This window comes from Nocardioides sp. CF8 (assembly GCF_000389985.1).
In the GTDB taxonomy this organism is placed as follows: Bacteria; Actinomycetota; Actinomycetes; order Propionibacteriales; family Nocardioidaceae; genus Nocardioides; species Nocardioides allogilvus.
On the sequence record NZ_CM001852.1, the window covers coordinates 947,007 to 997,136 of the forward strand.

Annotated in this window: 59 protein-coding genes, 1 other RNA gene and 1 riboswitch; of the genes, 43 read left to right on the forward strand and 17 right to left on the reverse strand. The window is 70.6% G+C overall.

The window, feature by feature from the left end:
* The coding region (locus CF8_RS04625) for a hypothetical protein (RefSeq protein WP_198016948.1) at positions 1 to 362 on the forward strand (362 nt) is incomplete at its 5' end.
* A 152-nt stretch (positions 363 to 514) separates the two neighbouring features.
* A complete protein-coding gene (gene prfB, locus CF8_RS04630; protein ID WP_010831976.1) occupies positions 515 to 1,630 on the forward strand; it encodes a peptide chain release factor 2 in 1,116 nt (371 codons plus the stop codon).
* A gap of 67 nt (positions 1,631 to 1,697) precedes the next feature.
* Here the strand turns inward: prfB and CF8_RS04635 are convergent, their stop codons facing one another.
* Positions 1,698 to 2,321, reverse strand: a complete 624-nt coding sequence (locus CF8_RS04635; protein WP_156887150.1) for a hypothetical protein — start codon at positions 2,319 to 2,321, stop codon at positions 1,698 to 1,700.
* Positions 2,322 to 2,381: 60 nt separating this feature from the next.
* On the opposite strand from CF8_RS04635, the gene ftsE reads away from it, so the two are divergent.
* From ftsE to ssrA, 7 genes are all read left to right on the forward strand, one after another.
* A complete protein-coding gene (ftsE, locus tag CF8_RS04640; protein ID WP_010831978.1) occupies positions 2,382 to 3,071 on the forward strand; it encodes a cell division ATP-binding protein FtsE in 690 nt (229 codons plus the stop codon).
* 21 nt (positions 3,072 to 3,092) lie between these two features.
* Positions 3,093 to 4,004: a permease-like cell division protein FtsX gene (ftsX, locus tag CF8_RS04645; RefSeq protein ID WP_010831979.1), complete on the forward strand. Its 912-nt coding sequence runs from the start codon at positions 3,093 to 3,095 to the stop codon at positions 4,002 to 4,004.
* A gap of 56 nt (positions 4,005 to 4,060) precedes the next feature.
* Positions 4,061 to 5,338, forward strand: coding sequence for a M23 family metallopeptidase (locus CF8_RS20670; protein WP_156887151.1), 1,278 nt, complete (start codon positions 4,061 to 4,063; stop codon positions 5,336 to 5,338).
* A gap of 205 nt (positions 5,339 to 5,543) precedes the next feature.
* Complete coding sequence (gene smpB / locus CF8_RS04655; protein ID WP_010831981.1) at positions 5,544 to 6,032, forward strand: SsrA-binding protein SmpB; 489 nt, start codon at positions 5,544 to 5,546, stop codon at positions 6,030 to 6,032.
* Positions 6,032 to 6,916: an amidohydrolase family protein gene (locus tag CF8_RS04660; RefSeq protein WP_010831982.1), complete on the forward strand. Its 885-nt coding sequence runs from the start codon at positions 6,032 to 6,034 to the stop codon at positions 6,914 to 6,916. Before smpB ends, CF8_RS04660 begins: the two co-directional genes overlap by 1 nt.
* Complete coding sequence (locus CF8_RS04665) at positions 6,913 to 7,437, forward strand: hypothetical protein (RefSeq protein WP_010831983.1); 525 nt, start codon at positions 6,913 to 6,915, stop codon at positions 7,435 to 7,437. Before CF8_RS04660 ends, CF8_RS04665 begins: the two co-directional genes overlap by 4 nt.
* A gap of 57 nt (positions 7,438 to 7,494) precedes the next feature.
* Positions 7,495 to 7,863, forward strand: a transfer-messenger RNA (tmRNA) gene (ssrA, locus tag CF8_RS21385).
* A 73-nt stretch (positions 7,864 to 7,936) separates the two neighbouring features.
* Here ssrA and CF8_RS04670 read toward each other — a convergent pair.
* Complete coding sequence (locus CF8_RS04670; RefSeq protein ID WP_010831984.1) at positions 7,937 to 8,617, reverse strand: helix-turn-helix transcriptional regulator; 681 nt, start codon at positions 8,615 to 8,617, stop codon at positions 7,937 to 7,939.
* An 84-nt stretch (positions 8,618 to 8,701) separates the two neighbouring features.
* Between CF8_RS04670 and CF8_RS04675 the strand changes: the two genes are divergently transcribed.
* From CF8_RS04675 to CF8_RS04685, 3 genes are read left to right on the forward strand one after another with little or no spacing between them, the layout of a single operon-like run.
* Positions 8,702 to 9,127 carry a hypothetical protein gene (locus tag CF8_RS04675; RefSeq protein ID WP_010831985.1) on the forward strand — a complete coding sequence of 142 codons (426 nt, stop codon included), beginning with the start codon at positions 8,702 to 8,704 and terminating at the stop codon, positions 9,125 to 9,127.
* Positions 9,124 to 9,744: a GTP cyclohydrolase I FolE gene (gene folE, locus CF8_RS04680; RefSeq protein WP_010831986.1), complete on the forward strand. Its 621-nt coding sequence runs from the start codon at positions 9,124 to 9,126 to the stop codon at positions 9,742 to 9,744. Before CF8_RS04675 ends, folE begins: the two co-directional genes overlap by 4 nt.
* Entirely contained in the window at positions 9,741 to 10,895 is a 1,155-nt protein-coding gene (locus CF8_RS04685) for an NAD(P)/FAD-dependent oxidoreductase (RefSeq protein ID WP_010831987.1), read from the forward strand. Before folE ends, CF8_RS04685 begins: the two co-directional genes overlap by 4 nt.
* Before the next feature lie 5 nt (positions 10,896 to 10,900).
* On the opposite strand, the gene CF8_RS20675 is transcribed toward CF8_RS04685, so the two are convergent.
* On the reverse strand, positions 10,901 to 11,563 hold the full coding sequence (locus CF8_RS20675; RefSeq protein ID WP_156887152.1) for a hypothetical protein: 663 nt from the start codon (positions 11,561 to 11,563) through the stop codon (positions 10,901 to 10,903).
* Between the two features lie 51 nt (positions 11,564 to 11,614).
* Between CF8_RS20675 and CF8_RS04695 the strand changes: the two genes are divergently transcribed.
* From CF8_RS04695 to CF8_RS04735, 10 genes are all read left to right on the forward strand, one after another.
* Positions 11,615 to 12,247, forward strand: coding sequence for a sulfotransferase family 2 domain-containing protein (locus CF8_RS04695; protein WP_010831989.1), 633 nt, complete (start codon positions 11,615 to 11,617; stop codon positions 12,245 to 12,247).
* Positions 12,240 to 12,662, forward strand: a complete 423-nt coding sequence (locus CF8_RS04700; RefSeq protein WP_036490256.1) for an HIT family protein — start codon at positions 12,240 to 12,242, stop codon at positions 12,660 to 12,662. The genes CF8_RS04695 and CF8_RS04700 overlap by 8 nt, the downstream gene beginning before the upstream one ends.
* 41 nt (positions 12,663 to 12,703) lie before the next feature.
* A complete protein-coding gene (locus tag CF8_RS04705) occupies positions 12,704 to 13,822 on the forward strand; it encodes a hypothetical protein (protein ID WP_010831991.1) in 1,119 nt (372 codons plus the stop codon).
* A 37-nt stretch (positions 13,823 to 13,859) separates the two neighbouring features.
* Positions 13,860 to 14,627 (forward strand): SDR family NAD(P)-dependent oxidoreductase, encoded by a 768-nt coding sequence (locus tag CF8_RS04710; protein ID WP_010831992.1) that lies wholly within the window; start codon positions 13,860 to 13,862, stop codon positions 14,625 to 14,627.
* Positions 14,628 to 14,832: 205 nt separating this feature from the next.
* Positions 14,833 to 14,992, forward strand: a riboswitch (cyclic di-AMP (ydaO/yuaA leader).
* A 4-nt stretch (positions 14,993 to 14,996) separates the two neighbouring features.
* Positions 14,997 to 15,566, forward strand: coding sequence for a C40 family peptidase (locus tag CF8_RS20680; protein ID WP_084622784.1), 570 nt, complete (start codon positions 14,997 to 14,999; stop codon positions 15,564 to 15,566).
* Positions 15,567 to 15,971: 405 nt separating this feature from the next.
* Positions 15,972 to 16,508, forward strand: coding sequence for a hypothetical protein (locus CF8_RS04720; protein WP_010831994.1), 537 nt, complete (start codon positions 15,972 to 15,974; stop codon positions 16,506 to 16,508).
* A 54-nt stretch (positions 16,509 to 16,562) separates the two neighbouring features.
* The gene (locus CF8_RS04725) at positions 16,563 to 19,511 is read left to right on the forward strand and encodes a metallophosphoesterase (protein ID WP_010831995.1); all 2,949 of its coding nucleotides are present in this window, start codon (positions 16,563 to 16,565) and stop codon (positions 19,509 to 19,511) included.
* Complete coding sequence (locus CF8_RS21840; RefSeq protein ID WP_156887153.1) at positions 19,508 to 19,681, forward strand: hypothetical protein; 174 nt, start codon at positions 19,508 to 19,510, stop codon at positions 19,679 to 19,681. Before CF8_RS04725 ends, CF8_RS21840 begins: the two co-directional genes overlap by 4 nt.
* Positions 19,682 to 19,723: 42 nt before the next feature.
* On the forward strand, positions 19,724 to 20,623 hold the full coding sequence (locus tag CF8_RS04730; protein WP_010831996.1) for a HupE/UreJ family protein: 900 nt from the start codon (positions 19,724 to 19,726) through the stop codon (positions 20,621 to 20,623).
* Between the two features lie 128 nt (positions 20,624 to 20,751).
* Positions 20,752 to 21,735 (forward strand): DUF3048 domain-containing protein, encoded by a 984-nt coding sequence (locus CF8_RS04735; protein ID WP_010831997.1) that lies wholly within the window; start codon positions 20,752 to 20,754, stop codon positions 21,733 to 21,735.
* A 3-nt stretch (positions 21,736 to 21,738) separates the two neighbouring features.
* On the opposite strand, the gene CF8_RS04740 is transcribed toward CF8_RS04735, so the two are convergent.
* The gene (locus CF8_RS04740; protein ID WP_010831998.1) at positions 21,739 to 22,443 is read right to left on the reverse strand and encodes a TetR/AcrR family transcriptional regulator; all 705 of its coding nucleotides are present in this window, start codon (positions 22,441 to 22,443) and stop codon (positions 21,739 to 21,741) included.
* Positions 22,444 to 22,631: 188 nt separating this feature from the next.
* Between CF8_RS04740 and CF8_RS04745 the strand changes: the two genes are divergently transcribed.
* From CF8_RS04745 to CF8_RS04760, 4 genes are all read left to right on the forward strand, one after another.
* Positions 22,632 to 23,117, forward strand: a complete 486-nt coding sequence (locus CF8_RS04745) for a hypothetical protein (RefSeq protein WP_232211577.1) — start codon at positions 22,632 to 22,634, stop codon at positions 23,115 to 23,117.
* Between the two features lie 130 nt (positions 23,118 to 23,247).
* Positions 23,248 to 23,814: a YqgE/AlgH family protein gene (locus tag CF8_RS04750; RefSeq protein WP_010832000.1), complete on the forward strand. Its 567-nt coding sequence runs from the start codon at positions 23,248 to 23,250 to the stop codon at positions 23,812 to 23,814.
* A 57-nt stretch (positions 23,815 to 23,871) separates the two neighbouring features.
* Complete coding sequence (locus CF8_RS04755) at positions 23,872 to 24,150, forward strand: DUF3039 domain-containing protein (RefSeq protein WP_010832001.1); 279 nt, start codon at positions 23,872 to 23,874, stop codon at positions 24,148 to 24,150.
* On the forward strand, positions 24,147 to 25,937 hold the full coding sequence (locus tag CF8_RS04760) for a DEAD/DEAH box helicase (RefSeq protein WP_036490262.1): 1,791 nt from the start codon (positions 24,147 to 24,149) through the stop codon (positions 25,935 to 25,937). Before CF8_RS04755 ends, CF8_RS04760 begins: the two co-directional genes overlap by 4 nt.
* Positions 25,938 to 26,034: 97 nt before the next feature.
* Here the strand turns inward: CF8_RS04760 and CF8_RS04765 are convergent, their stop codons facing one another.
* Positions 26,035 to 27,549, reverse strand: a complete 1,515-nt coding sequence (locus CF8_RS04765) for a calcium-binding protein (protein ID WP_010832003.1) — start codon at positions 27,547 to 27,549, stop codon at positions 26,035 to 26,037.
* Positions 27,550 to 27,663: 114 nt separating this feature from the next.
* On the opposite strand from CF8_RS04765, the gene CF8_RS04770 reads away from it, so the two are divergent.
* Positions 27,664 to 28,302 carry an IclR family transcriptional regulator gene (locus CF8_RS04770; protein ID WP_010832004.1) on the forward strand — a complete coding sequence of 213 codons (639 nt, stop codon included), beginning with the start codon at positions 27,664 to 27,666 and terminating at the stop codon, positions 28,300 to 28,302.
* Positions 28,303 to 28,315: 13 nt separating this feature from the next.
* On the opposite strand, the gene CF8_RS04775 is transcribed toward CF8_RS04770, so the two are convergent.
* Positions 28,316 to 28,783, reverse strand: coding sequence for an Lrp/AsnC family transcriptional regulator (locus CF8_RS04775; RefSeq protein ID WP_010832005.1), 468 nt, complete (start codon positions 28,781 to 28,783; stop codon positions 28,316 to 28,318).
* An 82-nt stretch (positions 28,784 to 28,865) separates the two neighbouring features.
* Here CF8_RS04775 and hppD point away from each other — a divergent pair, with 82 nt between their 5' ends.
* The gene (hppD, locus tag CF8_RS04780; protein WP_010832006.1) at positions 28,866 to 30,077 is read left to right on the forward strand and encodes a 4-hydroxyphenylpyruvate dioxygenase; all 1,212 of its coding nucleotides are present in this window, start codon (positions 28,866 to 28,868) and stop codon (positions 30,075 to 30,077) included.
* 108 nt (positions 30,078 to 30,185) lie between these two features.
* Here hppD and CF8_RS04785 read toward each other — a convergent pair whose 3' ends face one another.
* A complete protein-coding gene (locus CF8_RS04785) occupies positions 30,186 to 31,064 on the reverse strand; it encodes an oxygenase MpaB family protein (RefSeq protein ID WP_010832007.1) in 879 nt (292 codons plus the stop codon).
* Positions 31,065 to 31,159: 95 nt separating this feature from the next.
* Here CF8_RS04785 and CF8_RS04790 point away from each other — a divergent pair, with 95 nt between their 5' ends.
* A complete protein-coding gene (locus CF8_RS04790; RefSeq protein WP_010832008.1) occupies positions 31,160 to 31,957 on the forward strand; it encodes a helix-hairpin-helix domain-containing protein in 798 nt (265 codons plus the stop codon).
* Here the strand turns inward: CF8_RS04790 and CF8_RS04795 are convergent.
* Positions 31,936 to 32,778 (reverse strand): phosphatidylinositol-specific phospholipase C/glycerophosphodiester phosphodiesterase family protein, encoded by an 843-nt coding sequence (locus CF8_RS04795; protein WP_036492208.1) that lies wholly within the window; start codon positions 32,776 to 32,778, stop codon positions 31,936 to 31,938. The genes CF8_RS04790 and CF8_RS04795 overlap by 22 nt on opposite strands.
* An 84-nt stretch (positions 32,779 to 32,862) precedes the next feature.
* The gene (locus CF8_RS04800) at positions 32,863 to 33,462 is read right to left on the reverse strand and encodes a LysE/ArgO family amino acid transporter (RefSeq protein ID WP_010832010.1); all 600 of its coding nucleotides are present in this window, start codon (positions 33,460 to 33,462) and stop codon (positions 32,863 to 32,865) included.
* 72 nt (positions 33,463 to 33,534) lie between these two features.
* On the opposite strand from CF8_RS04800, the gene CF8_RS04805 reads away from it, so the two are divergent.
* Positions 33,535 to 34,452, forward strand: a complete 918-nt coding sequence (locus CF8_RS04805) for a LysR family transcriptional regulator ArgP (protein ID WP_010832011.1) — start codon at positions 33,535 to 33,537, stop codon at positions 34,450 to 34,452.
* Here the strand turns inward: CF8_RS04805 and CF8_RS04810 are convergent.
* The 3 genes from CF8_RS04810 to CF8_RS04820 are packed head-to-tail and all read right to left on the reverse strand — an operon-like array spanning position 34,449 to position 36,834.
* Positions 34,449 to 35,210, reverse strand: a complete 762-nt coding sequence (locus CF8_RS04810; RefSeq protein ID WP_010832012.1) for an amino acid ABC transporter ATP-binding protein — start codon at positions 35,208 to 35,210, stop codon at positions 34,449 to 34,451. The genes CF8_RS04805 and CF8_RS04810 overlap by 4 nt on opposite strands.
* Complete coding sequence (locus CF8_RS04815) at positions 35,210 to 36,001, reverse strand: amino acid ABC transporter permease (RefSeq protein WP_010832013.1); 792 nt, start codon at positions 35,999 to 36,001, stop codon at positions 35,210 to 35,212. The genes CF8_RS04810 and CF8_RS04815 overlap by 1 nt, the downstream gene beginning before the upstream one ends.
* 44 nt (positions 36,002 to 36,045) lie before the next feature.
* On the reverse strand, positions 36,046 to 36,834 hold the full coding sequence (locus CF8_RS04820) for a transporter substrate-binding domain-containing protein (RefSeq protein WP_010832014.1): 789 nt from the start codon (positions 36,832 to 36,834) through the stop codon (positions 36,046 to 36,048).
* 43 nt (positions 36,835 to 36,877) lie between these two features.
* Here CF8_RS04820 and CF8_RS04825 point away from each other — a divergent pair, with 43 nt between their 5' ends.
* Complete coding sequence (locus tag CF8_RS04825) at positions 36,878 to 37,405, forward strand: DUF1697 domain-containing protein (RefSeq protein WP_036490266.1); 528 nt, start codon at positions 36,878 to 36,880, stop codon at positions 37,403 to 37,405.
* Here the strand turns inward: CF8_RS04825 and CF8_RS04830 are convergent, their stop codons facing one another.
* Positions 37,406 to 38,176 (reverse strand): enoyl-CoA hydratase-related protein, encoded by a 771-nt coding sequence (locus CF8_RS04830; protein ID WP_010832016.1) that lies wholly within the window; start codon positions 38,174 to 38,176, stop codon positions 37,406 to 37,408.
* Positions 38,177 to 38,278: 102 nt separating this feature from the next.
* On the opposite strand from CF8_RS04830, the gene clpS reads away from it, so the two are divergent.
* The 6 genes from clpS to CF8_RS04860 all read left to right on the forward strand — a co-directional run bounded on the left by clpS (position 38,279) and on the right by CF8_RS04860 (position 41,827).
* Positions 38,279 to 38,584 (forward strand): ATP-dependent Clp protease adapter ClpS, encoded by a 306-nt coding sequence (clpS, locus tag CF8_RS04835; RefSeq protein ID WP_010832017.1) that lies wholly within the window; start codon positions 38,279 to 38,281, stop codon positions 38,582 to 38,584.
* 1 nt (position 38,585) lies between these two features.
* A complete protein-coding gene (locus CF8_RS04840) occupies positions 38,586 to 39,170 on the forward strand; it encodes a DUF2017 domain-containing protein (protein ID WP_010832018.1) in 585 nt (194 codons plus the stop codon).
* Positions 39,167 to 39,979 (forward strand): NUDIX hydrolase, encoded by an 813-nt coding sequence (locus tag CF8_RS21390; RefSeq protein WP_010832019.1) that lies wholly within the window; start codon positions 39,167 to 39,169, stop codon positions 39,977 to 39,979. The genes CF8_RS04840 and CF8_RS21390 overlap by 4 nt, the downstream gene beginning before the upstream one ends.
* Positions 39,980 to 40,170: 191 nt before the next feature.
* Positions 40,171 to 40,608: a Mov34/MPN/PAD-1 family protein gene (locus CF8_RS04850; RefSeq protein ID WP_036490269.1), complete on the forward strand. Its 438-nt coding sequence runs from the start codon at positions 40,171 to 40,173 to the stop codon at positions 40,606 to 40,608.
* The gene (locus CF8_RS04855; protein ID WP_010832021.1) at positions 40,608 to 40,880 is read left to right on the forward strand and encodes a MoaD/ThiS family protein; all 273 of its coding nucleotides are present in this window, start codon (positions 40,608 to 40,610) and stop codon (positions 40,878 to 40,880) included. The genes CF8_RS04850 and CF8_RS04855 overlap by 1 nt, the downstream gene beginning before the upstream one ends.
* On the forward strand, positions 40,877 to 41,827 hold the full coding sequence (locus CF8_RS04860) for a PLP-dependent cysteine synthase family protein (protein ID WP_010832022.1): 951 nt from the start codon (positions 40,877 to 40,879) through the stop codon (positions 41,825 to 41,827). Before CF8_RS04855 ends, CF8_RS04860 begins: the two co-directional genes overlap by 4 nt.
* 12 nt (positions 41,828 to 41,839) lie before the next feature.
* Here the strand turns inward: CF8_RS04860 and CF8_RS04865 are convergent, their stop codons facing one another.
* Both CF8_RS04865 and CF8_RS04870 read right to left on the reverse strand, forming a co-directional pair.
* Positions 41,840 to 42,898, reverse strand: coding sequence for an alkaline phosphatase family protein (locus CF8_RS04865; protein ID WP_010832023.1), 1,059 nt, complete (start codon positions 42,896 to 42,898; stop codon positions 41,840 to 41,842).
* A gap of 80 nt (positions 42,899 to 42,978) precedes the next feature.
* Positions 42,979 to 43,839 carry an NAD(P)H-binding protein gene (locus CF8_RS04870; protein WP_010832024.1) on the reverse strand — a complete coding sequence of 287 codons (861 nt, stop codon included), beginning with the start codon at positions 43,837 to 43,839 and terminating at the stop codon, positions 42,979 to 42,981.
* A gap of 100 nt (positions 43,840 to 43,939) precedes the next feature.
* On the opposite strand from CF8_RS04870, the gene CF8_RS04875 reads away from it, so the two are divergent.
* The 3 genes from CF8_RS04875 (at position 43,940) to CF8_RS04885 (ending at position 45,940) form a co-directional block, all read left to right on the forward strand.
* A complete protein-coding gene (locus tag CF8_RS04875; protein WP_010832025.1) occupies positions 43,940 to 44,305 on the forward strand; it encodes a winged helix-turn-helix transcriptional regulator in 366 nt (121 codons plus the stop codon).
* A gap of 64 nt (positions 44,306 to 44,369) precedes the next feature.
* Positions 44,370 to 45,182, forward strand: a complete 813-nt coding sequence (gene murI, locus CF8_RS04880; protein ID WP_010832026.1) for a glutamate racemase — start codon at positions 44,370 to 44,372, stop codon at positions 45,180 to 45,182.
* Complete coding sequence (locus CF8_RS04885; RefSeq protein ID WP_010832027.1) at positions 45,179 to 45,940, forward strand: MBL fold metallo-hydrolase; 762 nt, start codon at positions 45,179 to 45,181, stop codon at positions 45,938 to 45,940. Before murI ends, CF8_RS04885 begins: the two co-directional genes overlap by 4 nt.
* Positions 45,941 to 45,978: 38 nt before the next feature.
* On the opposite strand, the gene CF8_RS04890 is transcribed toward CF8_RS04885, so the two are convergent.
* Together CF8_RS04890 and CF8_RS04895 are read right to left on the reverse strand one after the other, a co-directional pair.
* Positions 45,979 to 46,647: a response regulator transcription factor gene (locus CF8_RS04890; RefSeq protein ID WP_010832028.1), complete on the reverse strand. Its 669-nt coding sequence runs from the start codon at positions 46,645 to 46,647 to the stop codon at positions 45,979 to 45,981.
* A complete protein-coding gene (locus tag CF8_RS04895; RefSeq protein WP_010832029.1) occupies positions 46,644 to 47,822 on the reverse strand; it encodes a sensor histidine kinase in 1,179 nt (392 codons plus the stop codon). The genes CF8_RS04890 and CF8_RS04895 overlap by 4 nt, the downstream gene beginning before the upstream one ends.
* Positions 47,823 to 47,921: 99 nt before the next feature.
* Between CF8_RS04895 and CF8_RS04900 the strand changes: the two genes are divergently transcribed.
* The 3 genes from CF8_RS04900 to CF8_RS22945 form a co-directional block, all read left to right on the forward strand.
* Complete coding sequence (locus CF8_RS04900; protein ID WP_036490273.1) at positions 47,922 to 48,839, forward strand: ABC transporter ATP-binding protein; 918 nt, start codon at positions 47,922 to 47,924, stop codon at positions 48,837 to 48,839.
* A complete protein-coding gene (locus tag CF8_RS04905; RefSeq protein WP_010832031.1) occupies positions 48,836 to 49,648 on the forward strand; it encodes an ABC transporter permease subunit in 813 nt (270 codons plus the stop codon). The genes CF8_RS04900 and CF8_RS04905 overlap by 4 nt, the downstream gene beginning before the upstream one ends.
* A gap of 176 nt (positions 49,649 to 49,824) precedes the next feature.
* A partial coding sequence (locus CF8_RS22945; protein ID WP_036492216.1) for a GDSL-type esterase/lipase family protein occupies positions 49,825 to 50,130 on the forward strand: 306 nt, incomplete at its 3' end.

Here is a 50,130-nt window from a genome sequence, read left to right on the forward strand (position 1 = left end):
CCAATGTGTTCGTCACCAACGCCGTGATCGCCACCGAGAACTACGCCGCCAGCATCGTGACCGACAAGACCGGCACGCCGTCGTCGGTGGAGTACACGCTGGGCAAGAAGTGCCTCAAGCTGCGCGCGAGCTACGCCCTCACCGACGACTCCGCCAGCGACAGCACCGGCATCGCGGCCCTCAAGGTCGACGGCAACGTTGCCTTCGCCTCCGGCCTCGCGATCGGCCAGCTCGTCGAGGACCACGAGGTCAACATCACCGACGCGTTCCGGATCAGCTACGAGCTGACCGCCACGGCCACCGCCGCCGACAAGGTCTCCAGGGTCGCCGTCGCCACGCCCGAGGTGCTCTGCACCAAGTAGCCCGAGAGCTCGCTCCCCCTTCCCACTCGGGAGCGTTCAAGTCGGGCCCGCACCGCCCGACGGAGCCGCCCGGAGTCGCCCGAGAAGTCGGGTCGGCTCCGGGCGGCTCGCCGAATCGACGGCCCATGGCCCGCCCCGTAGTGTTGCCCTTTGTGGCAGGCACCGACTTCGACCAAGAGATCAAGCAGCTCCAGGCGACCATGAAGACCATCGGCCAGGTCCTCGACCTGGACAAGATGCGCGAGGAGATCGCCGACCTCGGCGACCAGGTCGCCGCCCCCGACCTGTGGGACGACGTCGACAGCGCCACCCGCATCACCGGCCGGCTCTCGGCCCTCCAGGGTGAGCTGGACAAGTTCACCGGCCTCGAGGGCCGCATCGAGGACCTCGCGCTGATGGTCGAGATGGCCCAGGAGGAGGGTGACGACGCCACCCTCGAGGACTCCCAGCTGGAGCTCGACCGGATCAAGAAGTCCGTCGAGTCCCTGGAGATCCGCACTCTCCTCTCCGGTGAGTACGACGTCCGCGAGGCGCTGGTCAGCATCCGCGCCGGTGCTGGTGGTGTGGACGCGGCCGACTTCGCCGAGACCCTGATGCGGATGTACATCCGCTGGGCCGAGCAGCACAAGTACCCCGTCGAGGTCTTCGAGACGTCCTACGCCGAGGAAGCCGGCCTGAAGTCCGCGACCTTCGCCATCCACGCGCCCTACGCCTACGGCACGCTGTCCGTCGAGGCCGGCACCCACCGCCTCGTGCGGATCAGCCCCTTCGACAACCAGGGCCGTCGCCAGACCTCCTTCGCGGCGGTCGAGGTCGTGCCGGTGCTCGAGCAGACCGACGAGATCGACATCCCCGACGAGGAGATCCGCACCGACGTCTACCGCTCCGGCGGTCCCGGCGGCCAGTCCGTCAACACGACCGACTCCGCGGTGCGCCTCACCCACATCCCCACCGGCACCGTCGTGTCCTGCCAGAACGAGAAGTCGCAGCTGCAGAACAAGGCATCCGCGATGGTCGTGCTCAAGGCCAAGCTCCTCGCCCTGAAGAAGGCCGAGGAGAAGGCCCACCTCGACGGCATGCGCGGCGACGTCCAGGCCTCGTGGGGCGACCAGATGCGCAACTACGTGCTGAACCCCTACCAGATCGTCAAGGACCTGCGGACCGGCTACGAGTCGGGCAACCCCACCTCGGTCTTCGACGGCGACCTCGACGGCTTCATCGAGGCCGGCATCCGCTGGCGCAAGGCCGCCGAGAAGGCCGACGCCTGATCCGCTGACCGCAACGTCATGGGTTCTGGCTGTTCGAACAGCCAGATCCCATGACGTTGCGGTCGCCTCAGGTGGTCCGCAGCGCTTCGAGTACGGCAACGCACCACTCGCCGGCACGCTCCTCGCGCGACCCGCGGAGGCCGCTGAGCTCGCAGGCGACCCAGGCGCTGCCGACGAGGCCGTAGACGCCGGTGCGACCGTCTGCGTCCGGGCACTGCTGCGCGACGCTGGGGGAGCCGAGGTCAGCAGCGGCGGAGAGCCGCTCACATCCCTGGCCAGGGGTCTCCCGGACGAAGTCGCGGGCTCGCTGCGGCGAGACGGGCGGCGCGAAGACCCACGCCCGGGCCGTCGTCGACGAGCCCTGCCACGAGCAGCCGAACTCGTCGCTGATGTCGCGGCTCCCGGGCAGTCGGCGCCCCGGCTGCCAGGCATCCGTCCCGGTCGACTCGCCGTCCAGAGCCGCGATGACCGCTGGCTCGGCGACCCTGGCGCAGAAGTCGTCCGGGGTCAGCGTGAGGCCGGAGGTGTCGTAGTCCGCGAGCGGTGTCGACTCCGCGGTGGGCTCGGCCGTGGGCTGCTGCGGCGCGGGATCGTCCGTGCACCCGGCGAGCGCCACGAGCAGGCCGACCGTGGCCACGGTCGCCGTCAGGGCGCGGCGCCGGCGCATCGGCGTACGGGATGAGACAGGCACCACGCCACCCTAGGGTCAGGATGTCCGGGTTGGCTGGGTGCACCGCGTAGCCTCGGGGCCGTGATTCGCTTCGAGAAGGTCACCAAGACCTACCCCGGCCACGCCCACGCGGCCCTTGACCAGGTGTCCGTCGACGTCGACAAGGGCGAGTTCGTCTTCCTGGTCGGTTCCTCGGGTTCGGGCAAGTCGACGTTCCTGCGCCTCGTGCTGCGCGAGTACCGCCCGACGTCGGGGCGGGTCTACGTCGCCGGCAAGGAGATCAACCGGCTCGCGAGCTGGAAGGTCCCGCGCCTGCGCCGCGACATCGGGACCGTGTTCCAGGACTTCCGCCTCCTCGGCAACAAGACCGTCTCGGAGAACGTCGCCTTCGCGCTCCAGGTGATCGGCAAGTCACGCAGCGACATCGACAAGCTGGTGCCCGAGACGCTCGAGATGGTCGGCCTGACCGGCAAGGGCGACCGGCTGCCCGACGAGCTCTCCGGTGGCGAGCAGCAGCGCGTCGCGATCGCGCGCGCCTTCGTCAACCGGCCCAAGATCCTGATCGCCGACGAGCCCACCGGCAACCTCGACCCGACGACCTCGGTCGGGATCATGAAGCTCCTCGACCGCATCAACCGCACCGGGACGACCGTCGTGATGGCCACCCACGACGCCGGCATCGTGGACCAGATGCGCAAGCGTGTCATCGAGCTCGAGAACGGGCGCGTGATGCGTGACCAGGCGCAGGGCGTCTACGGCACCTCCAACTGAGATTAGGACTGACACAGATCCATGCAGCTTCGCTACGTCTTCTCCGAGCTCGGCCAAGGGCTGCGCCGCAACCTGTCGATGCACCTCGCGGTGATCTTGACCCTCTTCGTCTCGCTGACCCTGGTCGGCCTGGGTGTGCTCTTCCACCTGCAGGCCGAGAAGGCGGGGGAGCACTGGGGCAGCCAGCTGCAGATCCAGGTCTCGCTGTGCACCGCCGAGGACAACAACCCCGCCTGCGTCAGTGAGGTCACCGACGCCCAGCGCGACGCCATCACCGCGGTCATCGACGAGAACCCCGAGGCCGCAGGCTGGGACCTCGAGACCAAGGAAGAGGCCTTCGAGAAGGTCAAGGAGCTCTACGGCGCCGAGAAGTTCGAGGGCGACAACGCCGTCCTGACCGTCGAGGACATGCCGCAGTCGCTGTGGGTCGAGCTCAAGGACCCGGAGGAGTACGACGGCGTCGTCAGCGCGGTCGGCGGCCTCGACGGTGTCTCGGTCGTGCGCGACATGCGCCGCTACATCGAGCCGATCATCGGCTCGATCAACATGCTCCAGTGGGTCTCGATCGCCACGGCGGCGTTCCTCGTCATCGCGGCGCTGCTCCTGGTCGCCAACACGATCCGGCTCGCGGCCTTCGCCCGGCGCAAGGAGATCGGCATCATGCGCCTCGTCGGCGCCTCGACCCTCTACATCGCGCTGCCCTTCCTGCTCGAGGCCCTGGTGACTGCCCTGATCGGTGTGCTCCTCGCGACCGGTGCGCTGGCTGCGTTCATGTACTTCGGCATCGAGCAGCGCGGTCAGGACAAGCTGAAGTTCATCCCGTGGATCGGATTCGAGCAGTACGGCGTCGCCGTACTCCTCGTCGCAGTGCTCGGTCCGCTGCTCACCGTGCTTCCGACACTCGTGTTGACGCGCAAATACCTCAAAGTCTGATCCGCGCGGGTTACCTTCGTGGCGTTCCCTTCCCCGAACACACGTAAGGCTTCCCGGTGCGATCCTTCCCCCGTACCGCCCGCACTCGCGTGGTCGCAGCAACTGCTGCGGCCGCCATCGCGCTGGGCACCCTGTCCGTCCCGACCGCGTCCGCCGACGACCTCAAGGACCGGCAACGGCAGGTCGAGAAGAAGATCGACCGCGCCCACGACCACGTCGACGAGTCGAGCAAGCAGCTGCACAGGGCGGCCGAGCGGCTGAAGGCCGCCCGGTCCCAGCTCTCCGACGCGCGTACGGCGCTCGCGACCGCGCGCGGCAAGCTCGCCGTCGCCCAGGAGCGCGACGCGGCGGCAGCCGTCCTGCTGGCCGAGGCCGAGCAGCGACTGGTCCAGGCCCAGGCCGAGCTGGCTGCGGGAGAGGCCGACGCGGCCGCGCAGCGCGACGTCGTCGGCGACACGATCAAGCGTCTCTACGCCGAGGGTGATCCCGACCTGGTGGCGTTCGCGTCGCTGATGGACTCCGAGTCGGCCCAGGACCTCAACCGCCGCGCCGAGGTCAACCAGACGATGGTCGACAAGCAGGCCCGCGACTACGACCGGCTTCAGGCCGCCGAGGTGCTGCTCGAGGTCCGCGAGGACCAGGTCGCCCAGGCGCGCGACGACGTCGCAGCCAAGCGCGAGCAGGCCGCGGCCAACCTCGCCGAGACCCAGCAGCTCGCGGCCGAGGCGAGCGACGCGAAGGCGTCGGTGGCCTCCCTCGTGGGAGAGCGTTCCTCGGCTCGCGAGAAGGCGGCCCAGATCCGCGCCCGCGACGTGCGTCGGCTCCAGCAGGCGCAGCGCCAGAAGGCGAAGATCGAGGCGATGCTGCGCAGGCGCGCGGCCGCGGCCCTGCGCCGGGCACGCGCCCAGGCGGTGAAGAACGGTCGGGTCGGCCCGACCGACGGCCTGCTGCAGATGCCGGTCGGTGGTGGCATCACGTCGCCGTTCGGCTATCGCACCCACCCGATCTTCGGCTACTGGGGACTGCACGACGGGACCGACTTCGGCGGCGGCTGCGGGCAGCCGATCGTCGCGGCCGAGTCCGGCCGGGTGATCTCGGCCTACTACAGCTCCGTCTACGGGCGGCGGCTGATCGTCGACCACGGTGCCCTGGCCGGCGCCGGTGTCGCGACGATCTACAACCACGCGTCGTCCTACACCGTCGGCCCGGGCGCGCAGGTCCAGCGCGGTGCGGTGATCGGCTACGTCGGTGACACCGGCTGGTCCACGGCCTGCCACCTGCACTTCACGGTGATGGCCAACGGCAAGGCGGTCAACCCCGCCAACTACTTCTGATCGCCCACGTCGGCCGGTGAGTGACCCACATTCCCCGGCCTCGGAATGTGGGTGGGCGACCGCCGGTGTGGCGTGTCCCGGCCGACTCGCCCGACGCAGGTGAGTGACCCACGTTCGCGGGCCCGGGAAGGTGGCCTTGCCACCGCTGCGGGGCGGGACGTGGCGCCCGTCCGAACCGAGTTGCGGCCGATGAGAAGATGACCGGATGGCCGCCAAGGAGAAGGATCAGCGCAACCGGCTGATCGCGCAGAACAAGAAGGCCCGTCACGACTTCCACATCGAGGACACCTACGAGGCCGGGCTGGTCCTGCAGGGCACCGAGGTGAAGTCGCTGCGTGAGGGTCGCGCGAGCCTGGTCGACGGGTTCGTCGACGTCGACAGCGGCGAGGTGTGGCTGCACAACGTGCACATCCCGGAGTACGCCCAGGGTTCCTGGACCAACCACTCCGCCCGCCGCAAGCGCAAGCTGCTCCTCAACCGTGCCGAGATCCACAAGATCGAGCGCAAGATCGGCGACAAGGGATACACCATCGTCCCGCTCTCGCTCTACTTCAAGGACGGCCGCGCCAAGATCGAGATCGCGCTGGCCAAGGGCAAGAAGGAGTACGACAAGCGCCACTCCCTCGCCGAGCGCCAGGCCAACCGGGAGAAGGAGCAGGCCGTCCAGCGGCGGCTCAAGGGCATAACCGACTGATGAGTGGCTCCGACGCGCTCGCCGTGCGCGAGTGGTGGACCCGGCTCGGCCTGCCCGGTCTCATCGACATCCACACGCACTTCCTGCCGCCGCAGGTGATGGCGAAGGTGCGCGCGCAATTCGACGCCGCCGGTCCGCTGATCGGCCGCCCGTGGCCGCTGCACTACCGCGACACCGACGAAGCGCTGGTCGAGACGCTGCGCTCCTTCGGGATCACGCGCTTCAGCGCACTTTCCTACGCGCACAAGCCCGACATGGCCGACTGGCTCAACGAGTGGGCAGCGGGCTTCGCTGCCCGCGTGCCCGAGGCGCTGGTGTGCGGCACCTTCTTCCCCGAGCAGTCGGCGGCGACGTACGTCGAGGCGCGGCTCGACACCGTCGAGGTGTTCAAGATCCACGTGCAGGTGGGGAACTTCTCGGTCCTCGATCCGCTGCTGGACGACACGTGGGGACTCGTCGCCGAGGCGGGGACGCCGGTGGTGCTGCACGCGGGCAGTGGGCCGGTGCCCACGGCGTACACCGGACCCGAGCCGGTCGCCGAGCTGCTCGCGCGACACCCGCGGCTGCAGCTCGTGATCGCGCACATGGGCGCGCCGGAGTACGCGGCCTTCCTCGAGCTGGCCGAGTCCTACGAGCGGGTGCACCTCGACACCACGATGGCCTTCACCGACTTCTTCTCCGAGATGGGCGGCGTCTTCCCGGCCGACCTGCTGCCGCGACTGGCCGAGCTGGGGTCGGGCGGCAAGGTGCTGCTCGGCTCGGACTTCCCGAACATCCCCTACCCCTACCTCCACCAGCTCGAGTCGCTCGAACGCCTCGACCTCGGTGACGACTGGCTGCGAGCGGTCTGTCACGACAACGCGGAGAGCCTGCTGCGCCCATGACCCGGGCGGTGCTGGTCGTCGCGGCGTGCGTGCTGCTCGCCGGCTGCGGCGGCGAGGACGAGGGCGTCGGTGGGCGCCCCATCACGCCTGAGGAGATCGCCGCGATCGTGCAGGAGCACGTCGACCTCGAGCCGCGCGAGACTGCCGAGTGGGACGTCTTCACCCGGGAGCTGGGGGAGGAGTCGCCGGGTGTGCAGCTGGAGTACGCCGACGTGTCGCTCGCCGTCGTGGTCGCCCCGACGAGCGACAGCCCGCTCGTGTGTGCCGATGACTCGTTCTTCGACGAGTGCGTGAGCGAGGACCACGACGGCGACGAGGTGACCGTCGCGTGGCAGGAGCTGGAGCCCGAGGAGGACCCGGGCGTCGTCTATGTCATCGACCGACGGGACGGGGAGGACGTCGCCGTACACGTCGTCGGTGTGTCCGTCACCGACGACCCGCGCACCCTAGACCTGGGCGTGCCGCTCGAGGACCTGATGGCGCTCGTGACCGACTCCCGGCTGAGCCTGACGACTCCCTGAGGGAATGCGGGCGACGGCTCTGGGTGTTGACCCGTAGACTGACCACACAACTCAAGAGGGGCTGATCGGTTTCGACTTGGGACGTTAGTCCCAGGGGAAGCGGGTCGAGAAGCCAGCGTCATCTCGTAAACGATCGCTGGAAAACCATAGTTGCCAACTCAAACCGCAACGACTTCGCTCTCGCTGCCTGAGCAGTGATCGAAGGGTCTGACCGGGCACCCGTCCTCGTCCCGGACCCAGGCCTCATCTAGAGGACTTGCTGATCACCTCCGTCAGGAGGGGTGATCGGGACTTTTTCCTGACTGAGTCTGTCGGCGACGTGTCTGTGCGAGCGCCGGGACTGAGAAAACGACATCACTGACTGCACCCGGAGAAGACCTGGTTCGACGCTCGAGGACGCGGGTTCGATTCCCGCCAGCTCCACACACGAAAAGCCCTCATGAGAGATGGCGGTAGTTCCCAGTCACCCAGTGACTGTGAACTACCGCCATCATCCTTTTCAGCGGCGTACGGCGCTGACGCAGCAGCGGTCCTCGCCGGGATCGAGGCGGGTCGCGAGGCCGGCACACCCGGTCGCGGTTGCGACGCCGGTGACGAACTCGAGGTTGAGCCCGCAGACGAGCTCGGTCTGCTCCTGCGCGACGCGGTGGAAGGGGCAGTTCTGCACGAACAGCGTCTCGTCCTCGATCCACGGCTCGTAGCCCCCGGCGTCGAGGGCCGCGGCCAGTCGTTCGAGCTCGGCGGTGCCGGGCAGGTCGTCCAGCGAGGCGCCCCAGGCGACACCTTCGGCGCGGGCCACCCGCGCGACGATGCTCGCCACGTCCTCACCTGTGGCGGTGGCCTCGGCCACGGCCTTCGCCAGGATCCGGCCCAGCAGGTCGTAGTGGCGCTCCGGCAGCGACACGGTGATCTCGCGGTCCGTACGGCGGTAGAGCTTGGCCGGGCGACCCGAGCCGGGGCCGGTGCGCCCAGTCAGCCGCCTGAACTCCACCTCGAGCAGGCCCTCCTCGACGAGTCGGTCGAGGTGGAACTTCGCGGTGTGGGCGGGGATCTGGAGGCCCTCGGCGGCCTGGTCGCGACTGACCGCGGTGCGCGCCGCCACGACGAAGTCGAAGAGGTCTCGACGTACGGGTTCCGCCAGGGCGGCGACACCGGAGACGTCGGACGCAGGAGTGGCCATTTCTAAAAGATACGGGACTTGACGTTAGAGCGCCAGCAGGTGTCTAGTGGAGAGATCATCCTCTGTTAGAACGGAGTTGCGGCCATGTCCACCCAGCCCGACGTCAGCAGCAACGGCCGGTCCGCCACACGGTGGCCGGCCACCGGAGCGGAGCAGGCGTTCTTCCTCCTGCGCACCGTCTTCACGATCGCGCCGATCGCCTTCGGCCTCGACAAGTTCACCCAGGTGCTCGTCGACTGGGAGATGTATCTCGCCCCGTGGATCAACGACCTCGTCCCCGGCAGCGCGCACGACGCGATGATGATCGTCGGTGTCGTGGAGATCGTGGCCGGGCTGCTCGTCGCCGTACGACCCCGCATCGGGGCCTATGTCGTCGCTGCGTGGCTCGCGGGCATCATCGTCAACCTGCTGACCCTGGGCGACTTCTACGACGTCGCGCTGCGTGACTTCGGGTTGCTGGTCGGTGCGCTCGCCCTGGGCCGGCTGGCCTCGGACCGGGCGAAGCGGTGACGGGCCTGTCCGTCGTCCCGCAGCGCAACCGGGTCACGCACGCCGAGCCCGTGCGCGACCTGGACGCGGCCACCCGGGCCGCGGGGGACCTCCTGCGCAGCCTCGGCATCGACCCCGACGACCCGGCCACACCGGACCTCGCGGAGACGCCGCGCCGGCTCGCGCTGGCCTATGCCGAGCTGCTGGACGTCCCGGAGTTCGACTTCACCACCTTCGCCAACACCGAGGGCTACGACGAGCTGGTCCTGGTCCGCGACATTCCGTTCCAGTCGGTCTGCGAGCACCACCTGCTGCCGTTCAACGGGGTGGCGCACGTCGGCTACCTGCCGCAGGCGCGGATCGTCGGCCTGTCCAAGCTGGCCCGCACCGTCGACCACTTCGCCCGGCGACCGCAGACGCAGGAGCGTCTGACGATGCAGGTCGCCGACCTGCTGGAGGAGCAGCTCAGCCCGCAGGGGGTTGGCGTGCTGCTCGTCGCCGAGCACACTTGTATGACGCTGCGCGGCGCCCGCGCCCCCGGCTCCGCGACGACCACGTCGTCGTTGCGAGGCCACCTGCGGGACAACGCCGCGGCGCGCGCCGAGTTCCTCACCCTCGTCCATGGAGGTGCACGATGACCGAGCCGATCGTGATCATCGGAGGGGGGATGGCGGCCGGCAACGCCGCGGTCGAGCTCCGCGAGAACGGCTACGACGGCGAGCTGGTCGTGTTCGCAGGCGAGTCGCACCCGCCGTACGAACGACCCCCGCTGTCGAAGGACTACCTCGGCGGGAGGGCCGAGGCGGAGGACGCCTACCTCAAGCCCGCTGAGTGGTACGGCGAGCACGACGTCGACCTCCGGACGGGCATGTTCGTCGAGAGCATCCACCTCGACGACCACGTCGTGGCGACGGCTGACGGCCGGCAGCCCTACAGCCGGCTGCTGATCGCCACCGGCGCCCAGCCGCGCACGCTCCCGCTCGCGTCCACCGGCGAGCTCGAGGTCGTCTACCTGCGCAGTCTCGACAGCGCCCGTCACCTGCGCGAGCGGATCGTCGACGGCACCCGGCTGCTCGTGGTCGGCGGTGGGTGGATCGGCATGGAGGTCGCGGCCACGGCGCGCGGCCTGGGCGCTGAGGTCACCCTCGTCGAACCGGCCGAGCAGCCGCTGCTCAAGGCCCTCGGTCCCGAGGTCGGGCAGCGCCTCGCCGACGTCCACCGCAAGCACGGCGTCGACCTGCGGACCTCGACCTCGGTGGAGTCGCTGCAGGGCAGGCGCGCCGTCCTCGACGACGGCAGCGAGCTGGAGGTCGACCTGGTGCTGGTCGGGATCGGGGCCGCTCCCGACGACGGGCTCGCCCGCTCCGCCGGGCTCGACGTCGACAACGGGATCCTGGTCGACGCCGGCCTGCGCACCAGCCACCCCGACGTCTTCGCCGCCGGCGACGTCGCCAACCACGCACACCCGCTGCTGAAGGAGCGCGTGCGCGTCGAGCACTGGCAGAACGCCGTCAGCCAGGGCAAGGCCGTGGCGCACGCCCTGATGGGCGAGGACGTCTCCTTCGACGAGCTGCCGTCGTTCTTCTCCGACCAGTACGACCTCGGCCTGGAGTACTTCGGCCACCCCGGGGCCGCCGGCAGCGACTCGGTCCGGATCGAGCCGGGCTCGAGCGGTGAGGACTCGCTCGTCGCCTGGTGGCACCGCGGGGACACGCTGGTCGCCGCGATGCACATCAACGAGTGGGACCGGTCGAAGGAGCTCGCCGAGCGGGTCCGTCAGGGCAGCTGAGGAGCTCAGGCCCTGCCGGGCACGGCCAGCGGGGTCCCGCGAGCGCCCGCCCACTCGCCGGTGCCGGCGAGCCGTTCCCACACGGTGCACTCGGGAGCGAGGTGCTCGCGCAGTGCCTCGCGCGTGGCATCGGTCAGCTCACCGCGGACCGGCGCCGTCGAGACGTTGCGGCGCTCGAACTCCAGCGGGCGCTCGAGCCGCTCGGAGAAGTAGGCCTGCCACACGTCCGGCCGCTCCACCGCGAGGATCCTGTCCACGCCGATGAGCCCGTCGACGGTGATGAACTTGGCGGGACGCCCGCGGGGCGTGGGCACCCGGCGGTCACCGGCGATGTAGCTGCGGGCGTAGTCCTCGAAGGAGACCGCCGCCGTGGACTTGTCCGGCCGGCGCTCCTCCTGCCCGTCCCGTGCGCGGTAGCGCCACCACGACTCCAGCCACGAGACCGGGTCGCGGAACATCGTGACGACCTCGTAGGACCCGCGCTCGTGGCCCGACTCGGCCAGCCGCGGCGCGATCTTGCGCTCGAAGCCGCTGGCGCCGAGGTGCTTCATCCCGGGCGGGCTGCTGATGACCAGGGAGGCGTACGGCGCGAGCGTCCGCTCCAGGCTCGTGCTGGCGGTCTTGGACAGCGCGAGCAACACGAAGCCGTAGTCGGGCAGTGCCATCACGCGCACCATCCTTGCACCGGGGCCGTCCGCGCCGTGGGCTAGCCTCGGCGCGTGCTGATCTCCGACCACCACCGGTTCGTGTTCGTCCACGTGCCCAAGACCGGCGGGGACTCGATCGACAAGATGCTGCGCGCCCACGTCCCGGACGTCCGCAAGCAGAAGATGACCCGCCATGCGCCGTACGGCGACATCCTGGCCCTGGAGCCGGACATCGCCGACTACTGGTCGTTCGCGATGGTGCGCAACCCGTGGGCGCGGATGGTCTCGTGGTGGTCGATGATCGACAAGTGGAACCACGCGTGGGGTCCCGCGTCGGGCAAGCCCCAGATCAAGCGGGGCGGCATGAAGGACGGCAACAAGATGTGGCGCCGGGTCGCCGAGTTCGCCGACTTCGAGGAGTTCATCCTCCGCGGGACCGACGAGATCCCGCGACTGGCGATGCCGCAGATCGACTACCTCCTCGCGCCCGGCCGCCGAGTCGACTTCATCGGTCGCACCGAGTCGCTGGCCGCGGACGTCGCGCACGCGCTGCAGGAGATCGGGCTCCCCGAGGCGCCGCTGCCCCACCGCAACAAGTCCCTCAGCACCGGCCACTGGCGCGACCACTACACGCCGGCGACCCGCGATCGCATCGCGCGGATCTATGCCCCCGACTGCGAGGAGTGGGGCTACACCTATGACTAGCCCGCGGGCTGGCTGCGTCTTCTGCCAGATCGTGAGCGGCGAGGCGGCGGCAGCAGTGGTGCTCGAGCGCGACGACGTCGTCGCCTTCCTCGACCAGCGGCCGGTCTTCAAGGGTCATGTCCTGCTCGTGCCGCGCGCCCACGTCGAGACGTTGCCCGACCTGCCGGCAGCGCAGCGCGACGGCTTCCTCGCTGCGGCCCAGGACCTGGCGAGCGCGGTCACGGCGCTCGGGGCCCAGGGTTCCTTCGTCGCGATCAACAACACCGTCAGCCAGTCGGTGCCCCACCTGCACCTGCACGTCGTGCCCCGCACCAAGGGCGACGGACTGCGCGGCTTCTTCTGGCCGCGCACGAAATATGGTGCCGGCGAGATGGACGACCACGCCGCCCGGCTCCGCGAGGCGCTCGCGCACTGAGCCCCCTGCAACGATTCGGGCACCGGCCGCGTCACAGGGGCATGAGGAAGCTGCTCGGACCGCTGCTGGTCCTGTTGATGGTCACCCTGGTGGCGCCCGCCCAGGCCGGCTCCGTACGTGCCCGCTCGAGCGTGCCGTGGGACCGGGTCGGCGACGGATGGGTGCTCGCGACGATCGACCGCGGCGTCCCCCGGCAGGGCGAGCTCCGGGTCCGGGCGCGCAGCCTCGAGCTGATCTCCCCGGAGGGCACCCGCTACGCCCTCCACGCCACGCGCCGGCAGCCGCTGGAGCACGGCGTCGACCCCAGCAGCTTCACCCTGGTCGACTGGGACGCCGACACCCGCACGGCCCTGCTCAAGCGCTACGTCAGCCTGGCCCGCGCGCAGGCGGTCCGGCTCAACCTCGAGAGCGGCGCGAGCCAGACCCTCGCGCTGCCCCGGCGCGAGATGGCCACCGGGCTGCGGCCCGACGGCGCCGGCGTGCTGTCGCAGACCCTGAGCGGCAAGATCCTCTCGATCACGTGGGCCGGGGAGCGCAGCGTGGTCGGGCAGGCCTCCCAGGGCGGCGCCATCGCGACGCCCGACGGTTCGGCGGTGCTGGTCGCCGACGTCGGCCACCTGGCCGTGCTGCCGCTCGACGGCTCGACCGGCCGCGAGATCGCGACGCCGGGGGAGTGTCGACCGCTGCGCTGGCACGCCGCCACCACGCTGCTCGCCTCCTGCTTCTCGCGCCAGGGCAGCCAGCTGGTCACCGTCGGCCTCGACGGCACCGTCACGCCGATGGCCGGCCTGCGGCCCACGACCTCACCCGGCTTCCACGGCCCGAGCTGGGACGACTCCGACGTGCGGGTCGTCGGCGGGCGGTCCTACTACGAGGGCAACGGTCCGTGTGGTGGCTCGTTCATCACCCGCGAGAACCGCGCCGGCGAGGTCAAGGTGGTCCGCGTGCCGGGGAGCCGGGGCGGCATCTCGCTCGTGGACACCCGCGACGAGCGGCTCGTCATCGCCCACACCGCGACCTGCGATGCCGGCCCGCCCCGCGCCGTGCTCTCGACGTTCGACCCGGTCACCAAGGACGAGGACGCGCTGGTTACGCTCGCGCGCAGGGAGCACTGGCGCGAGGTGCTGGCCTGGGACGAGGCGCGGTCGTGGGGGTACTAAGGTCGGCCCGTCCAGTTCTTTGATGTCAGGAGTCACCATGGGTCGCTTTGACGGTCGCGTCGCAGTCATCACCGGAGCCGCGCGCGGCATCGGATTCGGTACGGCGCAGCGCTTCGCCAGCGAGGGCGCGTCGGTCGCCATCGTCGACCTCGACGAGGCAGCCGCGCAGGAAGCCGCTGGCCGGCTCGAGCTGACCGACGATGCCTTGGCGATCGGCGTCGGCTGCGACGTCTCCGACGTGGCGGCCGCCGAGGCCGCGATCCAGGCTGTCGTCGACGAGCTCGGCGGGATCCACATCCTCGTCAACAACGCCGGCATCACCCGCGACAACCTGCTGTTCAAGATGACCGAGCAGGACTGGGACCTGGTCATGGGCGTCCACCTCAAGGGCCCGTTCAACATGACCAAGGCCGCCCAGAAGCACTTCGTCGAGCAGAAGTACGGCAAGATCCTCAACCTCTCGAGCGTCTCCGCGCTCGGCAACCGCGGCCAGGCCAACTACTCCGCGGCCAAGATGGGCGTGCAGGGCTTCACCCGCACTCTCGGCATCGAGCTCGGCCCGTTCGGCATCAACGCCAATGCCATCGCGCCCGGCTTCATCGCCACCGAGATGACCGACGCGACGGCCGCCCGGCTGAAGATGGACGTCGAGGAGTTCCGCAAGCTCAACGCCGACCACAACCCGGTCCGCCGGGTCGGTTTCCCCGAGGACATCGCGGCTGCCGCGGCCTTCCTGTGCAGCGACGAGGCGTCCTACATCACCGGCCAGACGCTCTACGTCGACGGCGGCGCCAAGCTCGGCTGACGACGAGACGCCGCTCACACGGGCGGCGAGACGCCGCTCACAGCAGCGGCGAGACGGGGGTCACTCCCGCACTGAGACACCGCTCACGCGCTACGCCTGAGCGGTGTCTTTTCGTGCATTTCGAGTTGGACGGCGGCGCTTTCGCATGCATAGCGTGCTCGAGCACCACCGCTCCGGGTTCGCCGAATCCTGCCCGTCCGGAGCGTCCCCCGAGACACGAATTCATCGGGCAGGAGTGGGGGACCCACAGGTTCCACGCCGGGATCGTCGCTCGACGATCGCGGCTCGGGGTGAAGTCACGCGAGTGACGGAGCACTTTCCAGCTCCAACCCGACAGCTCACCTCACAGGCGTGGGAAAGGAATCTGCCATGCCTGCGATTCGTCGCATGGCGCGCTCCTGCGCGCTCACGATCGTCACCCTGGGCGTCACGGCCACCACCGTGGCCGTCGCCCCCGCCCATGCTGCCGACAGCCAGACCACCCGGTCCGGCGCGGTCGCCCTCTCCGACAGCCAGGTCACGAAGTACGACAAGACCATGGCCTCGCGTCGGCAGCGGTCCGCCCAGCGCCTCTCCGCGCGGATCTCCTCCGCGCAGCAGACCGCGATGGCCCAGCGCGGCGACGCCTACTCGTACGGCGCTGCCGGCCCGAACGCGTTCGACTGCTCGGGGCTCATCTACTACAGCTACCGCGGCGCCGGCTTCGACGTGCCGCGCACCTCGGGTGCGCAGGCGGCCCACACCCGTCGCATCTCCAAGCAGGACATGCGCCCCGGCGACCTGATGTTCTTCTTCAACTCCGGCGGGGTCTACCACGCTGCGATCTTCATCGGCTACCAGAACGGCCACGCCATGATGGTGCACGCGCCCGGCTCCGGCCAGCGGGTCACCGTGGCTGCGCCCTGGACCAGCTCCTGGTTCGCCGGCACCCTGCGCTGACGCGCCTGCCTGACGAAGCTGCCTGACACGGCTCGCCTGCTCCTCGGAGCGGGCGAGCCGTTCGTCATTTCAGGCCGGCGAGGGTTCTGCCCTGCCGGCCGCGACGCCCGCCCCGGCTCGCCCCCCTTTGCGCTACCGAAGGGTACGGCTGGGGATTTTGGCTGGGGGCCACCTGACTGTTCGGTAACTCCGGGCGGGCTCGGGCGGGGCTCCGGTGGGCCGTGGGCGTGGTGTGCGCGTGGGTATGGGCGCTGGCGTGAGCAGGGTGGTTCGCAGGCTGTTCGCCGAGGCGTCGCACCCGGCTCCCCGGGAGTTCTCGAAGAGCGACCAGATTGAGCGCCGGCCGGCCGTTCGGGCCCGTCCACACGTCTGGTTCTCGAGGTCTTCACGGAAGGACGCGCGCCGATGCGCCGCAACTCAGCGAGCCCTGTCCACCTCCGACCGGTCAGGGCGCTGGCGCTGCTGGTGACGCTGGCCGGCGTGATGCTGTCCACGGGGGCGTTCATCACCCCGGCATCGACCCAGCCGCTCCTCGTGAAGCCGAAGCCCAGCGCGACCGCGCTGGCGCCTGCGACGCTGTCCCCGCGTGACGGTGCCTTCGTCGAGGGCACGCAGACCGTGGCCTCGACGCCCACCACCGCCGACGACTCGGTCGTCTCGCTGTGGGCCGACGAGGGCCGGCTCGAGGCGACGCCGACGGTGGGCACCTCACGGATCAGCTTCGACGTCGGCACGAACTCGATCGAGGCGCGCTACGGCAACCACCTGCTCGTCAACGGCGAGCACCGCATCGACCTGCCCGACCTGGTCGACGAGCGCACGACGCTCGAGGTCCCGAACGACGCGCTCGTCCAGGGCGAGAACACGGTGCAGGTCGTGACCGGCACCATCCAGAGCAGCTGCGGCACCAACCACGACGACTTCGTCGTGAGCAACGTGTAGCTCGAGCTCCTCGGCGAGGTCGCCGACGGTGAGGAGAACGAGTACTCCTACTCGATGGGCGACGGCAGCTGCGGCTCGAACACGTCGCTGCGCAAGGACGCCACCCTCACCTTCTTCGTCCTCGGGGACCCGGTCGGCACCACCGGCCTCACCACCGAGCTGGACACCTCCACCCTGACCAACGGGGCGCACACCCTCACCGCGGTCACCGAGTCGGGGGCGCAGACCGAGCACACGGTCACGGTCAACAACGCCCCTGCCGGAGCTCCGCGCCTGATGCCGGCCGACGGCACCATCGCGGCCGGTGAGCAGCCCGTGCTCGCGTCGTTCCTCGCGGGCACGCCCGGCAGCGTCGCCTCCATCACCGTCGACGGCTCCCCGCTGGCGACGACCCCGACCCTGGGCCACGGCGCCGCGGCCTTCAGCTTCGACGTCGGCAGCAACTCGATCGAGGCGAAGTACCACAACCACGTGCTGGTCAACGGCGTGAAGGCGGAGATGGGCGGCGACTTCGTCAACCAGCGCGTCGACGTGATGTTCCCCAACGACCGGCTGGTGCCGGGGCTGAACACCGTCACCGTCGTCACCGGGACCACGACCGGCTCGTGCGGGCAGAACCGTGACGACTTCACGATCTCGAAGATCGCGCTGACGCCTGCGTCCGGTACGGCGACGGGCCAGGGCATCAAGACGTCCTACTCGATGGGCGACGGCAACTGCGGGTCGTCGGCCACCGCCTTGCGCGAGGTCGAGCTGACCTTCTCCGTCGACGCCCCGCAGGGCGGGGTCCGGGCGGCCCTCGACACCGCCGCGCTGACCGACGGCGAGCACACGCTCGCGGCCACGTCCACGACCGGCGAGACGGCCACGCGCCTGCTCGTCGTCGACAACACCGCTCCCGAGGTCGTCGGCTCCACCCCGGCCGCCGGCTCGACCATCACCTCGGCGGTCTCGCTGGCCGTGGAGCTCGCCGACGCCAGCGGGATCGAGGGCGAGGCGACGTACGCCCTCGACGGGCGGCCGGTCGGGCTCGGCGCCCCGATCGGGCCGGGCCTGGCCGCGGGCGACCACACGGTCGCGGTCACGGCGTCCGACTCGCTCGGCAACACCGCGACCCGCGAGATCAGCTTCCGCTCCGCCGGCATCCCGGACGTGCCGTCCGACCTCAGGCCCGCCTCCGGGTCGACCGACATCGGTGGCACCGCGACCCTGAGCGCCACGGTGGCCGAGCCCGACGGCGGCCCGGTGACCGCGACCTTCGCGCAGGCGCAGATCCTCACCCCGACCCAGGGCTGGCAGGGCACCACCGACCAGGCGCCGACCACGTTGCAGATCCCGGGGGAGCAGCGGATCGGGAGCACCAAGGTGCTGGCGCCCGGTGACGCCGGCACGCTGTCGTCCGCGGCGGCCACGGACGTCGCCTACCAGCGCTTCGACGTCGCCATCAAGGGCAAGGTGACCGCACCGGTGCTGCGCTGGGAGGGCACGATCGACCCGGCCCGGCGCGCCGTCCTGCACGCGTGGAACCTCCAGGCGCAGAGGTGGGACCCGGTGTCCGCCGCGCGCGGAGCGGCCGACGCGCCGACCGTGCTGACGGCGACCGTCAACGGGCGCTACCTCGACGGGCAGCTCGTGCACGTCCTCGTCACCGGCGAGGACCCCTTCGCCGACGACCTCGACGCCAGCGGCAAGGCCGGCTTCGACGACCCGGCCGGCTACGACTTCTCGCTCGTCCACTACACCGACACGCAGTACCTGTCCGAGGGCGCGGTCGAGCAGGAGACGGCCGAGGAGCGCGCGATCTGGGAGAAGGCGTACGGCGACGTGACCCGCTGGGTCGCGGCGAACGCCGAGCAGCGCAAGATCGCCTACGTCGCCCACACCGGCGACATCATCGAGAACAACATCCGCAAGCCCGCGACCCCGGCCATGCAGCAGCAGGCCGTCGGCGAGATGGAGGTCTCGTCGCGCCAGCAGCGGGTGCTCGACGACGCGGGCGTCGCCAACGGCGTGATCGCGGGCAACCACGACAACCAGTCGGGCACCGAGGACGGACCCGAGGCGATCTACAACCGCTACTACGGCCCCGACCGCTACTCCGAGGCTGCGAAGCGGTGGCAGGACGCGTCCTACGGCGGCCCGTGGCAGCCGGGCGACAACCAGAACCACTTCGACCTGTTCTCCGCGGGCGGGATCGACTTCGTGGTCGTCGGCCTGTCCTACGGCGTGACCCGGGACGAGGCGGAGTGGGCGGACGGGATCTTCAAGCGCTTCCCGGGCCGCAACGGGATCCTGCTCTCCCACGACTACATCAAGCCGTCGAAGAGCCCGGACGGGCGCGGGTCGACGTTCTCCGCACCTGACGGCGCGATGCTCTTCAACACGATCGTGAGCGACAACCCCAACGTGTTCTTGATCCTCGCCGGACACGAGCACGGTGTCGGCACCAACGTGAAGCCGCAGGTCGGCGCGATCGGCAACGGCGTCGTCGAGCTGCTGGCGGACTACCAGTTCTACACCGTCTCCGCGGGCCGCCTCGGGCTCACCGAGGTCGGCGGCTACAGCCCCCAGGACCAGCTGCGCTTCGGCGCCAGCTTCTTCCGGATGCTGCAGTTCGACGTCGACCGCGGCGAGATGTCGGTCGACACCTACTCGCCGCTGCTCGACGACTTCGGGGCAACCGAGTTCGACATCGACAAGCGCTACAACGGCCAGGAGGACACGATGGTGCTGCCGGTCGACCTCACCAGCCGCACCACCAGCCTCGAGACCGACTCGGTCGCGGTCTACGCGCCGACGACCGTGATCGGCGAGGCCACGGTGCCGTCGGGCCAGGTCGCCAGCGTGCCGTGGACCGGTCTCAAGCAGGGCACCGCCTACGCCTGGGTGGTCACCGCCCGCTCGGCCGGCGGCGGCACCACCACGTCCGACCCGAGCATCTTCGCCACCCTCGACGCCGAGGGCCGCCCGGTCCGCATCGACGACCTGGTGCTCGCTCGGTGAGGTTGCTCCTCGCGCTGGTCGGGGCGGTCCTGGTGCTCGGCACCGGTGCCGCCCCCGCCGGTGCGCACGGTGCGATGACGACGGCCCGGGTGGACGTCTCGACCGTGGACGGCGTCGACGTCCGCGCCGAGATCGAGGTCGAGTACGACCTGCTGATGAAGTCCGCCTAGCTCCGCGAGGAGGCCTGGGGCGCCACGGACCCGGCCGAGCAGGTGCGACAGCTCGACGCGAACCGGGCCGACGTGGCGGCGTACGTCTCCGAACGCTTCCAGGTCGCCTACGACGACGTGAGGTGTACGGCGACGCCGACCGCGGCACCGGAGCGGACCGAGCGGGACGGGCGTGCCCACGCGCTGATCACCCTCGGCTACGACTGCGAGGGCGCTCCCGGCGGAGCGCACGCGCTGTTCTCGGCGCTGTTCCCCGACTCGGAGACCTTCGTGCACAGCACCCGGACGCTGGTGCACCACGACCTCGACGGCACCGAGGGGACGACGGTGCTGACGGGGGAGGACGACACCCACGCCATCACGCCCGGCGAGCGCCACGAGTCGCGGCAGTGGGCCGAGTTCCTGGTGCTCGGGGGAGAGCACCTGCTCCTCGGGCTCGACCACCTGCTGTTCCTGGTCGCGCTGCTGCTCGCCTCCCGATCGGTGCGCGACGTCGTGCTGGCCGCGACCACCTTCACCGCCGCCCACAGCGTCACCTTCCTGCTGGCGGCGCTCGGGGTGGTGTCGGTGCCGTCCGCGGTCGTGGAGCCGATCATCGCGCTCTCGATCGTGGTGGTCGCCGTGCTGGGCGTGGTCGGGCGGGGGGAGCGGTGGCGGCTGCCGGTCGTGTTCGGCTTCGGGCTGCTGCACGGCCTCGGCTTCGCCGGCGCGCTCGGCCTCGACGAGCGGGCGTCCTGGGACCTGCTGGGCGCGCTTCTCGCCTTCAACCTCGGCATCGAGCTCGTCCAGCTCGCACTGGTCGCGCTGCTGTTCCCGATCGTGCTGGTGCTCCGACGGCTGCCCCGCGGGCAGGTCGTGACGGCCGGTGCGGCCGTCGTGGTCGCGATCACCGCGACGGTCTGGCTCGTCGACCGCCTCGTCGCCGGCGTCGCCCCGGTGTGAGCGGGACCACTGTTCGGGCGCGCCTTCCGTGCCGCGTTTGGCGCCGGAGCGACACTGGGCGTCGAGCTTCTGCCCACTGATCGACCCCTGTGATCGGAGAACGCGTGCACCCCCGACTGCGACGCCTCATGGCTGTCCTTGCCGCCACCACCCTGTTGACCGGGCTGGCTGCCTGCAGCGGCGACGAAGCCCCCGAGTCGAGCCCGTCGTCCTCGGCCGAGCCCGACGCCGGCGAGACGCCCGAGCCGCCGGCCCTGTGGCCGCTCACCGGCCTCGAGGTCGAGGGTGACTACCCGAGCCACCCGGTGCTCGTCACGAAGGTCGACAACACGTCGTCCAGCGCCCCGCAGGTCGGACTCGGTTCCGCCGACATGGTCGTCGAGGAGCTCGTCGAGGGTGGGATGACCCGGCTCGCGGCGTTCTACTACTCCAAGGTCCCCAAGGTCGTCGGACCGGTGCGCTCGATGCGCGCCAGCGACATCGGGATCGTGCCGACCGGCGCCCACGTCATCACCAGTGGCGCGGCCCAGATCACGCTCGACCGGGTCAAGAAGGCGGGCATCCCGTTCGTCACCGAGGGAGCCAAGGGCATCTACCGCGAGACGTCGCGCTCGGCGCCGTACAACCTCTTCTCGCAGCCGAACGTCATCGCGAAGGGGATCAAGGGCTCGGAGGCGCCGGAGCCCTATCTCGACTTCGGCACCGAGGCCGACTTCCCCGGTGGCAAGAAGGCCCGCACGCTGTCGGCGGCCTTCGGCGGACACACGACCACCTGGCAGTTCCAGGGCGGGAAGTACGTCAACACCAACTCCTATGCCGCGGACGGCGACGACTTCCCGGCCACCTCCATCTTGTCCCTGCGGGTCAGGATCGGGGACGCGGGCTACCGCGACCCCGCCGGCTACCTCGTCCCGGAGACGAAGTTCGAGGGCAGCGGTCCGGCGCAGCTGTTCCACGACGGCCAGGTCGTCCAGGGCACCTGGACCAAGGACGGGCTGACCGGCGCGATCAAGCTCGAGACGAAGAAGGGTGACGAGCTCACCGTGCCCGCGGGGCACGTGTGGATCGAGCTGGTGCCGCAGGGCACCGGCAGCGTCACCTGGGCGAAGTAGGACTCAGCCCTCGTCGGTCCCGGTGTCCGCGTCCTGCGGCGCCGGGATCGGCACGCCTGCGTCGGCCAGGGACTGGAGCCCGGCCAGGATGAAACCGATCGCCATCTCCACGCGCACGGCAGCGGTCGCCGGGTCGTCGCTCGAGGCCACCGACTCGCCGGCTGACGACATCGCGCCGAAGAAGATGCGGGTGAAGGTCTGCAGCATCTCCTCATCGAGGTCCCACTCGCCGGCGGTGAGCACGGCGCGCACGATCTCCACGACGGTCGCGAACGTCGAGCGCTCCTCGTGCTCGCGGAACCGCTCGTAGCCCAGCACCGACGGACCGTCCTGGATCACGACCCGGCGGTAGCCCGGCTCCTGGACGACGTCGAGGAATGCCCGCAGCCCCGCCTGGGCCTTGCGCCACGGGTCGCGTTCGCCCTTGAGGCCGGCCTGGATCGACTTGCGGGCCTCGTTCTCGATCCGCTCGAAGACCGCCTCGAACAGGGCCTGCTTGCCCGAGAAGTGGTGGTAGAGCGCCCCCTTGGTGACCTGCGCCCCGGCCACGATCTGGTCCAGCGAGGTGGCGGGATAGCCCTGCTCGGCGAAGAGGTCCTCGGCAACCTCGACGAGGGCACGCTTGGTGGAGGAGGAGAACTGCGCCCGCCGGCTCGGCACCCGGGGAACCCCCGGCACCTTCGGGATCAGCTTGGAGGCGTTGGTCATCCCGCGAGTCTAGGACCGCGGTGCGGAGAGTCCACGGAGCCCGTGTGGGCGGAGTCACGGCGGTGTTGTTTGAATGCCGAAGGACCGTCGCATACTCTGAGTACGTACCAACGGTATGTGACTCACACAGAAAGGGATTCGCCATGACCTGGACGTCCTTTCACCGACGCGGAGAAGTCCTTCGTGCCGTGATCACCGAGGTCGACGCCCGACGCGACGGCCACCTGCCGATGAGCGTCACCGGTGTCTCTGAGACCTTCGGAGACGAGCTGACCCTGCTCGGCGCCCTGACACTGCGCTGGCACACCCGCCTGGCCGGTCGCATCGAGCGCGAGCTCATGAACCAGCCGATGGACCTCGAGGGCGCCGTCATCGACGCCTGGCAGGCCACCGCCGAGGAGCTCCCCGGTGTGCTGGCGATCCTCGACCGGCACCGCGCCGAGCCCCTCGACGACGCGATGGCCTCGGCCATGGCGGCCTCGACGGCCAAGGAGCACACGCTGCTGGCCGTGATGGCGGGCGCGACGTCCGCACGCGACGAGCGTGCGGCCCGTGTAGGTGCCCAGATCGCCGAGCGTGCCCGAGCGGCCCTGGCGCCTGCGTCGCAGCGCGTCATCTCTCCCGCGCCGGCCTCGTTCGTCGATCGACTGCGGGCGGTGCTGCACGCGGCCTGACGGCCACCTCGAATGTGACGGCCCTCGTCCGACGCCCGCGGTTCCTCCCAGCCGCATCCTCCCTCCCAGCGTCGGACGGGGGTCGTCCTGCGTCTCGGTGGGCACGGTCCGCGTGCGCCATACTGGCGCCATGATCCACGGGACCGACGTGGCACCGGGCACGCTGCTGCTGGCGACGGCCGAGCTGATCGATCCCAACTTCGCGGGGACCGTCATCCTGCTGCTCGACGTCAACGACGAGGGCGTGCTCGGCGTCGTGCTCAACCGGCCCTCGCCGGTGCCGGTGGCCGAGGTGCTGCGGCCCTGGGACGCCATGTGTGCCGAACCCGAGGTGCTCTTCCGGGGCGGCCCGGTCAGCCCCGACGGCGCCCTCGCGGTCGCGCTGCTGCGCGACGCCGACGACGAGCCGGTGGGCTACCGGTCGGTCGTGGGGCGCCTGGGGATGCTCGACCTCGACACTCCCGTCGAGCTCCTCGACGGCAGCCTCGGCGGCCTCCGCGTCTATGCCGGCTATGCCGGTTGGGACACCGGACAGCTGCAGGGCGAGATCGAGGAGGGCAGCTGGTACGTCGTGGCGGGGGAGAGCGCCGATGCCTTCCGGGCCGACACGACGGACCTGTGGCGCGACATCATCCGTCGCCAGCCGGGCCATCTCGCCTGGCACCTGACCCGACCCCTCGATCCGGAGACCAACTGAGGTCGAGGGATGTCGCCGAGGTCCCCTTCGCTCGCTGCGGACGTTAGGCTTGGGGTCATGAGCACCATCGGTTTCTCGCCCGGCACGCAGACGATCGAAGACCGTCGGACCCAGCCGACCGATGAGGGTGACCACGAGAAGTTCAGTCACTACGTCCCCAAGGACAAGCTCACCGAGGCGATGGTCATGGGCACTCCCGTGATCGCCCTGTGCGGGAAGGTCTGGGTGCCGTCGCGTGCGCCGGAGAAGTTCCCGGTCTGCCCCGACTGCAAGGACATCTGGGAGCAGATGAAGCCCGGAGGCGGCGACTCGGGCAACCAGGGCCCCGACGCGTGACTGGGCGCCCTGAGCCCACCACCCCTGCGCCCGTCCTCACCCCAGCCTGGCCCGATCGTGCCGCGTGGGGGACGGCCCCCTCGCTGCGCGCGTGGCAGCAGGCGGCGGTGGACAAGTACGCAGCCTCCTCCCCGCGCGACTTCCTCGCCGTCGCCACGCCGGGCGCCGGCAAGACGACCTTCGCGCTGACCGTGGCCGCCGAGCTCCTCGGCCGGCGGATCATCGACCGCATCACGGTCGTCGCGCCCACCGAGCACCTCAAGACCCAGTGGGCCGAGGCCGCGGCACGCGCCGGCATCCCGCTCGACCCGACCTACAGCGCGGGCTCCGGCAAGACCTCGAAGGACTTCGTCGGCATCGCGGTGACCTATGCCGGGGTCGCGGTCAACCCGCTCGCGATGCGCATCCGCACCGAGCGCTTCAAGACCCTGGTGATCCTCGACGAGATCCACCACGCGGGCGACGCGATGTCGTGGGGCGAGGGCGTGCAGGAGGCCTTCCAGCCGGCCACCCGGCGGCTCGCCCTGACCGGCACGCCCTTCCGGTCCGACATCAACCCGATCCCGTTCGTCACCTATGCGCCCGGCGACGACGGGATCCCGCGCTCGGTGGCCGACTTCACCTACGGCTATGCCCACGCGCTGGCCGACCACGTCGTGCGCCCGGTGCTCTTCATGGCCTACTCAGGGGAAATGACCTGGCGCACCCGTGCCGGTGACGAGATCCTCGCCCGGCTGGGCGAGCCCCTGACGAAGGACATGCACGCCCAGGCGCTGCGCACCGCGCTCGATCCCTCGGGGTCGTGGATGCCGGCCGTGCTCGAGGCCGCCGACAAGCGCCTCTCGGAAGTACGCCGCCACATGCCCGACGCCGGAGGGCTGGTCATCTCCTCCGACCAGGAGTCCGCTCGCGCCTACGCCGGGCTGCTCAAGAAGATCACCGGCGAGTCGCCGGTCGTGGTGCTCTCCGACGAGAAGGCCGCGTCGAAGAAGATCAGCCAGTTCTCCGAGTCTGACAAGCGCTGGATGGTCGCGGTCCGCATGGTCTCCGAGGGCGTCGACGTGCCGCGACTGGCCGTCGGGGTCTGGGCCACCACCACCGGCACCCAGCTCTTCTTCGCGCAGGCGGTCGGCCGCTTCGTGCGTGCCAGGGGCCGGGGCGAGACGGCGTCGGTGTTCCTGCCGTCCGTGCCGCGCCTGCTGGGCTACGCCTCCGAGATGGAGGTGGAGCGCGACCACGTGCTGGGCCGCAAGGTCGGCAACGAGGACGACATCTTCGCCGCGGAGAACGACCTGCTGGCCCAGGCCAACGCCAGCGAGAGCGCCTCCGGCGAGCTGGAGATGTCCTTCGAGGCCCTCGGCTCGACCGCGTCCTTCGACCGGGTGCTCTACGACGGCGGCGAGTTCGGCCACTCCGGAGAGGTGCACGTCGGCTCGGAGGAGGAGATGGACTTCCTCGGCATCCCCGGCCTGCTCGAGCCCGACCAGGTGCGCGAGCTCCTGCACTCGCGCACCAGCGAGCGCGCCAAGCGCCAGAAGGCCGCCGCGGCAGGGCGCGAGCCCGACACGGTCGCCGAGCTGACCACCCACGAGCAGCTCGCGGTGCTACGCCGCGAGCTCAACGGCCTGGTCGCCGCCTGGCACCACCGCACGGGCCAGGCCCACGGCATCACCCACGCCGCGCTGCGCAAGGAGTGCGGCGGTCCCGCCGCCGCGGTCGCCACCGCCGAGCAGCTGCACGCCCGCATCAACCGCGTGCGCGAGTGGGCCGTCAAGAAGACGTCCTGACGGCGACGTACGACCGACTCACCGTCCCGCCCGGGGACGCGGACCGGCCGCCGCCCGCGGGTGCGGACGACGGCCGGTGTGCTGTGATCAGTCTTGCTCAGCGCTCACAGTTGCGGCGACGCTCGACGGCGAAGCACTTGTCGAAGCCGTCCGCACCGTTGGCGCGGTCGAAGCCGCGGCCACCGACGAGGACGTCGTTGCCGGCCTGGCCGAGCAGGCGGTCGTTGCCCTGGTCGCCCTGGACGCGGTCGTTGCCGTCGTTGCCGCCGACCTCGTCGTTACCTCGGCCACCACGGACCTTGTCGTCCCCGGCGTTGCCGTTGACGCGGTCGGTGTCGTCGCCACCAAAGATGACGTCGTTGCCGGCGAGGGCGTCGATCGAGTCGCGGCCGCGGTTGCCGAACAGCTTGTCAGCACCGTTCGTGCCGGTGATCTCGTCGTCGTTCTTCCCGCCTCGAGCGGTCATCGTCGTCGTCGAGCAGGTCACGCTCGGCGCGTTCTCGATGTCCGTGCCGAAGGCGAGCTTGTCGTCGCCGGCGCGACCGGCGAGCCGCACGTCGCAGCCGTCCACGTTGATGACGTTGGCCTGGTGCGTGCCCTTGACGGTCATCGACGTCGTGACGGCGTCGACGTTCTCGAAGGTCCGGACGGTCTGGTCGACCGTCACGTCCGGCGCCCCGGTCTCGAACTGCCCGCTGTTGAGGTTGATCAGCAGCTCGCCGTAGTTGTGGGCGACCTGGAACAGGTCCGTGCCGTCGCCACCGGCCCAGCTCGAGCCGTCGATGACGTTGGAGCGGATGGTGACGGTGTCGTTGCCGCCGGCCATGTCGACGGTCACCTTCGTCGGCGTCGCCCCGGCAGCCGGGTCGCGCAGGATGAAGGTCTCGGCGTCGTTGGTGCCGGTGAACGCGGCGGACGTCGCCGTGGACTCGACGACGTAGGTCGTCACCGTGCCCTTCCACTGCAGGGCCGTGACAGCGTTGCGGTCGAGCTTGCGGGGTACGGCGTTGATGGCGACGACGCCGCCGTCGCTGTCGGCCAGGGTGTTGGCGCCCTCGCCGAGGTCGACACTGCCGCCCGGCGCCTGGATGCCGTGCCAGTCGAGGACGTCGTCGCCGACACCGAGGTCGAGCTTGTCCCCGTTGGGCTGGGCGGCGATGCCGCTGCCGACGCCGTCGTTGCCGGCCCCGGTCGAGACCGTGTCCGCGCCTTCGCGGGTGGCGACCTGGTCGGAGGCGGCGCCACCGGCGTAGGTGTCGTCACCGGCGCCCAACGTCGTGGTGACGGTGACACCCGCGGCGAGCGTGGACGTGTCGACGGAGTCGTTGCCCTCGCCGGCATCGACCGACGTGGGCGTGGTGGCCGTGCTGGGGAGCACACAGATGGTGTCGTCCCCGGCGAGTGCCGAGACGCTCGAGCCCTGGCCGGCCGCGATCACGTCGTTGGCGGGAGTGCCGGTGACGGTGGCCTGCCCGGTGCCGTCGATGGTCACCTCCTTCCCCTGACAGGTCGTGGCTGCGGCAGCCTGGGCACCGGGGGCGGTGAGCAGTGCTGCGGCGAGGAGCGCCGTCGTCCCGGTGCTGGCGAACGTGCGGCGTACGTGGCGATGCATGGATTTCTCCCTTGATCGACTGGTGTGTGGACACCCCGTCTCGGGGTTGGTGCCAAAAGGCACTCGAGGGTGTGATGGGGGCCGCGCGCACGAAGTTGTCACTAGATTGGATCCATGGCCACCGAGACCTCCCAGACGCTCGATCGAGGCCTGCGCGTCCTGGAGGTGCTCGCCGAGGCTCCGCAGGGGCTGACGGTCACCGAGCTGTCGCAGCAGATGGGCGTCAACCGGACCGTGGTCTACCGGCTCATCAGCACGCTCGAGCAGCACGCCCTGGTCCGCCGCGACGGCCGTGGTCGGCTGTGCGTGGGACTCGGCGTGCTGCACCTCGCCTCGGCCGTCCAGCCGCTGCTGCGCGACCTCGCCGTGCCGGTGCTGCGCTCGCTCGCCGAGGCCATCGGGTGCACCGCCCACCTCACCGTGGCCGACGGCGACGAGGCCCTGGCGCTGGCGGTCGTCGAGCCGACCTGGACCGACTACCACGTGGCCTACCGCGTCGGCTCGCGTCACCCGCTCACTGCGGGGGCGGCAGGGAAGGCGATCAGCCTGCTCAGCGACGCTGACACGGCGGCGTACGCCGTCACCAGTGGGGAGCTCCAGTCCGGTGCCCACGGGCTGGCCGCCCCGGTGCGCGGGCTCGAGGGGCTGCGCGCCAGCGTCGGCATCGTGACCCTCGACGGCGCTATCGACGAGAAGCTGGTCGCACCCCGTGTCCTCGCGGCGGCCCAGCAGGTCGCGGAGCGGCTGCGCTGAGGCTCGGCTGCCGCTAGCCCGGCGTGACGGCGGCGCGCGCCAGCGGGAGCACCCGGTGCTCGATCTGCGCGGCGAGCGCGATCACGGTCGTGGAACGCTCGATGCCACGGTCCGCGAGCACCTGGTCGATCACCCGCTGGAGATCGGCGTTGGACCGTGCCACGACCCGCGCCCACATGTCACCGGCGCCGGTGATCGTGTAGGCCTCCAGCACCTCGGGGATCGCGGCGAGGTGGCGGGCGATCGCGTTGTGGCCCGACCCCTGGCGGATCTCCAGGGTCAAGAATGCCATCACCGGGAAGCCGAGCGCCTCGGGGGAGAGCTCGGGACCCCAGCCGATCACGACGCTGCTCGAGCTCAGCCGGTCGAGCCTGGCCTGCACGGTCCCGCGGGCGACACCGAGGCGCCGACTCGCCTCGAGGACGCCGATGCGCGGCTCGGCAGCGAAGAGATCGATCAATCTGCTGTCCAGATCGTCCATGCGATGACTCCTGATGAGGCAAGTTGTCCAGCACTTCGCCGTACTGTTGCACACCTTGCCTGTCCTCGACAGAGTTGACCGCATGACTGACACCACGCTGACCGTGCTCACCGCCGAGGAGCAGCAGGCCGGGCTCACCCTCGAGCAGCTCCAGCAGCTGGTCGGGCTCGTCGAGTACGACGCGTCGAGCGACCCGTTCCCTGTGATCGCGCAGGACGCCGTCTGCTTCGTCGTCGGCAACGCGACCCAGACCGCGAACTTCTACCAGCTCGCGCTCGGCATGGAGCTCGAGGCCTACCGCGGCCCCGAGACCGGCCACCGCGAGTCCAAGACCTATGTCCTGCGCAGCGGCTCCGCCCGCTTCGTCTTCACCGGCGGCGTCACCCCCGACAGCCCCGTGCTCGAGCACCACCGCAGGCACGGCGACGGCGTCGTCGACCTGGCGATCGAGGTGCCAGACGTCGACAAGTGCATCGACCACGCCCGCGCCATGGGCGCCACGGTGCTGGTCGAGCCGCACGACGAGTCCGACGAGCACGGCACCGTGCGGCTGGCGGCGATCGCGACGTACGGGGAGACCCGCCACACCCTCGTCGACCGATCCCGCTACAGCGGGCCCTACCTGCCCGGCTTCGTCGCCCGCGAGTCCACGGTGGTCCGTCGCGAGGGCCACCCCAAGCGGCTGTTCCAGGCCGTCGACCACTGCGTCGGCAACGTCGAGCTCGGCAAGATGGACGAGTGGGTGACGTTCTACAACAAGGTGCTCGGCTTCACGAACATGGCGGAGTTCATCGGTGACGACATCGCCACCGACTACTCCGCGCTGATGTCGAAGGTCGTCGCGAGCGGCAACCACCGCGTGAAATTCCCGCTCAACGAGCCGGCGATCGCGAAGAAGAAGTCGCAGATCGACGAGTACCTCGAGTTCTACGACGGCGCCGGCTGCCAGCACATCGCGCTCGCGACCAACGACATCCTGCGCTCGGTCGACATCCTGCGCGACAACGGCATCCAGTTCCTCGACACCCCCGACTCCTACTACGACGACCCGGCGCTGCGTGCCCGCATCGGTGAGGTGCGGGTGCCGATCGAGGAGCTGAAGAAGCGCAAGATCCTGGTCGACCGCGACGAGGACGGCTATCTCCTGCAGATCTTCACCAAGCCGATGGGCGACCGGCCGACCGTGTTCTACGAGTTCATCGAGCGCCACGGCTCGCTCGGCTTCGGCAAGGGCAACTTCAAGGCGCTCTTCGAGGCGATCGAGCGCGAGCAGGACGCCCGTGGGAACTTGTAGGGGACTGAGGCCGGGCGTCGGTTTCCCGGCTCAAGCGTCCACATGGACGCTCAACGCTGGGACTGCGGGTCGTCGGGCGTCGAGCTGGACGCTTGAGCAGGCAAATGGTCACGCCTGCGCGGAGGCCCTCAGCTCGCGTGCCTCGTCGACTCCGGGCGTCATGGCCCAGCGAATGGTGCCGGTGGCGAGGACGCCGAGCGCCCTGACCACGGTCCGCTCGGAGACCGGCAGCCACGGCAGGCGCAGCGGGCGGCGGGTCCAGCGGGGGAGCAGGGCGACGCCGGCCGCGATCAGCACGCCGTAGGCAGGGCGCGCGGCGAGCGGCAGGTCGGGGTGGAGCACCAGGAACCGCACGGCACTGCGCGCCTCGTCGGTGGCACGCAGCTCGGGCCGGAAGTCGTCCAGCACCCGACGCAGCTCGGCGACGGTGCGCGGGGGGTCGATGACCCCGAGGCGGGCGCCGATCTCCGCCGCCTGCGCGACATAGGCGTCGCACCCGGCTGCGTCGAGCGGGCGGGCGCCGTACGTCTGGTGCGCGAGCAGGAAGCTGTCGACCTCGGCCGCGTGCACCCACGCCAGCAGGTGCGGGTCGGAGGCCGCATAGGGCGTGCCGTCAGGCATCGTCCCCGTCACCCGCTCGTGGATGGTGCGTACGGCGCGGACAGCCTGTTCGGCATGCTCGGCCGTGCCGAAGGTGGTCACCGCGAGGAACTGGCTGGTGCGGGCGAGCCGGCCCCACATGTCGCCGCGGAAGCCCGAGTGGTCGGCGACCGCCTGCATCGCGGCGGGGTGCATCGTCTGCAGCAGGATCGCGCGGATGCCGCCGATGAACATCGAGGCATCGCCGTGCACGCGGACGATCTGGGAGTCGCGGTCGAACCATCGCGGCCCGGGCGTGCCATGGATGCGTTCGCGATGCCGCGGCCCGTCGGGCCCGGCGACGCGGCGGAACAGCTCGTGGCCCAGTCGAGCGCGGAGGGACGGCATGCATCGAGCCTACGAGCCCGGCCCATGCCCCACCGAGGATCGCGGCCGACGGGCGACCTGCCGCCCGACGGCCGACTCTGGCAGGCTTGCCCGTCATGATGATCCGGCGCGACATCCTCGATGCGATCAAGGCGGGGGAGGTCGACCTCGCGCTGCGTCGCTGGGCCACCCCGCGGGTGGTCGTCGGCACCCAGATGCGCACGGCTGTGGGTGTCGTCGAGGTGACCTCCGTCGAGCGGGTCCTCGAGCCGACGCCCGACGACGCCCGCCGTTCGGGGCTGACCCCCGCCGCCCTGGCCAAGGCCCTCGCCACTCGTCCGGACGACCCGATCTGGCGCGTCGGGCTGGCCTACGCCGGCGCGGACCCGCGCGAGGCGCTGCGGGAGAGCATCCCCACCGCCGAGGAGATCGCCGAGATCGACGCCAGGCTGGCGAGGCTGGACAAGGCATCGGCGTACGGCGCCTGGACCCGCGAGACCCTCGACCTGATCGACCTCAACCCGACGGTGCGGGCCCCCGACCTGGCCGCGCAGGTCGGGCGCGACACGGCCGACTTCAAGAAGGACGTCCGCAAGCTCAAGGAACTCGGCCTGACCGAGTCGCTCGACATCGGCTACCTCCTCTCGCCCCGCGGCCAGGCCGTCGTCGACTCGGGCCTGTCGGCACCGCGTCAGCGCACACCGCGGCCCGCGGGCACGAAGCTGCCGAGGATCGGCGCCCCGGCGACCAAGGCGTTGCGCGCGGCGGGGATCACCACGCTCGAGCAGGTGGCCGCCCTGACCGCGGCCGAGCTCGGCGCCCTGCACGGCGTCGGGCCGATCGCGATCGACCGGCTGCGCGAGGCGCTGGAAGCGCAGTCGCTGGTGTTCGCTCAGGACGACAGGAACGCCTGAAGGCCCGCGAGGTCGTCGGTGTTGATGTGGTCGACGCCGGCGTTGCGCAGTGCCTGCCAGACCGCCTCCCGGTTGGGCAGGGCAGCATCGGGGGTGGCCCAGAACCGGACGCGGTAACCGGCTGCGTGAGCCTGCGCGACGATCGCCTCCAGCTCGGCACGCTCGGCTGCCGGCATCGGGCCCACGCCCTGCCAGGTGAAGTGGCGCGTCCAGTTGTCGCTGACGAGGGGCATCACGTCGGAGGACAGGCCCGACCCGAGGTCGCCCAGCCGGCCGTCGTACCCCGCGAAGCGCTTCTTCTGCGACGACATGAAGGCGAGGTCGCGGTTGCCGCTGATCACGGCGTCGACGGCCCGCTGCTTGCGCGCGCCGTGCTGGAAGCGGGTGATGATCTCCTCGTGGGCGGCGAGCGCCGCGTGGATGGCGTCGTACGTCGGGCGGGCGGCGCTCTTGACGTCGATCAGCAGCTGGAAGGTGCCGTCAAAGCCCGGGTGGACGGTCCCGCCGTTGTCAGCCACGATCTTGGCCAGCGGCTCGAGGTAGAGCGACTCCAGCGTCCGGCCGGGCTGGACGTCGGCCAGGTCGTGCGCGACCAGCAGCTCACCATCGACCAGCCAGACGTCGGCCTCGACCGAGGTGAAGCCGTGGTCGAGTGCGTCGAGCAGCGGGCGCTGGTGCTCGTAGTCGTTGTGGGCGTGGGCCTGCTGGAGCGCGACGACCGGCTCGGGGGCGGCTCCGGTCGTGGCCGCCGCCGGGGCAGAGAGCGCGAGCGACGCCAGCAGGGCGGGTGCGAACAGGGTGGCCAGGATCCGGGAGGTCATGTCCCGAGTCGACCCGGCGGGGTTGACGCCCACGTGGCGCCGTCGTGCACGCCGGGTGACGTGATCGCGACGTCCCGACGCGGCTCAGTGCACGAGCAGCCCAACGCCCAGGCCGCCCATCACCACGGCGATGCCGGAGTCGAGCACCCGCCAGGCCGACGGGCGGGCGAAGATGCCGCGCAGCGCGCGGGCGCCGAGGCCGAGGGTGGGGAACCAGATGCTGCTGGCGACGAGCGAACCGGCCCAGAACCACCAGCGCTGGTCGCCGAAGCTGTTGGCGACGGTGCCGAGCATGAGCAGCGCGTCGAGGTAGAAGTGCGGGTTGAGCCAGGTCAGCGCCAGCGCCAGCAGCATCGCGCGACGCAGTGACATCGTGGTGCCCGTCTCCGCGGCGAGTGCGCTCGGCCGCCACGCGCGCATGGCCGACTGGATGCCGAAGGCGATGAGATAGATCCCGCCGCCGATCTGCGCGATCGGCAGCACGGCCGGCCAGCGCTCCATCACGACGCCCAGGCCGGCCACACCGGCGGTGATCGCGACGACGTCCGAGACCAGGCAGACGGCGATCACCGCGACCACGTGCTCGCCACGGATCCCCTGGCGCAGGACGAAGGCGTTCTGCGCGCCGACGGCCACGATCAGGGCGAGTCCGGTCAGCAGACCGGTGACGAAGATGCTCAACATGCGGTCAACGCTAAGTCGACACCAGTCATCAATCCAGCGAAGTATTTGCAAGGATCATTAGCATCTCTAATTGTGAAAGACCTCACCCAGATCGACCCCGTCGCCCTGCGCACCCTGGCCGCCGTGATCCGCTTCGGCACCTTCGAAGCGGCAGCCCGCGAGCTGCACGTGACACCGTCGGCGATCAGCCAGCGGATCAAGGCCCTGGAGACGCGGGTCGGGCGGGTGCTGGTGCACCGGGTCAAGCCGATCTCCGCGACCGAGGCGGGTGACGTGCTGGTGCGGCTCGCGACCCAGGTCGAGCTCCTCGAGCGGGAGGCCGTCGCCGAGCTCGTCGAGGCGGGGGAGGCCGGTGACGAGGACACGCCGTACGCCTCGGTGCCGATCGCGGTGAACGCCGACGCTCTCTACACCTGGCTGATCGACGCGCTGGTCACGGTGCAGCGCGCCCACCGCGTGACGTTCGAGGTCGTGCGCGAGGACCAGTCACGCACCACCGAGCGGCTGCGGCGCGGCGACGTCATGGCGGCCATCACCTCGGAGCCGCGCCCGGTGCCCGGCTGCCGGGTGGTGCGGCTCGGGAGGTTGCGCTACGTCGCGGTGGCGACACCCGAGTTCATGGCCGCGCACCTGCCGGACGGTGCGACGACGGCCGATCTCGCGAAGGCGCCGATCGTGGCGTTCGACCGCAACGACACCCTGCAGCACGACTTCCTGCGCAAGGTCACCCGGCGACACCTGGCGCCCCCGGTGACGTGGATCCCCTCGGTGCGCGAGTTCGACAACGCGGTGCGGCGGGGGATGGGCTGGGGGATGATCCCGATCGGCCAGGCGGGGGACGACCTCGCCAGCGGCCGGCTCGTCGAGCTGCACCCCGGGAGGCACTCGGACGTGCCGCTCTACTGGCAGCACTGGCGCCTCGGCTCGGCCGTGGTCGCCGACCTGACCGAGGCGGTGGTCGCCTCGGCCAGGGAGTGGCTCGGGTCCTAGAGGACCTTGGACAAGAACGCCTGCGTGCGCTCGTGCTGCGGGTCGGCGAGCACGGCGGCGGGGTCGCCCTCCTCGACGATGACGCCGCCGTCCATGAAGACCAGCTTGTTGCCGACCTCGCGGGCGAAGCCCATCTCGTGGGTGACGACCATCATCGTCATGCCCTCGGAGGCGAGGTCCTTCATGACGGCCAGCACGTCGCCGACCAGCTCCGGGTCGAGGGCCGACGTCGGCTCGTCGAAGAGCATCATGTCGGGATCCATCGACAGCGCCCGGGCGATCGCCACGCGCTGCTGCTGCCCGCCGGAGAGGTGGGCTGGGTAGGCGTCCTCCCGGTCGGCGAGCCCGACCTTCTCGAGGTTCTTGCGGGCGACCTCGACCGCTTCGGCCTTCTTGCGCCCCTTGACCTTCTCCTGGGAGATGGTCAGGTTGCGCAGCACGGTCATGTGCGGGAACAGGTTGAACTGCTGGAAGACCATCCCGATGCGCGCGCGCAGCTTGTCGATGTCGGCGTCCGGGTCGGTGATCTCGTCGCCCTCGACGAAGATCTTGCCGCTGGTCGGCGTCTCGAGCATGTTGACGCAGCGCAGCAGGGTGGACTTGCCCGAGCCGCTGGGGCCGATGACGCAGACCACCTGGCCGTTGCTGACGTGGAAGTCGATGCCCTTGAGCACTTCGTTGTCGCCGAAGTACTTGTGCAGGTCCTGGACGTCGATCGCTGCCGCGCCTCGACTGGTGTCGCTCTGGGTGGTGGTCATCAGCGGGCCCTCTCCGAGCGGCTCTCCATGCGGCGTACGACGATCGACAGCGGCACCGTGATCAGCAGGTAGCACAGGGCGATCACGATGATCGGGGTCAGGTTGGAGGCGGAGTTCATGCCCTCCCGGCCGAACTTGGTGAGCTCGTAGCCCGAGAGGGAGAGCCCGAGGATGTAGACCAGCGACGAGTCCTTCGTCAGCAGGATCAGCTCGTTGGTCAGCGGCGGCAGGATGATCCGGAACGCCTGCGGGACCACCACGCTGATCATCGCCCGACCGTGCGACATCCCGAGCGATCGCGCAGCCTCGAGCTGGCCCTTCGGCACCGCCTGGATGCCGGCCCGGATCGTCTCTGCCATGTAGGCGCCGCCGACGAGGCCCAGGGCCAGGGTGACGATGCCCAGGTTGCCGAACGGAATTTCGTAGGCCGGGAAGGCCAGGTTGAACCCGACGCTCAGCGCGATGAAGACGACCAGGGCGGGCAGGCCACGGAAGAGCTCGATGATGCCGGTCGCGATCCACCGGTAGGGCCCGACGCTCGAGAGACGCATCAGCGCCAGCAACAAGCCGAGGGCCAGTCCGAAGGCGAAGCCGCACGCGGTGTAGACGATCGTGTTCTTCAGGGCGATGGTCAGGACGCGCGGGAACTGCTCCTTGACCAGCTCCCAGTTCCAGAACGCCCGCTGGATCTGGGCCCAGTCGGCGATGAACGCGATCGCCAACAACGCGGCGACGAGGATGGCGTACTGGACGTAACGCCACCGGGCGGCACGTTGGCGGGGACTCGCCATGAATCAGGTCACCTTCTTGGACGGGTCGGCGGGGAAGGGGGCGATCAGCTGGGCGGGGCGGTGCCGAACCACTCTTCGTAGACCGCGTCGTACTCGTCGCTCGCGATGCCGTCGTTGATGGCGGCGAGCAGCTCGTCGTTGCTGTCCTTCTTCACCGAGAAGCCATACTCCTCGCCGGTCTCGAACTCCGTGACGACCTCGACCTCGGGGTTCTCGCTGACGAAGTAGTTGAGCAGGCCGTTGTCGTTGACGCCGGCGTCGGCCCGGCCGGTCAGGACCGCCTGCTGCATGAGCGAGGAGTCCTCGTAGGAGACGACCTCGGTGTTCTTGGGGGCGTTCTCGCGGACGTAGTCGGCTCCGGTCGTGCCGTCCTGGACAGCGACCTTCTTGCCCGCGAGGTCCTCGAGCGACGTGATGCCCGCGCCGGTCTTGGTCATGAGGGCCTGGGTGGCCGTGAAGTAGGGGTCGGTGAAGTCCATGACGGCCTCACGCTCGGGGTTGATCGTCATGGCGCCGGCGGCCACGTCGCACTGGCCGCTGTTGAGGGCCTCGCCCGTCGTGATCGTCTCCCACGCGACGTCGATGACCTCGGTGTCGAGCCCCTCGTTGTCGGCAGCGATCTCCAGCACCGCGGGGTCGAAACCGACGACCTCGCCGCCCTCCGTGAACTCGAAGGGCTCGTAGGGCAGGTGCGTGCAGATCGTCAGCACACCTTCCTTGACGAGCTGGATGCCCGACTCGGTGGTCGAGGAGGTGTCGTCCTTGGCGCAACCGGTGGCCGCAAAGGAGAGGGCGATGGCGCCGAGGCCGAGGGCAAGAGTGCGTGTGTTCATGCCAGCACCTTAGACCCAACGGACTGTGTGCATGATCTCATCCATGACCACCCACGTGGCGTTTCTCCGTGCCATCAACCTCGGCGCCAGGCGCAAGTTCCCCAAGGAAGCGATCAGGGCGGCGTGCGAGATGGCCGGGTTCAGCGACGTCGAGACCTACATCAACACCGGCAACGTCCGGGTGACGTCCTCGCTGCGCTCCCGGGTCAAGGTCGAGGCGGCCCTCGAGAGCGCGTTCGCCGAGGTCGCCGGCTTCGAGGTGCCGACGATCGCCTTCACCAGGGCGGAGCTCGCGCAGATCGGTAGGGACGCCGAGGAGCTCTCCGCGGAGCGCGAGCTGTCGCGTCATTACGTCCTGTTGCTCAAGGAACCCGTCGCGGATGAGGCCGCCGTCGAGGCGCTGTCCACGGCCGAGCACCGCGCCGTCGTACGCGGTCGTGCGTGCCACCTGTTGCTGGGGCCGACGTACGAGGCCGGCGCCGTCGACCCGCTGCGGGTCGAACGGCTGATCGGCGTCGCGACCAATCGCAACTTCAACGTCGTCACGACCCTGGCGCGCAAGTGGTGCTGATCAGCGCCCGGTGAAGGTGGGCCTGCGCTTCTCGCCGAACGCGCGCATGCCCTCCGCGGCGTCCGCCGTCCTGAGCAGGATGGTCTGGCCGGTGCGCTCGCGCTCGAGGGCACCCTCGAGGTGGCTCAGGGTCGCGGCGTTGATGGCCCTCTTCGTCGCCGTGAAGGCCAGCGGCGGCCCGGCGGCGAGGCGCCGCGCGAGCGTGGCGACGGTCGTGTCGAACTCATCGTCCGTGCTGAGGTGGGTGATCAACCCAGCGTCGAGGGCCTCGCTGGCGCCCAGCGGCTCGGCGAGCAGCGCCATCCGCATGGCCCGCGCGCGGCCCACCCCGGCCGCGATGGTGGCGCTCGCGCCTCCGTCGGGCATCAGGCCGACTCGCGAGAAGGCCAGCAGGAAGGCGGCCGACTCCTTCGCGACGATGATGTCGGCGGCCAGCGCGATGCTGGCGCCGACCCCCGCTGCGATGCCGTTGACCCCCGCGAGCACCGGCTTGTCGAGGTTGACGACCGCGCGCACCATCCGGTTGGCCAGGTCGAGTGCGCGTGCGTCGAAGCGCTCGTGCGCGTCGGCACCGCCGATGTCCGCCCCGGTGCTGAAGGCGGCGCCGGTGCCCGTGATCACGACCACCCGCACGTCCGAGCGGGACACCGCGCCCTCGAGCTGGTCGGCGAGGCCGAGCGACATCTCTCCGCTCAACGCGTTGAAGACCTCCGGCCGGTTGAAGGTCAGCGTCAGCACGCCGTCGGCCACGTCGGTGAGGAGATCGGGCATGCCGGCGACAGTATCGCCGGGGTCGGCGTGCCGGGGAGGAACGAAGGGCCCGCCGTCTTCTCGGCAGCCGGCTGGTGAGGGGTCGCCCTCGGGTGTGCCACGATGGCGAACGTGTCAGCCGCAAGCCCCGTCGAGGTCGAACCGACCCTGACCCCCGACGAGATCACCTTCCTGGCCAAGCCGTGGGTGACCATCGTGTGGAACGACCCCGTCAACCTGATGAACTACGTCAGCTATGTCTTCCGGAAGTACTTCGGCTACTCCGAGGCCAAGGCCACCAAGCTGATGCTCGAGGTGCACAACGACGGCCGGTCCGTCGTGTCCACCGGCACCCGCGAGGAGATGGAGCGCGACGTGCAGGCGATGCATGAATACGGCCTGTGGGCGACCATGGAGAAGGCGACCTGACGTGGGGGCTTTCACGCGCCACCGGAAGTCGCGGCTGATCATCGCCAACTTCACCGGCTTCGAGTCCGACCTGCTGCGCTCGCTGGCCTCGCAGATCGTCGAGCTGCTGCGCAACGAGGCGGCTGTGCCCGACGACGCGCGCGATCCCTTCGAGGCGATGATGGACTTCTCCGGACCGACCAGCGAGCCGGAGGACCCGGTGCTGCAGCGGTTGTTCCCCACCGCCTATCTCGAGGACGACGAGGCCGCGTCGGAGTTCCGGCGCTTCACCGAGGGCAGCCTGCGCGACGGCAAGGCCGCGGCCGCCTGCACGATCATCGACTGCCTCGAGGAGGCCGGGCTGCCGCCCGAGCTCGAGGAGGACGGCCTGATGATCGACGTCGAGCTCGACGAGCCGACCGCCGAGACCTGGATGCGGTCGTTCACCGACATCCGGCTCGCGCTCGCCACCCGCCTCGGCGTGGAGGACGGCGACGAGGAGATCTGGGACGCCATGGACGACGACGACCCCCGCGCGCAGGCCCACGACATCTACGAGTGGGTCGGCTGGCTGCAGGAGACGATCGTCGAGGCCCTGACGGCGTGAGCCCGATCCCCGACTTCGTCGTCGAGATGCGCGAGATGATCGGCCACCACCCCCTGTGGCTGCCCGGCGTCACCGCCGTCATCACCCGCGGCGACGACCATGTGCTCCTGGTCAAGCGCTCCGACAACGGTGCCTGGACGCCCGTCACCGGCATCGTCGACCCGGGCGAGGAGCCCGCGATCGCGGCGGCCCGCGAGGCGCTGGAGGAGACCGGCGTCGTGATCAGCGTCGATCGCCTGGCCGCCACCACCGTGCTGCCCGAGCTCACCTACGACAACGGCGACCGGGCGGCCTACCTCGACCTGACGTTCTCCTGCACCTGGGTGAGCGGTGCCGCCCACGTGGCCGATGACGAGTCCACCGACGTCCGCTGGTGGCCCGTCGACGACCTGCCGCCGATGTCCGCCCACATGGCCGGCCGGGTCGAGGCCGGGCTCGCCGACGAGCGCGAGGCGCGGTTCGTGGGGAGGTCCGAGGCCGAGATCGGCCCGGAGCCGCTGCGTCCGGCTGCTCCGGTGCTGGGCGTGACCTCCTGCGCAGCAGGCTGGGTGGGCGTGCTCCTCGGGCCCGAGGGCAGGGCGACGGTGCACGTCGCCACGACGATCGCCGACCTGGTCGACCTGGTCCGCGAGACCAGCGACCCGGAGCTGGTGCAGGTCTTCGAGGAGGACCCGACGCGGGACACCTCGCGCGAGTCCCTGCTCGCGCTGGGCCTGACGGCGCCCGCATGGTTCGCCGGCTCGGGCTTCTCCGAGGGCGAGCTGCTCGACGCCTGCAGCGCCACGTGCGCCGCAGCGGCCCTCGTCTGAACCGTCCGCACCGATGAACTTCCACCCGCACGAGTGGAAGTTCAGGCCCGATCCGCCCGTCCCCCGCTCAGCGGCGGATGGACTTCCACCCGCACGAGTGGAAGTTCAGGGGGGAGGCGGAAGGTGACCGCCGTCGCGCTCGTCTGAGACGCGGTACGGCGCGGGCGGAGGCGCCGCCTACCCTTGACCTCGTGTTGACCATCGACCAGGCGACGTACGACGCGATCGTCGCGCACGCGAAGCGCGACCACCCCGACGAGGCCTGCGGCGTCGTCGCCGGCCCCGAGGGCAGCGACCGGCCCGAGCGCTTCATCGAGATGGTCAACGCCGCGGGCAGCCCGACGTTCTACGAGTTCGACTCCACCGACCTGTTCCAGCTCTACAAGGACATGGACGAGCGGGACGAGGAGCCGGTGGTGGTCTACCACTCGCACACAGCCACCGAGGCCTATCCCAGTCGCACCGACATCGGGCTGGCGAGCGAGCCCAACGCGCACTACGTCCTGGTCAGCACCCGCGAGCACGGGAATAACGACGGCCCCGTCGAGTTCAGGTCATACAGAATCATCGACGGTGTCGTGACCGAAGAAGACGTCACGATCACGCCTACGGAAGAGAGCACCCCCTGATGGCCATCGAGGTCCGCATCCCCACCATCCTTCGCACCTACACCGACGGCGCCAAGGCGGTCGAGGCCGAGGGCGCGACGCTGACGGCGCTGATCGACGACCTAGAGGGCAACCACCCCGGCATCAAGGAGCGCCTGATCGACAACGGCGACCTGCGCCGGTTCGTCAACGTCTACATCAACGACGAGGACGTCCGCTTCATCGGTGGCCTCGACGCGGAGCTCGCCGACGGCGACCAGGTCGTCGTGCTGCCGGCGGTCGCAGGCGGATGACCCGCTTCGACAGCCTGCTGGAGTCCGTGGGCGGCACGCCGCTGATCGGGCTGCCGCGACTGTCGCCGAGCCCCGATGTCCGCATCTGGGCCAAGCTCGAGGACCGCAACCCCACCGGCTCCATCAAGGACCGGCCCGCGCTCAAGATGATCGAGCAGGCGGAGAAGGACGGGACGCTGCGACCCGGCGCCACGATCCTCGAGCCGACGAGCGGCAACACCGGCATCTCACTGGCCATGGCCGCCAAGCTCAAGGGCTATCGCATCGTCTGCGTGATGCCGGAGAACACCTCCGAGGAACGCCGCCAGCTGCTGCGCATGTGGGGCGCCGAGATCGTCTCCTCGCCCGCCGCGGGCGGCTCCAACGAGGCCGTCCGGGTCGCCAAGAAGATCGCTGGAGAGCACCCCGACTGGGTCATGCTCTACCAGTACGGCAACGAGGCCAACGCCCTCTCGCACGAGGAGGGCACCGGCCCCGAGCTGCTGGCCGACCTCCCCGAGATCACCCACTTCGTCGCCGGGCTCGGCACCACCGGCACCCTGATGGGCGTCTCGCGGTTCTTCCGCAAGACCAAGCCCGACGTCCGCATCGTCGCCGCCGAGCCCCGCTACGGCGAGCTCGTCTACGGCCTGCGCAACCTCGACGAGGGCTTCGTGCCGGAGCTCTACGACGCGACCCTGATCGACTCACGGTTCTCGGTCGGCCCGCGCGACGCCGTACGCCGCGTCCGTGAGCTCCTCGAGCTCGAGGGCATCTTCGCCGGCATCTCCACGGGCGCGATCCTGCATGCCGCGCTCGGCCAGGCCGCGAAGGCGGTCAAGGCGGGGGAGAAGGCCGACATCGCGTTCGTGGTGGCCGACGGCGGTTGGAAGTACCTCTCGACCGGTGCCTACGAGGGCACCGTCGACGAGGCCGAGGACCGCCTCGACGGCCAGCTCTGGGCCTGACGCCTCCGAGCGTCAGCCCGCGGCCGGATTCGGGTCGGTCGTGAGGGTGACGAGGTCCTGCGCGACGTTGTGCTCGCTGTCCGTGACGGCGGGCAGCTCGAGCAGGTCGAGCGCGAGGTTGGCGACGTCGCCGTTGCGGATGGTCGCGTCGTCGTAGGTCGACTGGGTGCGACCGGGATCGGTGTAGGTCGGGTTGATGTCGTAGAGGTCGGCGACGGCGACGTCGGGACCCCAGACCATGAAGGGCACCGTGTAGTTGGCCGGTCGGTTCGGCGCACGGTGGCTGGCGCCACGGCCGCCGTGGTCCGAGGTCAGGATGACGGCGGTGTGCCCGGAGAGCGTCGGGGAGCTCGAGATCGCCCGCAGCACCTTGCCGACGAGCCGGTCGGTGGCCGTGACCGTCTCGAGGTAGCGCGGGCTCATGAACCCGTGGTCGTGACCGGCGGCGTCGGGCGCGGAGAGGTGCAGGAGGCGGAAGCTGCGGGTGGTGCCGGCCAGGTCCGCGACGAACCGTCGCGTCAGCCGCCGGTTGTTCTCGATGATCACGTCGGTGTCGATGGCCTCGTCCCAGGAGCGCTCCCACAGCGAGAACTTCGTCTTGCTGGCGAAGTAGGCGGTGCTCCCACCCGCGTCGTGCACGACGTCGAACACCGACTCGACCTCGTGGCCGGCCGCAGCCTGCACCGTCGAGGGCCTGCGTCGATCGTCGTTCCACGTCACGCCGTGCCCACCGGTGGCGGCCTCGATGCGGCGCCCGGTGACCATGCCCGTGTGGTTGGGCAGCGTGTCGGTCAGCTCGAGCTCGGTGCGTGCGTTGAGCGTGCTCGCGCCGGTGCGGATCAGCCGGTGCAGCGCGGGAGTGCCGCGCTTGCGCAGCTTGGTGATCGCATTGGGGTTGAGGCCGTCGATCGAGATGGCCACGACGGTGTCGATGGGGCCCAGCGTGTCGATCCGACGCTCGGCCGTCGTGGGCCGCGCCGCCGCGTCGGGAGCCTCGCTGGCGGCGGCGCAGGCCAGGCCACCGGACAGGACGAGCGTGAGTGCGGGCAGGACGACTCCGAGACGCGACATGCGAGAAGCCTAAGCGGGCGGTACGGCGCAGTCCGCACCGCCGGCCGCGCGGTGCGTCGCACCGCGCGGCCGGGACGGCGTCACGCGAGGGCGGCGCGGATCGCCTCGGCCGGCGTGGTCGTGGGGCGACCGATCAGCCGGGACAGGTCGCCGGAGTCGACCAGCAGCTCACCGCGCGCCAGGCCCAGGTCGGAGTCGGCGAGCACGTCGGCGTACGGCTCGGGCAGGCCGGCGCCGACCAGGGCGGCACTGAGCTCCGGCGCGGGCAGGTCCTGGTAGGCGACGGGCCGGCCGGACTCGGCGGCCAGCGTTGCGGCGTACTCCTCGAGGGTGAAGGCGGTGTCGCCACCGAGCTCGTGCACGCGACCGGCCTGGTCGTCGGCGACCAGTGCGGCGGCGGCCGCGGCCGCGAAGTCGGCGCGGGTGGCGGCGCTGACCCGACCCGCGCCGGCGGCACCGAGCACGACACCGTGCTCGAGGGCGGTGGCGACCTGGGCGGTGTAGTTCTCGAGGTACCACGAGTTGCGCAGCAGCACGACCGGCAGCCCGGACGCGGCCAGCAGGTCCTCGGTCGCGCGGTGCTCGCCGGCCAAGATCATCTGCGCCGTGTCGGCCCGGGTGATGCTGGTGTAGCCGAGCAGCTCGACGCCCGCATCGCGTGCCGCGTCGATGACGTTGGCGTGCTGCGCGACCCGCTCGCCGACGGCGCTGGACGAGACGAGCAGGGCTCGGTCGACGCCGGCGAAGGCCTCCTTGAGCGAGGTCGGGTCGGTGTAGTCGGCGGCGCGGGTCACGACGCCGAGGGCGGCCAGGTCGGCGATGGCGTCGGTGTTGCGCGCGGTCGCGACGACGTCGGAGGCCGCCACCCCCTGCTCGAGGAGGGCCTGGACAGTGAGGCGGCCGAGCTGGCCGCTGGCGCCGGTGACGAGGTAGGTGGTCATGTCATGTCCTGTTCGTTGGAGGGCTTGTCGTCCGGTCCAACGAAGGAGGTCACCGCTAACTTCCCATGGGGTAGTACCCACTTTGAAGTAAGGTACGCACATGTTGGTAAGTCGCAACCTCCGCGAGCTCTATCCCGACGGCGTGTTCCCGGCGGCCTGCCAGAGCCGGGTCCTGCTCGACCACGTGATGAGCAAGTGGGGCGTGCTGGTGCTGCTGGCCCTCTCCGAGGGGGAGCCGCTGCGCTGGAGCGAGCTGCGCCGCCGCGCGCAGGGCGTCAGCGAGAAGATGCTGGCGCAGACGCTGCGCACCCTGGCCGACGACGGGCTGGTCCATCGCGAGGCCCGACCCGTCGTCCCGCCCCATGTGGAGTACTCCCTGACCGAGCCCGGCGAACAGCTGGCCGCGCTCCTCGTCCCGTTGATGCAGTGGGTCGCCGGGCACGCGGGGGACCGCCCGACCACGTGACGTGTGACCGGGCCAACGCGGCCCGGCGCGTGCCTTTCCCAGACCGCGGCCCTAGCCTTGCCCCGTGCCCACCCAAGACCGCGAAGCCCCGATCGGGATCTTCGACTCCGGCTTCGGCGGACTGACGGTCGCACGCTCGGTCATCGACCAGCTCCCGCACGAATCGATCCGCTACGTCGGCGACACCGCGCGAGCGCCGTACGGCGCCAAGCCGATCGGCGAGGTCCGCGAGTACGCCCTCGAGTGCCTCGACCACCTCTATGCCGAGGGCGTCAAGGCGTTGGTCATCGCGTGCAACTCCGCGAGCGCGGCGATGCTGCGCGACGCCCGGGAGCGCTACGACGTGCCCGTGGTCGAGGTGATCCTGCCCGCCACACGACGCGCCGTCGCTGCGTCGCGGACCGGCCGGATCGGGGTGATCTGCACGCGCGCCACCGCCGAGTCGATGGCCTACGACGACGCGTTTGCCGCAGCCCCTCAGGTCGAGCTCCTGACCCGCGCGTGCCCCCGCTTCGTCGACTTCGTTGAGCAGGGCGTGACCGGAGGCAGCGAGCTCATCGACGTCGCGCACGACTACCTCCAGCCGCTCGTCGACGCAGGGGTCGACACCCTCGTGCTCGGCTGCACCCACTACCCGCTGCTCACCGGGGTCATCTCGCTCGTCATGGGCGACGGCGTCACCCTGGTCAGCTCGGCCGAGGAGTGCGCCAAGGACGTCTACAAGCTGTTGGTCCGCACCGACCTGATGCGCGAGGGCGGCGTGCCGGCCTACTCGTTCGCCACCACCGGCGACCCTGCCGAGTTCGAGACGATCGGTCGCCGCTTCCTCGGCACCGAGCTGCTGGGCGCCTCGCAGTTCGCCGGTGGCCTGTCATGACCGCCCGCCTCACCGTCATCGGGTGCTCCGGGTCCTACCCCGGCCCGGACTCGCCCGCCAGCTGCTACCTCCTCGAGGCCGAGCAGGACGGACGGGCCTTCCGGATCCTGCTCGACCTGGGCAACGGCTCGTTGGGACAGCTGCACCGCTACGTCGACCCGCTGACGATCGACGCGGTGTTCATCAGCCACCTGCACGCCGACCACTGCCTCGACATGTGCGGCTACTACGTCATGCGCAAGTACCACCCGACCGGTGCCCAGCCGCGCATCCCCGTGTGGGGACCGGCGGACACCCCCGGCCGGCTCGCGCGCGCCTACGACCTGCCCCTCGAGCCCGGCATGACGGAGGAGTTCGACTTCTTCGCGCACGGCGAGCCCGTGCGGATCGGCCCCTTCACGATCGAGTCCACCCGGGTCGTGCACCCGGTCGACGCGTTCGCGCTGAAGGTCACCGTGGGCGGTCGCACCGTCGTCTACAGCGGCGACACCGGTCCCTGCCCGGAGCTGACGGAGCTCGCGGCCGGCGCGGACGTGCTCTTGTGCGAGGCGTCGTTCCGCGACGGTGCCGACAACCCGCCCGACCTGCACATGACCGGCTCCGACTGCGGCGCGACCGCCACCGAGGCCGGTGTCGCACGGCTCGTGCTCACCCACATCCCGCCGTGGCACGACCAGCAGGACGCGCTGGTCGAGGCCAGGACGACGTGGAGCGGTCCGCTCGACCTCGCCGTCGCCGGGATGGTCATCGAGCTCTGAGCGCTCGGCCCCGCCGGGTGGCCGGACGCCCGTTGTCCTCAGACGAGGCCCGCGTCGTGCACGACCATCGCGATCTGGACGCGGTTGGTCGAGTCGAGCTTGTCGAAGAGCCGCGAGACGTGGGCCTTGACGGTCGGGATCGAGAGATAGAGCTCGCCCGCGATCTCGGCGTTGCTCAGCCCCCGGCCCACGCAGATCGCGACCTCCCGCTCGCGCAGGGTCAGCGCCGCCATCCGCTCCTCCGCGGCGGCCGACCGGTCGAGCGGCTGCGTCAGGCGCATCTGCTCCAGCACGGTGCGGGTCACCGAGGGCGAGAGGATCGCCTCGCCGTCAGCCACTCGGCGTACGGCAGAGACAATCTCGTGCGGGGGAGTGTCCTTGAGCAGGAACCCGTCGGCGCCGGCCGCGACGGCGGCGAAGACGTAGTCGTCGGCGTGGAAGGTCGTCAGCACGATCACGGCCGGGGGCTGCGGCAGCTGCACCAGCGCCTTCGTCGCGTCGAGGCCGTTCATGACCGGCATCCGGATGTCCATCAGCACGACCTGCGGACGCTCGCGCTCCGTCATGGCGAGCGCCTCGACGCCGTCGCCGGCCTCGCCGACGAGCGCGATGTCGGGCTGGCCCCCCAGCATCAGCGCCAGAGCCGAGCGGACGAGCGGATCGTCGTCGACCACGAGCACCCGGATGGTTCTCGTCGCCGGCTTCATGGGGTCCACGGTATAGAGCCGCTCAGCACGAACACGCCGTCGTCGCTGCCGTGCTCGAGCGTGCCACCGCGCAGCTCGGCCCGCTCGGCCAGTCCCACGAGCCCGAGCCCGGCGCCGGGGGTGGAGCCGGTCGCAAACCCCAGCGGGTTGCGGATGACCACGTCGATGCCGTGCGCCGGCGATCCGCTGAGCGCGATGGTGACGAGGGCGCCGGGCGCGTGCTTGGTCGCGTTGGTGAGCCCCTCTTGGATGATCCGGTAGAGCGCGCGGCCGACGGGGTCGGGCACGGCCTCGGTCGAGCGGTCCACCCGGTCGCTGAGCTCGACGTGCACCCCGTGCGCGCGGGACTCCTCGACCAGGGCGGCGATGTCGTCGTACGTCGGCTGCGGCCCCTCGACCAGCTCGCCCGTCGTGCGGTCGCGGAGCACCCCGAGCACCCCGCGCAGCTCGTTGATCGCCTCGCTGGACTTGCCCTGGATCTCGCCCAGGCCGTCGCGGAGCTGCTCGGCGGCCAGGTCGTCGCGGAAGGCGAGAGCGCCGGCCTGCATGGAGATCTGGGCGATGCGGTGCGCGAGCACGTCGTGCATCTCACGGGCGATGCGCTCGCGCTCCTGGCTGCGGCCCTGCGCCACCCGGAGCTCCTGCTCCGCCTCGGCGCGCGACGCGCGCTGGCGCAGGGTCCAGATGAGCTCGCGCCGGGAGCCGAGATACATGCCCCAGCCCATCATGCCTGCGTTGACGACGAGGTTGATGACGACCGAGACCCAGATGGGCTCGGTCAGGTCGAAGGGCGCGTAGAGCGTGTAGGTCATGGCGCAGGCGAAGTTGAGCAGGCCGATGCCGATGATCGGGGTCGGGCGCCGCAGGGTGGCGAGCGACACGGCGGCCAGCGTGGCCGGGCCCGCCGCGATACCGGAGAACATGCTCAGGCCCGCGGTCACGGCCGCGATGGCGGCGGGTGCTCGGCGCCGGAAGATGACCACGACGAACGCGGTCGCCCCCAGGGCGATCTCGAACCAGAAGATCGAGCGGTGCTCGCTCCACTCCTTCTCGACCGCTTGCGACCAGACGAGCATCGAGAAGGCGAGGCAGACGGCCAGGCGCCAGGCCTGGCCCCCGAACGTCAGCTCCGGCCGGGTGTCCTCGGCGCGCGGGCGTTCGGGTGGGCCGTCCATGGGGGCAAGGCTAAGGGGCGCGCACCCCTACTTTGGTAGGGGCAAGGTCGAGCCCTGCGACCGATGTCCGTGCGTCCCCCACCGGACAGAGTGGCGGACATGATTCGGGTGGACTCTCTGACCAAGCAGTACGGCGACTTCGCGGCCGTCAAGGACGTGAGCTTCACCTGCCGTCCGGGTCGGGTGACGGGCTTCCTGGGACCCAACGGTGCCGGCAAGACCACCACGATGCGGGTGATGGTTGGCCTGACACCCGCGACCGCGGGCGAGGTCACGATCGGCGGCCACCACTACCGCGACATCCCCAACCCCGGCCGGCACGTCGGCGTGCTCCTCGACGCGTCAGCCCAGCACGCGGGTCGCACCGGTCGCGAGATCCTCACCCTGGGCGCCAAGCTGATGGGCCTGCCCCTCTCGCGGGTGGACGAGATGCTCGCGCTGGTGAGCCTGTCCGACCTCGAGGCGACGCGCCGACTGCGCGACTACTCGCTCGGCATGCGCCAGCGACTCGGCATCGCCCACGCCCTGCTCGGCGACCCGTCGGTGCTGATCCTCGACGAGCCCGCGAACGGTCTCGACCCCGCCGGCATCCGCTGGATGCGCGGGTTGCTGAAGGACTACGCCGACCGCGGCGGAACGGTCCTGCTCTCCAGCCACCTCCTCAACGAGGTCGAGCTGATCGCCGACGAGATGATCCTCATCGGCCGCGGCCAGATCGTCGCCAGCGGCACCAAGCAGGAGCTGCTGGCCGGACGCGCCGGCGGCGCCACCCACGTCACCGCGCTGGACCTCGCGTCGCTCTCGAGCGCGCTGGAGGCCGGCGGCTTCGCCGTGTCGGCCGCCGGCGAGGGCCTGCGCGTCGAGACCGACCCGGTGCAGGTGGGCCGGGTGGCAGCGGACAAGCAGCTCGTCCTGACCGACCTGCGGCCCGCCGAGGGCGGCCTGGAGAACCTGTTCCTCGAGCTCACCGCGGACACCCAGCGCGAGAGCATCACTGCCGAAGAAGTCGCGGTATGACCGCCGTTGCTGCAGACCCGACCCCCACGATCGACCTCTCCTCGACCTCGCAGGTGCCCTTCGGGCGCCTGGTCTCGGTCGAGCTGCGCAAGATGTACGACACCCGGGCCGGCTTCTGGCTGCTCGCCCTCACCGGCGCGTTGATCGCGCTGGCGCTGGGCATTCCGCTCATCGTGCTCGCTCTCACCGACGAGACGATCTCGGCCAACACCTGGGGCCAGATCATGACCGCGCCGGTGTCGCTGCTGGTGCCGGTGCTCGCGATCACCAGTGTGACCAGCGAGTGGAGCCAGCGCACCGGCCTCGTGTCCTTCACCCTCGAGCCCCACCGCATGCGCGTCGTGTGGGCGAAGTTCGTCACCGTGCTCCTGCTGGCGCTCGCCACCGTCGCCCTGGCCGTTGCGTTGGGCGCCCTGGGCAACATCGTCGGCGCCGCCGTCTCGGGCATCGACCCGGTGTGGGACATGGAGGCGGGCACCCTGGCGTGGACCGTCCTCACCCAGGTCGCCTACTTCTCGATGGCGTTCGCCTTCGGCCTGACCCTGCTGAGCACCCCGGCCGCGGTCGCCGTCTACTACATCGTCGCCATGCTGCTGCCGTTCATGGTCTACGGGGCGCTCTACGGATTCTTCGCCTGGGCCCGGGACATCATCCCGTGGATCGACCTGGGCTTCGCCACCTCCGTCTTCACCACCGGTGAAGAGACCGACACCACCGATCTCATGCGGGTGATCGTCACGGTCCTGATCTGGGTCGTGCTGCCGTTCGTCCTCGGCCTGCGCCGGGTGGCGAGGGCTGAGCTCAAGTAGCTCCCACAGGCTGGCCCACCGCGGGGGAGGGGCCACACCGAGCCGGGTCCGGTCTTCCACGGGGATGACCGGCCCCGGCTGGCGTGTGCGTCACCACCGCGGATCTTCACGCCGCGTTGGACTCACCGTCACCGGGAAACAGCGCGCCGCTTCCCGGGCGCCGGCACGCTGCGGGCATGCGGTGTCAGCTGCGGTTCGCGGCCCTCGGCGACAGCACCACCTTCGGCGTCGGCGACCCGGTGCACGGCGGGTGGCGGGGCTGGGCGGCCCTGCTGGCCGACGCGCTGGATGAGTCCTACGACGTGCGCTTCACCAACCTCGCGGTCTCCGGCGGGACCACGAGAGACGTCCTCGACCCACAGCTCGGGAGCGCGCTGGCCCAGCGGCCCGACCTCGCCTCCCTGATCGTCGGCGTCAACGACACGATGAAGTCGTCCTGGGACCCAGTCCTGGTCCGCGAGCGGCTGCTCGCGGCAGCCGCC

Coding starts and splice junctions, on each gene's coding strand:
- ftsX (WP_010831979.1), top strand. CDS start 3,093: ATGCAGCTTCGCTACGTCTTCTCCGAGCTCGGCCAAGGGCTGCGCCGC.
- smpB (WP_010831981.1), top strand. CDS start 5,544: ATGGCCGCCAAGGAGAAGGATCAGCGCAACCGGCTGATCGCGCAGAAC.
- CF8_RS04660 (WP_010831982.1), top strand. CDS start 6,032: ATGAGTGGCTCCGACGCGCTCGCCGTGCGCGAGTGGTGGACCCGGCTC.
- CF8_RS04665 (WP_010831983.1), top strand. CDS start 6,913: ATGACCCGGGCGGTGCTGGTCGTCGCGGCGTGCGTGCTGCTCGCCGGC.
- CF8_RS04670 (WP_010831984.1), bottom strand. CDS start 8,617: ATGGCCACTCCTGCGTCCGACGTCTCCGGTGTCGCCGCCCTGGCGGAA.
- CF8_RS04675 (WP_010831985.1), top strand. CDS start 8,702: ATGTCCACCCAGCCCGACGTCAGCAGCAACGGCCGGTCCGCCACACGG.
- CF8_RS04685 (WP_010831987.1), top strand. CDS start 9,741: ATGACCGAGCCGATCGTGATCATCGGAGGGGGGATGGCGGCCGGCAAC.
- CF8_RS04700 (WP_036490256.1), top strand. CDS start 12,240: ATGACTAGCCCGCGGGCTGGCTGCGTCTTCTGCCAGATCGTGAGCGGC.
- CF8_RS04705 (WP_010831991.1), top strand. CDS start 12,704: ATGAGGAAGCTGCTCGGACCGCTGCTGGTCCTGTTGATGGTCACCCTG.
- CF8_RS04710 (WP_010831992.1), top strand. CDS start 13,860: ATGGGTCGCTTTGACGGTCGCGTCGCAGTCATCACCGGAGCCGCGCGC.
- CF8_RS20680 (WP_084622784.1), top strand. CDS start 14,997: ATGCCTGCGATTCGTCGCATGGCGCGCTCCTGCGCGCTCACGATCGTC.
- CF8_RS04720 (WP_010831994.1), top strand. CDS start 15,972: ATGCGCCGCAACTCAGCGAGCCCTGTCCACCTCCGACCGGTCAGGGCG.
- CF8_RS04725 (WP_010831995.1), top strand. CDS start 16,563: ATGGGCGACGGCAGCTGCGGCTCGAACACGTCGCTGCGCAAGGACGCC.
- CF8_RS04735 (WP_010831997.1), top strand. CDS start 20,752: ATGGCTGTCCTTGCCGCCACCACCCTGTTGACCGGGCTGGCTGCCTGC.
- CF8_RS04740 (WP_010831998.1), bottom strand. CDS start 22,443: ATGACCAACGCCTCCAAGCTGATCCCGAAGGTGCCGGGGGTTCCCCGG.
- CF8_RS04750 (WP_010832000.1), top strand. CDS start 23,248: ATGATCCACGGGACCGACGTGGCACCGGGCACGCTGCTGCTGGCGACG.
- CF8_RS04755 (WP_010832001.1), top strand. CDS start 23,872: ATGAGCACCATCGGTTTCTCGCCCGGCACGCAGACGATCGAAGACCGT.
- CF8_RS04765 (WP_010832003.1), bottom strand. CDS start 27,549: ATGCATCGCCACGTACGCCGCACGTTCGCCAGCACCGGGACGACGGCG.
- CF8_RS04770 (WP_010832004.1), top strand. CDS start 27,664: ATGGCCACCGAGACCTCCCAGACGCTCGATCGAGGCCTGCGCGTCCTG.
- CF8_RS04775 (WP_010832005.1), bottom strand. CDS start 28,783: ATGGACGATCTGGACAGCAGATTGATCGATCTCTTCGCTGCCGAGCCG.
- hppD (WP_010832006.1), top strand. CDS start 28,866: ATGACTGACACCACGCTGACCGTGCTCACCGCCGAGGAGCAGCAGGCC.
- CF8_RS04785 (WP_010832007.1), bottom strand. CDS start 31,064: ATGCCGTCCCTCCGCGCTCGACTGGGCCACGAGCTGTTCCGCCGCGTC.
- CF8_RS04790 (WP_010832008.1), top strand. CDS start 31,160: ATGATGATCCGGCGCGACATCCTCGATGCGATCAAGGCGGGGGAGGTC.
- CF8_RS04795 (WP_036492208.1), bottom strand. CDS start 32,778: ATGACCTCCCGGATCCTGGCCACCCTGTTCGCACCCGCCCTGCTGGCG.
- CF8_RS04800 (WP_010832010.1), bottom strand. CDS start 33,462: ATGTTGAGCATCTTCGTCACCGGTCTGCTGACCGGACTCGCCCTGATC.
- CF8_RS04810 (WP_010832012.1), bottom strand. CDS start 35,210: ATGACCACCACCCAGAGCGACACCAGTCGAGGCGCGGCAGCGATCGAC.
- CF8_RS04815 (WP_010832013.1), bottom strand. CDS start 36,001: ATGGCGAGTCCCCGCCAACGTGCCGCCCGGTGGCGTTACGTCCAGTAC.
- CF8_RS04820 (WP_010832014.1), bottom strand. CDS start 36,834: ATGAACACACGCACTCTTGCCCTCGGCCTCGGCGCCATCGCCCTCTCC.
- CF8_RS04825 (WP_036490266.1), top strand. CDS start 36,878: ATGACCACCCACGTGGCGTTTCTCCGTGCCATCAACCTCGGCGCCAGG.
- CF8_RS04830 (WP_010832016.1), bottom strand. CDS start 38,176: ATGCCCGATCTCCTCACCGACGTGGCCGACGGCGTGCTGACGCTGACC.
- clpS (WP_010832017.1), top strand. CDS start 38,279: ATGGCGAACGTGTCAGCCGCAAGCCCCGTCGAGGTCGAACCGACCCTG.
- CF8_RS04855 (WP_010832021.1), top strand. CDS start 40,608: ATGGCCATCGAGGTCCGCATCCCCACCATCCTTCGCACCTACACCGAC.
- CF8_RS04860 (WP_010832022.1), top strand. CDS start 40,877: ATGACCCGCTTCGACAGCCTGCTGGAGTCCGTGGGCGGCACGCCGCTG.
- CF8_RS04865 (WP_010832023.1), bottom strand. CDS start 42,898: ATGTCGCGTCTCGGAGTCGTCCTGCCCGCACTCACGCTCGTCCTGTCC.
- CF8_RS04870 (WP_010832024.1), bottom strand. CDS start 43,839: ATGACCACCTACCTCGTCACCGGCGCCAGCGGCCAGCTCGGCCGCCTC.
- CF8_RS04875 (WP_010832025.1), top strand. CDS start 43,940: ATGTTGGTAAGTCGCAACCTCCGCGAGCTCTATCCCGACGGCGTGTTC.
- CF8_RS04885 (WP_010832027.1), top strand. CDS start 45,179: ATGACCGCCCGCCTCACCGTCATCGGGTGCTCCGGGTCCTACCCCGGC.
- CF8_RS04890 (WP_010832028.1), bottom strand. CDS start 46,647: ATGAAGCCGGCGACGAGAACCATCCGGGTGCTCGTGGTCGACGACGAT.
- CF8_RS04895 (WP_010832029.1), bottom strand. CDS start 47,822: ATGGACGGCCCACCCGAACGCCCGCGCGCCGAGGACACCCGGCCGGAG.
- CF8_RS04900 (WP_036490273.1), top strand. CDS start 47,922: ATGATTCGGGTGGACTCTCTGACCAAGCAGTACGGCGACTTCGCGGCC.
- CF8_RS04905 (WP_010832031.1), top strand. CDS start 48,836: ATGACCGCCGTTGCTGCAGACCCGACCCCCACGATCGACCTCTCCTCG.